Here is a 55,703-nt window from a genome sequence, read left to right as displayed (position 1 = left end):
GGGCCGGCAGCACACCGACATGGTGGTGGACCCGAGCCGGGACCCGGACACTCCCACCTCCTGAGGCGCGGGTCCGGCCGGGGCCAGGTCTACCCGGCCGGACCGGCACACTCGCGCCGTGACGGTGATCGTGGTGGGCGCGGGGCCGGTGGGCGTCACCGCGGCGCTGCTGCTGGCCCGCCGGGGGGTCGACGTCCTCGTCCTCGACCGGCACGTCGACGCCTATCCGCAGCCGCGCGCCGTGCACCTGGACGACGAGTCGCTGCGGGTGCTGCAGGACGCCGGGGTCGCCGACGCCTTCGCCGGGATCAGCCGACCGGCGGCCGGCTTGCGGCTGCTGGACCGCGACGGCCGGGTGCTGGTCGAGTTCCACCGGGGCGCGGGCGTGCACGGCTGGCCGCAGGCCTCGATGTTCACCCAGCCCGACCTCGAGGTGCTGCTCCGGCGGGCGCTGGCCGACGAACCCACGGCCACCCTCCGCGGCGGGGTGGAGGTGGTGCACGTCGAGCAGCGGGACGGACCGGTCCGGGTCACCGTCCACGACCGGGCCACCGGGGCCGAGGAGCAGCTCCGCGCCGACGCGGTGCTCGGCTGCGACGGCGCCAACAGCACGGTCCGGCGGCTGATCGGTGCGGGGATGCGCGACGCCGGCCCCGCCCAGCGCTGGCTGGTGGTCGACCTGGTCGCCGCCGGCCCGCTGGACGTGTGGCCCGGCGTCTCCCAGGTCTGCGACCCCGACCGCCCGGCCACCTTCATGCCGGTCGCCGGGAACCGGTACCGGGCGGAGTTCCGGCTGCACGACGGCGAGTCCGCGGCCGGACTGGACCTGGCCGCGCTGCTGGCCCCGTTCGGTGCGGCCGGTGCCGAGGTGGTCCGCACGGCCGAGTACCGCTACGCCGCCCAGGTCGCCGACCGGTGGCGGGACCGCCGGGTCCTGCTCTGCGGTGACGCCGCCCACCTCACCCCGCCGTTCATCGGCCAGGGCCTCGGTCTGGGCCTGCGGGACGCCCACCAGCTCGCCTGGAAGCTGGCGGCGGTGCTCGCCGGCGCGGACGACGCCCTGCTGGACACCCACCAGGCAGAGCGGGCGCCGCACGCCGCCGCGCTGGTGCGGGTGGCGGTGCTGGTCGGCCGGCTGATGACCGGCGGCGGGCGCGGGGGCGCCGCCGTCCGGCGCCTGGTGCTCGGCGGGGTGCGCCGGCTGCCCGGCATCTCCGACTTCGCCCTGGCCAGCCGCACGCCGCCGCTGCGGCCCGGCCGGCTGGTCCGCCGTCCGCGGCTGGTGCCCGGCTCGCCGGTCGGGGCGCTGGTGCCGCAGCCACCGATCGGGGGAGGCGGCCGGCTGGATGACGTCCTCGGGCCCGGGTGGGCGGTGCTCACCGCGGGCGGGCGGGTACCGCCGGACTGGCCGGGGAAGGTGCTCCGCGTCGGAACCGGACCGGGGGAAGTGGACTCCCCGGAGCTGGTCCGGTGGCTGCGCGGCCGGGCGGTGCTGGTGCGGCCCGACCGGATCGTCGCCGCGGTGAGCCCGTACCGCAGGATCCCCTCATGAGCTTCGACGTCGCCGCCGTCCGCGCGCACTTCCCGGCCCTGCAGGCCGGCGCCGCCCACTTCGACGGGCCGGGCGGCTCGCAGGTGCCCGACGTGGTCGCCGCCGCCGTCGCCGCGACGCTCACCGCGCCGCTGGCCAACCGGGGCTCGGTGACCCGGGCCGAGCGCACCGCCGACGCCATCGTGCTGGCCGCCCGGGCCGCGGTCGCCGACCTGGTCGCCGGCGACCCGGGCGGGGTGGTGTTCGGTCGCAGCGCGACCTCGCTGACCTACGAGCTGTCCCGGGTGCTGTCGGCCGGCTGGGGGCCCGGCGACGAGGTGGTGGTGACCCGGCTCGACCACGACGCCAACGTCCGGCCCTGGGTGCAGGCCGCCACCGCCCGCGGGGCGACCGTGCGGTGGGCCGACTTCGACCCGGCCACCGGCGAGCTGCCGCCGGAGGCAGTCGGCGCGCTGCTCGGCGACCGGACCCGGCTGGTCGCCGTCACCGGGGCCTCCAACCTGATCGGCACCCGCCCCGACCTGCCGGCGATCACCGCGCTCGCCCACGATGCCGGCGCGCTGACCTGGGTGGACGGCGTGCACCTCACCGCGCACGCCTCGGTGGACGTCGCCGCGTCCGGCGCGGACTTCTACGCCTGCTCGCCGTACAAGTTCCTCGGCCCGCACTGCGGGTGCCTGGTCGCCGCGCCCGCGTTGCTGGCGGGCCTGCACCCCGACAAGCTGCTGCCCTCGACCGACGCCGTCCCCGAGCGGTTCGAGCTGGGCACGCTGCCCTACGAGCTGCTGGCCGGAACGACGGCGGCGATCGACTTCCTCGCCTCGCTGGGCGGCGGCGCGGACCGCCGGACCCGGCTGACGACGGCGATGGCCGCGCTGGAGGAGCACGAGGACCGGCTGCGGGTGCGGATCGAGGACGGCGTCCGCGACCTGCCCGGCGTCACCCTCTGGTCGCGGGCGAAGCGACGGACACCCACCCTGCTGCTCACGTTCGCCGGCCGGGACGCCGCCGACGCGTACCGCTTCCTCGCCGGGCGGGGCGTCAACGCGCCGGCCGGGTCGTTCTACGCGCTGGAGGCCTCGCGCCGGCTGGGGCTGGGCGACACCGGCGGTCTGCGGGTCGGGCTGGCGCCCTACACCGACGACGCCGACGTCGACCGGCTGCTGGCCGGGCTGGCGGAGTTCACCGCCGGCTGAGACGGCGCTTTCCCGGGGTCGGCCCACGACGCTCGGTCGGCGAGGAGTTGATCCGGGACGGCTGGGTACCGGCGGGTTGGGCGGGCTGCTCGGCCGCTGAGGCACCCGTCCCCCTCCCTTCCACCTCCTCGAGGAGCGCACTCATGGCCCGCAACACCCTGTCCCGTTCCCTGCACGACGTCGGCCTCGCGGCCTGGTTCGGCGGCACGCTCGCCAACGCCGTGGCGCTCAACCCGGCCTCGGGCGAGGCCGGCACGGCGTCGGCCACCGGCGCGGTCGCCAACGCCGGCTGGGACCGGTGGACCCCCGTCAACGCCGCCGCGATCGGAGCCCACCTCGTCGGCAGCATCGGTCAGCTGGGCGCCAACAAGCGCCGGGTGGCCGAGCAGCAGGGCGTCGCCGGCATGTCGACGCTCAAGTCCCTGCTCACCGTCGCCGCGCTCGGGGTCACCGCCTACAGCCGGGTGCTGGGGCAGCGGGTCTCCCAGGGCGGCGCCACCCCGTCCAGGAAGGGCACCAAGCCCTCGAAGCGGGCCCGCGCCGACATCGCCCTGGCGCAGCAGCAGCTCGACGACCTGCAGTGGGTCGTGCCCGCGCTGACCGGCGCGCTGATCGTCGTCAGCTCCTACGCCGGTGAGCAGCAGCGCCCGTCCGAGGTGGCCCTCGGGATGGCGCAGAAGAAGAACTGACCGCCGCGGTCGCCGGCCCCGACCACGCGGGTCGCCTCGCGTGGTCGGGCCGGGGCCCGGACGCGGGCGGTCAGCCCACCCGGCCGGCGACCCGGAGCGTCGGGAAGCCGCCGGCCAGTTCCTCGAACGCGTCGTGCAGCGACTGGGCCAGCGGCAGCCGCCCGTCGGCCAGCCACACCTCGAACGCCGTCGTCGCGGCCGCCCGGGTACTGGTGGCCACCAGCCGCGGGACCAGTGAGCCCGGCGCGGCACCGGTACGCCGCGCGACGTGCTCGGCCACCACCTGGTCCACGCCGTTGTAGCGCACCTGGGAGTGCGCCTGCAGGGCCGGCTCGCCGAGGATGAGCCGCAGCCGCTGGCGCAGCATCGGCAGGTCGGCGTCGGCGTAGTCGTTGACCTGGACGTAGGCCGCGCAGATCGAGTTGAGCACCGGCTGCTCGCCGGCGGTCGCGGCCAGCAGCTGCCCCAGCCGGTCGACGTGGGCGGCGAAGTCGCCCCACACGGCATCGGCCTTGGTGGCGAAGTGGCGGAAGTACGTGCGCCGGCTGATGCCCGCGGCGTCGGCCACCTGGTCGGTGGTCACGTCGTCGAACCCCTGGCGGGTGAAGAGATCCAGCGCCGCCTGCTCGATCCGCAGGCGGGTGTCCCCGCGGGTGTCCCCCCGGGGGTCGGCGAGGACGGTCACAACCTGATCATCCCCCCTCCCCGGCCTCGGCCGACCGCCGACACGAACTGGACCTTCTCGCGCTTGCCCGTGGCACCCGGTGTCACTAACGTCCTCCCGGTAGTGGCCGTGATCCAGCTCACCCGGAGGTTCCATGCCCGAGACGACGCAGGACGACATCCAGGTCGAGACCACCGCACCCGCGGAGGAGGCCCTCGTCGAGGAGTCCCTCGTGGAGGAGGTCTCCATCGACGGCATGTGCGGGGTGTACTGATCGACACCGCGCTGGTCACCGACTCCGCGGCCGGCACTGAGCCGGCCGCGGAGGAGGTGACGATCCCCCGGGACGAGATCCCCTTCGACCCCTCCGTGCCCTGGCGGAAGTCGCCGTCGGTGGCACTGCGCCCCGAGCCGTTCGGGGCGCTGGTCTACCACTTCGGCAACCGGAAGCTGTCCTTCCTGAAGTCGATGCCGCTGGTCGCCGTCGTGCAGGCGCTCCAGGACCACCCCGACGTGCCCAGCGCCCTGGTCGCCTGCGAGGTGCCCGAGACGCAGCACCGCGCGTACGTCACCGCGCTGGCCACCCTCGCCCGCTCCCAGATGATCGAACGGAGGAAGCCGTGACCGCCGTCCTGCCTTCCCGCCCCGCGCAGCGCCCCGTTGGGGGCAGGCTCATCGACCAGTTCGAATACGGCCTGGACGCCCCCATCTGCCTGACCTGGGAGCTCACCTACGCCTGCAACCTCGCATGCGTGCACTGCCTGTCCTCCTCCGGCCGTCGCGACCCCCGCGAGCTGTCCACCGCCGAGGCCGAGGCGGTCATCGACGAGCTGCAGCGGATGCAGGTCTTCTACGTCAACGTCGGCGGCGGCGAGCCCACCGTCCGCCCCGACTTCTGGCACCTGCTCGACTACGCCATCGGCCACGACGTCGGGGTCAAGTTTTCCACCAACGGCGTGAAGCTCGACAAGCGCCGGGCCGAGCAGCTGGCCCGCACCGACTACGTCGACGTGCAGATCTCCCTGGACGGCGCCACGGCCGAGGTCAACGACGCCGTCCGCGGCACCGGCTCCTTCGCCACCGCCACCCGGGCGCTGGAGAACCTGGCCGAGGCCGGGATGAAGGACTTCAAGGTCTCCGTCGTCGTCACCCGGGAGAACGCCGGGCAGCTCGACGAGTTCAAGGCGCTCACCGACTCCTACGGTGCGCAGCTGCGGATCACCCGGTTGCGGCCCTCCGGCCGCGGGGCGGACGTCTGGGACCAGCTGCACCCCACGATGGCCCAGCAGAAGGAGCTCTACTCCTGGCTGCTGGCCAACGGCGACAACGTGCTCACCGGCGACTCGTTCTTCCACCTGTCCGCGTTCGGCGAGGCCCTGCCGGGGCTGAACCTGTGCGGCGCGGGCCGGGTCGTCTGCCTGATCGACCCGGTCGGTGACGTCTACGCCTGCCCGTTCGCCATCCACGAGAACTTCCTGGCCGGCAACGTGCGCAGCGAGGGTGGCTTCCAGCGGGTCTGGCAGACCAGCGAGCTGTTCACCGACCTGCGCAACCCGCAGACCGGCGGCGCGTGCACCAAGTGCCAGCACTTCGACTCCTGCCGGGGCGGGTGCATGGCGGCCAAGTTCTTCACCGGGCTGCCACTCGACGGGCCCGACCCCGAGTGCGTGCAGGGCTACGGCGAGAACGCGCTGGCCGCCCGCGACCTGGAGCTGGAGACGCCCAGGAGCCACATCGACCACTCCCACACGGGTCCGGTCCGTGGCCAGCCGACGCTGCTGGGCATGCCCAGCCTGCCGCCGGCGAAGATCTGCGACGAGTCGCCGCTGGCCGGCCTGGACGTCCGCTGAACTTTGCGACCGTGTGACGGTCCGCCGGCCCCGGTGTCGGGGTCGGCGGACCCGGGCAGGTGATCGAACAGGGCGTGAGCTGAGCCCACCGCTCGATGACGCCGACCGGACGGAGTCCCGTGGCGAGCACGGGTGAGTGGTCCGGGACCGCCGCCGAGGTCTGGTCGCAGGCCATCGGTCGGTGAGCGCCTGAGAGAAGGCCTTCCGGTCGCGGGCGCGACCGGGGCAGGTTCGATCCCCGCTGAACAGGAGCGAGAGACCGGATCCCGAGACGACGTCGTCAGAGGAGAAGGACATGGCACTCACCAGCAACCTCGAGGGCAAGGTCGCCTTCATCACCGGCGCAGCCCGCGGGCAGGGACGCAGCCACGCCGTCCGGCTCGCCCAGGAGGGCGCGGACGTCATCGCCGTCGACCTGTGTGCGCAGATCGGCTCGGTGGCCTACCCGATGGCCACCCCGGAGGACCTCGCGCAGACCGCCGAGGAGGTCGAGGCGCTCGACCGGCGGATCGTCACGCGGCAGGCCGACGTCCGGGACATGACCGCCCTGCAGGCGGCGGTCGACGACGGCATCGCCGAGCTCGGCGCGGTCGACATCGTGCTGGCCAACGCCGGCATCGCGCCGCAGCTGAACTCCGACCCCCACCCCGATCACGAGCAGGCCTTCCGCGACGTGGTGGAGGTCAATCTCTTCGGAGTCCGCAACACCGTGCACGCCGCCGTGCCCAGCATGATCGACAAGGGGCAGGGCGGCGCGATCGTGCTGACCAGCTCCACCCAGGGACTCACCGGCCGGGGTGGCGACGGCAGCGGCGGGATGGACGGCTACGCCGCCGCCAAGCACGGCGTGGTCGGGTTGATGCGGACCTACGCGAACTGGCTGGCCCAGCACCGCATCCGGGTGAACACGGTGCACCCCACCGGGGTGAGCACCCCGATGATCGAGAACGACGAGATGAACGCCTACATGGAGGCGAACCCCGGCATCTCCGCCGCGTTGGAGAACCTCATGCCGGTGGAGACGGTCGAGCCGGTCGACATCAGCAACGCCATCGCCTGGCTGGTCAGCGACCACGCCCGCTTCGTGACCGGGGTGGCGCTGCCGGTCGACGCCGGGTTCACCGCCAAGTGACGACCGGCTCCGCCGGCACGTGACGGGGGGCGGGTGTCCGCACCACAGCTCGTGGGCAGGGTCGCGGTGGCGAGCCGGGACCGGTGCTCACGCCAACGAGGAGAAGAGGCGCACCATGGCCAGTACGAAGGACTGGTTCGAGACCGTCAACGAGGCGCAGTGGCGGGCGAAGAAGCGGCTCCCGCGGTCGGTCTACCTGGCGCTGCTGGCCGCCAGTGAGCGCGGGCTCACCTTGTCGGACAACGTGGCGGCCTTCGACGAGCTGGGCTGGCGCCCGCGGGTCGCCGACCTGCCCGGTGAGCGCGACCTGTCGACCACCGTGCTGGGTCACGAGATCTCGATGCCGCTGATGATCTCCCCGGTCGGCGTGCAGGCGGTGCACCCCGAGGGGGAGGTCGCCGTGGCCCGGGCCGCGGCAGCGGAGGGCACCGCGATGGGGCTGTCCGCCTTCGGCAGCAAGCCGATCGAGGAGGTCGCCGAGGCCAACCCGTTGACCTTCCTGCAGACCTACTGGGTCGGCTCCCGGGACGACATCTTGGCCCGCGCCGAGCGGGGCAAGGCCGCCGGGGCGAAGGCGTTCATCCTCACCCTGGACTGGTCGTTCGCCTCCCGCCGGGACTGGGGCAGCCCGCCGATCCCGGAGAAGCTCGACCTCAAGACGATGCTGAAGTTCGCCCCCGAGGTGATCCGCAAGCCGCGCTACCTGGCGACCTACCTGCAGCACCGCCAGCTGCCCGAGCTGGGTGTGCCCAACATCGGCGCCCGGGACGAGGAGGCGCCGGGCTTCTTCGAGGCCTACGGCAAGTGGATGCAGACCCCACCGCCCACCTGGGAGGACCTGGCCTGGCTGGTCGACCAGGTCGACCTGCCCGTCGTGATCAAGGGCGTCAGCCGGGTGGACGACGCCCGCCGGTCCGTCGACATCGGCGCCGCCGCCATCTCCGTCTCCAACCACGGGGGCAACAACCTCGACGGCACCCCCGGCTCGATCCGCTCGCTGCCGCCGATCGTCGAGGCCGTGGGCGACCAGCTGGAGATCCTGTTCGACGGCGGCATCCGCCGCGGCGGCGACGCGGTGAAGGCCGTGGCCCTGGGTGCCCGCGCCGTCATGATCGGCCGCGCCTACCTGTGGGGGATGGCCGCGAACGGTGAGCAGGGCGTGAAGAACGTGCTGTCGGTCATGCGCAGCGGGATCGACGAGGCGCTGCTCGGCCTCGGCCGCGCCTCGGTGCACGACCTGACCCCGGACGACGTCATCGCCCCGGCGGGATTCACCCGGGGCCCCGGCGAACCGGCTCCGGCAGCCCTGGCGATGGCGGCCGATCCGACGACGCGGCAGTCCCCGCCGACGGCCCACCCCGAGGGCTGAGCCACGGGCGCGCTCGAGGGAAAGGTCGTGTTCACGACGGGTGCGGCGCGCGGTCAGGGCCGCAGCCACGCCGTGCGCCTGGCCCGGGAGGGCGCGGACGTCATCGCCGTGGACCTGTGCGACCAGATCGGCACGGTGCCCTACCCCATGGCGACGCCGGACGACCTGGTCGAGACGGTGCGGCAGGTCGAGGCGCTGGGCCGGCGGGTGGTGGCGACCCAGACCGACGTGCGCGACGGTGCGGCGGTGCAGCGGGCGCTGGACGACGGGGTCGCACAGCTGGGCAGGCTGGACATCGTCCTGGCCAACGCGGGCGTGACCAGCTACTCCCCGGCCGAGGAGCTGTCCGAACAGATGTGGGACGACGTCATCGACACCTGCCTCTCCGGGGTCTTCCGGACCGCGCGGGCGGCGATCCCGCACCTGAAGGCCAACCCGGACGGCGGCGCGATGGTGCTCACCAGCTCCACCGAGGGCCTCAAGGCGAACCAGCACATGGCGCACTACACCGCCGCCAAGCACGGCGTCGTCGGGCTGACCAAGGTGCTGGCGCTGGAACTGGCGCCGCACGGCATCCGGGTGAACTCCGTGCACCCGACGTCGGTCGACACCGGCATGATCCACAACGAGGCGACGTACGCGCTGTTCCGGCCGGACCTGGAGCCGGGCGAGGCCACCCGCGACGACGTCGGCGACCCGTTCCAGGGGCTGAACACGCTCCCCGTCCGCTGGGTGGAGCCGGCGGACATCACCGACGCGATCGTCTGGCTGGTCAGCGACGCAGCCCGGTACGTCACCGGGATCCAGCTGCCGGTGGACGCCGGTGCCACCACGCAGTAGCTCCCGTGCGCCCGCAGCGGGTGTGCCCCCGCTGTGCGGGCACGGCCGCCGGCAGCTCTCAGACCCGGAGCGAGCCGGCACCCCGACTGAGAGGACCTCTCATGGGAAAGCTCGACGGAAAGGTCGCGTTCATCACCGGCGCGGCACGCGGTCAGGGCCGCAGCCACGCCGTCCACCTGGCGCGGGAGGGCGCGGACATCATCGCGGTCGACCAGTGCGCTCAGGTGGGCACCGTGCCCTACGACCTGGCCACACCGGACGACCTGGCGCAGACGGTCCAGGAGATCGAGGCGCTGGACCGGCGGATCGTCGCGACCCAGGCCGATGTCCGCGATGGCGCGGCGGTGAAGCAGGCCGTGGACGACGGGGTCGCCCAGCTCGGCCGGCTTGACATCGTCGTGGCCAACGCCGGGATCCTCAGCTTCTCGATGGCTGAGGAGATGAGCGACGAGATGTGGGACGACATGATCGCCACCAACCTGTCGGGCCAGTTCAAAGCGGTCCGGCCGGCGATCCCGCACCTCAAGGCCAACGAGGAGGGCGGCGCGATCGTGATCACCAGCTCGACCGCAGGCCTCAAGGGCATCCAGAAACTGGCGCACTACACCGCGGCCAAGCACGGCATCGTCGGGTTGGTGAAGGTGCTGGCCCTGGAGCTCGCGCCGAACCGTATCCGGGTCAACTCGGTGCACCCGACCCAGGTGGACACCGACATGATTCAGAACCAGCCGACGTACGCGAACTTCCGGCCGGACCTCGACAGCCCGGGCCTCGACGAGGTGCAGGAGACCTTCGTCAGCCTCAACGCGTTGCCGATCCCGTGGGTGGAGCCGGCGGACGTCAGCGAGGCGATCCTCTACCTGGTGTCCGACTCCGGCCGCTATGTCACCGGCATCCAGCTGCCGGTCGACGCCGGGATGGTGATCAAGTGATGGCCGGCCGGGTCGAGGGCAAGGTCGCGTTCATCACCGGTGCCGCCCGCAGCCAGGGCCGCAGCCACGCGCTGCGGCTGGCACAGGAGGGCGCCGACATCATCGCCGTCGACATCGCCGGACCGGTGCCGTCGATCGAGATGTACCCACCGGCCACCGAGGAGGACCTGGCCGAGACCGTCCGGCAGGTCGAGGCGCTGGACCGGCGGATCGTCGCCACCAAGGCCGACGTCCGCGACCCCGCGGCGCTGAAGGCCGCGGTGGACGACGGCGTCGCCCAGCTCGGGCGGCTGGACATCGTGCTGGCCAATGCGGGGGTCTTCGAGATCCAGCCGGCGCTCGAGGTCACCGACGACGCCTGGCGGGAGATGATCGACATCAATCTGACCGGCGTCTGGAACACCTGCAAGGTCGCGCTGCCGCACCTGATCGACGGCGGCCGCGGCGGGGCCGTCGTGCTCACCAGCTCCACGGCCGGCCTGAAGGGAACGCCGAACACGGTCCACTACACCGCCGCCAAGCACGGCGTGGTGGGCATCATGCGGACCCTGGCCAACGAGTTCGCGCAGCACTCCATCCGGGTCAACACCGTGCACCCCACCGGGGTGGACACCGTGATGATTCAGAACGAGAAGACCTGGGGGCTGTTCGCACCCGACGACCCGGCCCCCAGCCGGGAGAAGGCGGAGCCGATCTTCGCCTCGACCAACGCGCTGCCCGTTCCCTGGTTGGAGCCGGTCGACATCTCCAACGCGATCCTGTTCCTCGTCTCCGACGAGGCGCGCTACATCACCGGCGTGACCCTTCCGGTCGACGCCGGGTACACCGTCAAGTAGCCCGTTGCGTGCTTCCGGTACCGAGAGCTCCGTGCTCTCGGTACCGGGAGCACGGCTGCGCCCCCTGCATGAGGAGCATGCCCTGACCGAGCACCTCGCCCATCCCACCGGTGACGACCCCGTCGTCACCGGCTTGCGGGTCACCGGGGACGACGGTGACGCCGTGCGCGCCGTCCGCACCCGGGTGGCCCGTCACCTCGTCGGCCGAACCCGCGAACTCGACCTGCTGCTGGCCACGGTCGCCGCCGGCCGCGACGTCCTGCTCGAGGGGCCGCCGGGGACGTCGAAGTCGACGCTGCTGCGCTCGATCACCGCCGAGTGGGGCATCCCGCTGGTCTTCGTCGAGGGCAACGCCGACCTCACCCCCACCCGGCTGGTCGGGCACCACGATCCCGCCCGGGTGCTCCGGGAGGACTACTCGCCGGAGAACTTCGTGCCCGGACCGCTGGTCGAGGCGATGCGCTCCGGTGGCTTCCTCTACGTCGAGGAGTTCAACCGGGCACCCGAGGACACCCTGAACACGCTGCTCACCGCGATGGCCGAGCGCCGGATCGCGGTGCCGCGGGTCGGGATCGTCGAGGCGGCGGCGAGCTTCCGGGTCATCGCCTCGATGAACCCCTACGACACGATCGGCACCACCCGGCTGTCGACGTCGGCGCATGACCGGCTGTGCCGGCTGGCGATCGGGTACCAGGACGCCGAGGCGGAGCGGGGCATCGTGGCCCGGCGCACCGGTCTCGGGTCGGCGCGGCTGATCGCGGACGCCGTGGCGCTGACCCGGGCCACCCGGGAACGGGAGGAGCTGCGGCAGGGCAGCAGCGTGCGCGGGGCGATCGACGTCGCGCTGGTCGCTGCCCAGCTGGCGGCGATCCGCGGGGTCCCGCTGCCCGACGAGTCGTCGGTCGCCCCGCCCCGCGGGCTGCCGGGCGAGTACACCGACGTCGTCCTGGACGCGGTGCTGCTGGCGCTGTCCGGGCGGATCTTCCTCGACGAGACGCTGGAGACGACGCCGGAGGCGGTGCTGCGGGAGATCTGGGAGGACCACTTCCTGCTCTCCCCGGCTGCGGCCGAGCCCGGTTGAAGAGCCGTCGACGCCGACTCCCCGGTGACCCGGCGCGACCGGCCGGGGGCGGACCGGACGCGGGGGATGCGGCCGCTGCGGCGCAAGCCCAAGCAGCTCACCGAGCAGCCCTCGCTGTTCCAGCCGGCCCGCGGTGGCGGCGGGCTGGCGCTGTCCTCCGGCGATCGGCGGCGGTCCGGGACCGGTCCGTCCCGGCCCGGCGGCACGGCGTCCGGGACGACGGACGAGCCGGCGGACCTGATTCCGCTGGCCGATCTGGACGCCGAGGGCGCCGCCGACCAGCTCACCCGGGCCCGCGCCCGGCAGATCGCCCGCCGGCTGTCGGTGCCGCGCCCGCCCCGCGATCTGCGGTCCCGCCGCGGGGTGGGGGAGCTGGCCAGCATGTCCTGGAGCGGGGGATCGGACGAGCTGGACCTGGAGCGGACGCTGGAGGCGATCGTCGGCGTCCCGTACCCGGAGGGCACCGACCTGGTGGTGCGCGAACGGGTCCGGCAGCGGCGCTCGGTTGTGCTGGTGGTGGATGTGTCCGGGTCGATGAAGGGCGAGCGGGTGCGGACGGCGGCGGCCACGGTGGGCGCGCTGGCCGGTGAGCTGGCCCGCGACTCCCTCGCCGTGGTGGCCTTCTGGTCCGACGCCGCGGTGCTGGTCCGGATGGGCGAGCAGGTCGCGCCCCTCGCCGTGCTCGACCTGCTGCTGCGGGTGCCGGCCCAGGGGCTGACCAACGTGTCCTTCGCGCTGGAGACCGCGGCCCGCCAGCTGGACGGCGTCCCGCCGTGGGACGCCCGGGTGCTGCTGCTGTCCGACTGCGTGCACAACGCCGGGCCGGACCCCCGGCTGACCGCGGCGCGGCTGCCGCGGCTGGACGTCCTGCTGGACACCTCCGGCGAGCAGGACGTCGAGCTCGGCCGCGACCTCGCCCGGCTCGGCCGCGGGCGGGCGCGGCTGGTGCGCGACCACCGGGACGTCGCCGCCGCGCTCACCGCCGTCTTCACCGACTGCTGAAGGACCCCCTTCCCCCCACCCCTCGCAAGCTCGGGGCGGGACCCTGAAGGGAGCCGAGCCGAGGCCACCCGGAGGGGGGAGATCCCGGCCTCCGGGCTCCAGCGGCCGCCGGCGGCTGTCGATGTCCCGGTCATGATCCAGCTGCTCCGGAACGAGGCTGTGCGTCTGCTGCCCCGGGGGCGGGAGCTGCCCGAGGAGATCTGGCAGCGCCGGCACCGGGCCATCGTGCGCATCGCCCTGGCGTGCGCGGTCGGGCTGGTCGGGCTCGCCTGGGTCTGGGGTCACGGTCAGCTGACCGCCGTCGTGGTGTTCGTCGCCGTCGCCTGGCCGCTGACCCTGGCGGTCGTGCCCGGGCTCGGCCGCACCACCCGCGCCGCGGCCACCACGCTGAGCCTGCAGGGCGCCTGCGTGGCCCTCGTCCACCTGTGGAGCGGGGTCACCGAGGCGCACTTCTCCTTCTTCGTGATGGTCGGCGTCGTCTCGCTGTACCAGCACTGGGTGCCCTTCGGCATCGCCCTGGTCGTGGTCACCGGCCACCACGGGATCGTCGGCACCCTCTACCCGCACGCTGTCTTCGGCCACACCGGCGAGCACGCCCCCTGGCTGTGGGCCGGCGTGCACGCCGGCTTCGTGCTGGCCGCCAGCATCGCGCACCTGGCCTCCTGGCGGCTGAACGAGGACCAGGTGCTGAGCGACCCGCTGACCGGCCTGGCCAACCGCACCCTCCTGGAGGAGACCACCACCCGTGCGCTGCAGCGCCGCGGCCCGGTCAGCCTGCTGTTCATCGACCTGGACGACTTCAAGGACGTCAACGACAGCCGCGGGCACTCCGTTGGCGACCAGCTGCTGCTCACCGTCGCCGACCGGCTGCGGCGCTGCGTGCGCCCCGGCGACCTGGTCGCCCGCACCGGTGGCGACGAGTTCGCCGTCGTGGTGACCGCCGGCCCGGACGTCGCCCGCGCAGTGGCCGAGCGGGTGCTGGTCTCCCTCGCCCTGCCGGTGCTGCTCGACGGCGGGCCGGTCACCGTGCACGGCAGCGTGGGTGTCGCGTCGTCCACCGACCCCGACGCCGAGACCGCCGGTGCGCTGCTGCGCGACGCCGACCTGGCGATGTACCTGGCCAAGGCGCAGGGCGGCAACCGCCTCGTCGTTTACGCCGACGGCATGGCCGAGGCGGCCCGGCGGCGCGCGGAGCTGCAGCAGGATCTGGGGCGGGCCACCGCGGCCGGCCAGCTGGAGGTCTACTACCAGCCCACCGTGCGGCTCACCGACGGCGCCACCACCGGCTTCGAGGCGCTGGTGCGCTGGCACCACCCCGAGCGCGGCACGATCCCGCCGACCGAGTTCATCCCGCTGGCCGAGGAGAGCGGCGTCATCACCGAGATCGGCCGCTGGGTGCTGCGCCAGGCGCTGGGCCAGGCGGCCGAGTGGTCCGCGGCGACCGGCACCCCGCTGCGGATGGCGGTGAACCTGTCCCCGCGCCAGCTCATGGACGACGACGTGACCACGGACGTCGTCGCGGCGCTGGCCGAGAGCGGCTTCCCGGCCCGGCAGCTGACCCTGGAGGTCACCGAGGGGGTGCTCGTCCAGGACATCGAGCGGGTCGTGGCCCAGCTGGAGGCCCTCCGCGCGCTCGGTGTCGCCATCGCCATCGACGACTTCGGCACCGGGTTCTCCGGGCTGTCCTACCTGCGCCGGCTGCCCGCCGACATCCTCAAGATCGACCGCTCGTTCGTCAGCGACCTGGCCGCGGGCAGCTCGTCGGCCACCCTCATCTCCTCGATCGTCGAGCTCGCCCGCACGCTCGGGCTCGCGGTCGTGGCCGAGGGCGTGGAGACCGAGGGCCAGCGGGCGATGCTCACCGACCTGCGCTGCGGATCGGCCCAGGGCTACCTGTTCGCCCGGCCGGCGCCGGCCGCCGGCGCCGCCGCGCACCTGCCCGCGACCGTGCCGGTCAGCTGAGCCGCACCGTCCCGCTCTCCCCGCCGTCGTAGGCCTGGCCGGTCACCTTCGCCTTGGCGAAGCTGACCAGGCTGGCCAGCCGGCCGCCCGGGGAGTCCCAGTACTCGGCGGAGGCGGCCGACACCCGGATCAGGACGACGTCGGGGTCTTCCGGGCCGTCGGGGAACCAGGCCTCCACGACGCTGTTCCACAGCTCCTTCTTCGTGGCCAGGTCGTCGACCACCAGCGCGTGACCGGTGAGCGACACCCAGCTGCTGCTGCCCGCGGTGGCCACGTTGACCTGGGGGTCGGTGGTCAGGTGCGCGACCTTCCGGGACGTGCGGGAGGCGAAGAACCACAGGTCGCCGTCGAACTCGACCTCCTGCATCGACATCGGCCGGCTGACCAGGGTGCCGTCGGGCGACGTGGTGGTGAACATGCCGACCCGCTCGTCCTTCAGCAGCTCGGCGACCTTGCGGGTGTCATCGGTGGTCATGCCATCCTCCTGCCCAGGCCGGCGGACGGGCACACGCCCACCGGGGCGGTGCGGCGGAGGAGGGGCATGAGCGGGCAGCTGCTGTCGACCCCGCTGCGGCTGGGGCCGGTGGCGCTCGCCAACCGCGTCGTCTTCGCCGCGCACCTCACCAACGCCGCCGTCGACGCGGCCACGGTCGAGGGCGAGCGCGTGGCGGCCGCGCTGTGACCCGGCTGGCCGACGCCACCTGGCCGGAGCTGGCCGGCCGGCCGCTGCTCGTCGTCCCGCTGGGCGCGGTGGAGCAGCACGGCCCGCACCTGCCGTTCGCGACGGACGGCGTGGTCGCCACGGCGGTCGCGACGGGCGCCGTCCCGGCGCTGGACGGCGCGCTGCTGGCACCCGCCCTGGCCTACGGCGCCAGCGGCGAGCACGAGGGGTTCCCCGGGACGGTGTCGATCGGCACCGCGGCGCTGACCACGCTGCTGGTCGAGTACGGCCGCTCGGCGGGCCGGTGGGCCGGCCGGCTGCTGGTGGTGAACGGCCACGGCGGCAACATCGACGCGCTGCGGGCCGCGGTTCCGCTGCTGCGCACCGAGGGCCGCGACGTGGCCTGGTTCCCGTGTGGCGTGCCCGGGGGTGACGCGCACGCCGGCCGGACCGAGACGTCGCTGATGTTGCACGTGGAACCGACGGCGGTGCGCGCGGAGCTGGCCGAGGCGGGCGCGACCGCGCCGATCGCGGAGCTGCTGCCCCGGCTGCGTGCCGAGGGGGTACGCGGGGTGAGCCCCAACGGGGTGCTCGGCAACCCGGCCGGCGCCTCGGCCGCGGAGGGGGAGGTGCTGCTGGCGGGGATGGTCGGCCGGCTGGTCACCGCCGTCGCCGGGTGGCGGGTGGACGGCGCCGGGCGGCTGCTGGGCTGAGCCCGCCGGCCCCGCCCCGCAGCCGGCCGGCACCGGTCAGCTCCCTGCGGCGGCGATCTCCGCCAGGTCGTCGAGCACCAGTCCAGCGCCCAGCGGGCCGATCGCCAGGAACCAGCGGTCGTCGCCGACCTCGTGCGCGCGGCCCTCCTGAACCGAGGGCATGCCCTGCCAGAGCCGGCCTCCGGTGACCTGCTGGACCACCGAGCCGCCCTCCTCGCCGTAGGAGCTGTAGAAGACCAGGTCGGCGTCGGCCCGGGTGATCTCCTCCAGGCTCAGCTCGACGAACGTCTCGGCGGTCTGCTGCAGCGGCGGGCGGCTGAACCCGACGTCGGCCAGCACGGCGCCGATGAACGAACCTTCGCCGTAGAGGCGCACCCCGCTGCCGTCGAGGAACCGGACGATGCTCACTTCGAGGTCGGCCGGGTCGCCGAACAGCGCGCCCACCTCCGCGGCCCGCTCCTCGTGCTCGGCCAGCAGCTGCTCGGCCTTGTCGCTGAGGTTCAGCGCCTCGGCGTCCAGCAGCAGGTTCTCCTTCCACGTCTCGCCGATGGCCTCGGCGAAGACGGTCGGCGCGATGGCGGAGAGCTGGTCGGCGATGTCCTCGTGCCGGACCCGGTTGGTCAGGATCAGGTCCGGGTCCAGCGCGGCGATCGCCTCCAGGTTCGGCTCGGCGATGGTGCCGACGTTCTCGATGTCGGCGGGGTCGACGCCGGCGTCCTGGATGTAGGCCGGCAGCTCGTCGCTGACGTCGGTGCGGACCGAGCCCACCGGCGTGACGCCGAGGGCCAGGGCGGCGTCGAGCTCGCCGGTGTCCAGCACGACGACGCGCTCGGGGGTGCCCTCGATGACCGTCTCGCCCAGCGCGTGCTGCACGGTGCGGCTCTCGGCGGCCGGCTCGGTCGGGCCCGCGGCGTCGCCGCCCGGGTCGGACCCGCCACAGGCGGTCAGGGTCAGGGTGGCGGCGACGGCCAGGGTGGCGCCGCGGGTCCAGTTCGGCATGGGTCCCGTCTCTCTCAGAGTGCGTCGGCGAACAGCGGGACGGCGTTGTCCAGGGCGTACTGGATGCCCAGCGCCGAGCCGCTGGAGAAGGCGTTGGTCAGCGTCTCGTCGTCCATCACGACCGAGCGCCCGGCCTGCACCGACGGGATCGACTGCCACAGCGGGTTGCCGGTGATCTCGCCGGCGTCCACGAAGATCGGGAAGGCGACGGTCAGGCCGGCGTCGAGCAGCGGCAGCTGCTCCTCGCTGATCGGCACGAAGAAGTTCTCCCCGGCCAACTCCTGGATCGCCGGCGCGTTGGTGAAGCCCAGCGACTCCAGGAAGTCGACCCGGCCGTCACCGCGCACGTAGGCGCCGAAGCCCTCGGAGGTGTAGGCCGCGACGGCCACCTCGGTGCCGTCGAACTCCGGGTGCGCGGCTCGGGCGTCGGCGAACTGCTGCTCGACCTCGGTCTGTAGGGCGGTGGCCTCCTCGGTCCTGCCCAGCGCCTGCCCGACCAGCTCGAGCTGCTGCTGCCAGGTGGTCTGGTACGGCCCGACGCCCTCGGGCGCCCCGATGGTCGGGGCGATGGCGCTGAGCGAGTCGTACCGCTCCTGGGTCCCGTCGGAGCGGGTGTCCAGGATCAGGTCGGGCTCCAGCGCGGCGATCGCCTCGAGGCTGGGCTCCAGCGTCTCGATCATCTCCGGCGCCTCGTCGTACAGGCCCTCGGCCCAGGGGCCGACGCCCTCGCCGCCGAAGCCCAGCCAGTCGCTGGCGCCGACCGGCTGCACGCCGAGCGAGAGCGCGGTCTCGGCGTCCGACCAGCCCAGGGCGACGACCCGCTCGGGTTCCTCCTCGACGGTCACGTCGCCGAAGGCGGTGCTGACGGTCACCGGGAAGGCGCCGGAGGACGTGGTGTCGCCGCCGGTGGTGTCGGTGGTGTCGGCGGCGTCGGTGTCCGAGCCGCAGCTGGTGAGCAGGATGGCGGCCGCCAGCAGGGCGGCGCCGCGGATGGTCGAGCGGTGGGACATGGGTGCTCCTGGAGGTGTGCGAGGTGTGGGATCTCGGTCAGGCTCGTCAGGCTGCTGCGGACAGCGCCGTCAGGTAGTCGTCCAGGCCCCAGGTCAGGGAGAGCACCGTGGGGGGCGAGACGGCGGCGATGGCGGCGGCGCCGACCATCGCCGCGTGGTGCCCGCTGGTGACCTGGGTCATCGTGCGGGCGTACGGCTGGTCAACGAACGCGTCGGCCTCGGCCTGGTCGGAGGCGTAGCTGAGCAGGATGTCGCTGGTCAACTCGGCGACCCGCTCGTAGCTGAGGGTGGAGTAGAAGGTCGACTCGTCGGTCGAGAGCTCGCTGACGCTGGGTGCGACCTCCAGGCCGAGGTCGGTGAGGAACTCCACCCGGGGGTCGGCCGCCTCGTAGACGTAGAAGCTGCCGGCACTGTCCCACACCGCGGCCACCGTCCTGCCCTGCAGTTCCGGGTGTGCGGCCGCGGCGGCCTCGATGGTCGCGTCGGTCTCCTCGACCAGTTGCGCGGCGGCGTCCGAGCGGCCCAGGGCCTCCCCGACGGTGCGGACCAGGTCGCGCCACGGGGTGGTCCAGGCCTCGCCGGGGTAGGCGACGGTCGGCGCGATCTGCGCGAGCGTCTCGTAGTCCTGCTCGGTGATCCCCGAGTAGTTCGCCAGGATCACGTCGGGGGCGGCGGCGGCGATCGCCTCGAAGGGCACCTCCTCGCCGTCCGGGAGCACGGTGGGGGTCTCGGCTCCCAGCTCGGCCAGCTCCTCCTCGATCCACGGCAGGAGCCCCTCCGCGTTGCCGCCGTAGGACTGGAACGGGATGGCCACCGGGACGACGCCGAGGGCCAGCGCCGCGTCGGTGCTACCGAAGCCCCAGGTGACGACGCTCGTCGGCTCCTCCTCGATCGTCGTCGATCCGAAGGTGTGGTCGATGGTGACCGGGAAGGCGCTGGACGTGCTCGCCCCGGCGGCCCCCTCGGTGTCGGCGGCGTCGGAGCCCGACGTGCAGCTCGCGAGCACGATGGTGACGGCGACCAGGCTGGCGCCGCGGACGGTGGGGCGGGACGGCATGCGTGCTCCTCGTTCGGGACAGGTGAGGCTCACCTAACCAAACGACGGTCACGAACGGGTCACCGCCTCCTGTGCGTCCGACCTGCGGGAACAGCCGGCGGGCCGGCGCGGTTCCTGCTGATGGCGCGATCAGCCCGCCCCGCTGGGGGTGGACGTCCCGCGCCGCCGAGAGGAGCACCATGAGGAACGGCATCCACCCCGAGTACCGCACCGTCGTCTTCCGGGACAGCGCCACCGGCGCCACGTACCGCACGCGGTCCACGGTTCCCACGAACCAGACCGTCGAGGTCGACGGCGAGTCCGTGCCCCTGGTGGTGGTGGAGACGAGCGCCGCCTCGCACCCCTTCTGGACCGGCGACCAGCGGGTCGTCGACACCGCGGGCCGGGTGGAGAAGTTCCGGCAGCGCTACGGGGTTCGCGCCCGCTGAGCCGCCGTCCGTCCCCGGCCCCAGCCGACCCGGTGAGAGCTCCTGCCGTGCCCGTTCCCCCGTCGCACCGGCTGCCCGACGGGTTCACCGTCCGGCTCGACCCGCGCGCGCAGCGCCGGGACGGCGGCGCCGCCCTGCTCGGTGGCTCTCCGCTGCGGATGCTCCGGCTCGCTCCCGCGGCCCGCCCGCTGCTGGCCGGCGACCGGCTCGTCGTCACCGACGCGCGGACGGCCACGCTGGCCGGCCGGCTGCTGGACGCCGGCCTCGCCCACCCGGACGGCCCGCAGGCCGGGGCGGTCGCGGTGACCGTCGTCGTCCCGGTGAAGGACCGCACGGCCGGGCTGGCCCGGCTGCTCGGCGCGCTGCGGGCCGACCCGGGGACGGCGGGCTGCCCGGTGGTGGTCGTCGACGACGGCTCGGCCGACCCGACGGCGGTCGCCGCGGTGGTCGCCGAGTTCGGCGCCGGACTCGTCCGTCACGAGGAGGCCCGGGGGCCGGCGGCGGCCCGGAACGCCGGGCTGCGGGCGGTGCGCACGCCGGCGGTGGCCTTCCTGGACTCCGACTGCGTGCCCTCGACGGGCTGGCTGCCGAGGCTGGCCGGGCACCTGGCCGACCCCCGGCTGGCGCTGGTGGCGCCGCGGATCGCGGGTGTCCCGGTCGACCGGCCCGGGTGGGTCAGCCGCTACGAGGAGGTGGCCAGCGCGCTGGACATGGGGCCGCACCCGGCGGCGGTGACCCCGCGCAGCGCGGTGTCGTACGTGCCCAGCGCGGCGCTGGTGGGCCGCTGCAGCGCGCTGGGCGCCGGGTTCGACGAGTCGATGCAGGTGGCCGAGGACGTCGACCTGGTCTGGCGGCTGGTCGGGGCCGGCTGGCGGGTGCGGTACGAGCCGGCCGCGGAGGTGGCGCACGAGCACCGCGGCGAGCCGGGGGAGTGGCTGGGCCGCCGGGCGTTCTACGGCACCGGCGCGGCGCTGCTGGCCGCGCGGCACGGGTCGGCGGTCGCGCCGATCGTGATCTCACCGTGGTCGGCGGCGGCGTGGGCGCTGGCGCTGACCGGGCGCCCTGCGGGGCTGGCCGCGGCCGTCGGCGTGCTCGGCGTCGCGACGGCGCGGCTGGCCCGGCGGCTGGGCCGGCCCGGTCAGCCACCGCCGGCGGGGTTGTCGGCGGGGCTGGTGCTGCGGGGGACGGCGGCCTCCGGGCGGACGCTGGCCCGTGCGGGAACCCGGCACCACTGGCCGCTCACCGTCGGGGCGTGCCTGGTGTCCCGGCGGGCCCGCCGGCTGACCGCGGCGGTGGCGGTGCTGGACGCGCTGCTGGGGTGGTGGCCGCAGCGAAGGGCGATCGGGCTCCTCGCGTTCACCGCGGGCCGGCGGCTGGAGGACCTCGGCTACGGCGCCGGGCTGTGGTCCGGCGCGCTGCGGGCGCGCGACGTCCGGGCGTTGCTGCCGGCCGGCCCGGGGAAGATCTGAGCGGCCGACCCCACCGACCTCGCCGACCTCACCGACACAGTGCGCGGAGGAGCAGTCGTATGCGCTGTCACCGTCAGTCCGCGCACACCGTTCCGGGCGACCACGCGCGGAAGATCCCGCCGCGCCGGGAATGGCGCCGCGCATCGCCGCCTTGAGCAGGACGCGAGTTCGTGGCCAGCGTCGGTCTCGATCGGAAGCGCACCCAACTCCCGAGGAGACCTGTTGACCACCACCGAGAACCGCCGCGCCGCGCCGACCCCGGCGCCCGCCGCCCCGCCCGGCCGCGCGACCCCCACGATGACGGAGGCCCCCGCCGGCGGGCTGAAGATGGTGCTGGTGCTCGGCGCGTTCGTCGCCCTCGGGCCGATGACCATCGACCTGTACCTGCCGGCGCTGCCGACGATCACCGAGGACCTCCGCACCAGTTCCGCGGCCGTCCAGCTCACCCTCACCGGCACCCTGCTCGGCCTGGCCCTGGGCCAGCTGGTGCTCGGCCCGCTGTCCGACGCCCTCGGCCGCCGCCGCCCGCTGCTCGCCGGCACGGCGGTCCACGTGCTCGCCTCGCTGCTGGTGCTCGTCGCCCCGAACGTGCTGGTCCTCGGTCTGCTGCGGGTCCTGCAGGGCGCCGGCGCGGCGGCCGGTGCGGTCATCGCCATCGCCGTGGTCCGCGACCTGTACTCCGGGCGGGCCGCCGCGACCATGCTCTCCCGGCTCTTCCTCGTCATCGGCGCGGCGCCGGTGCTCGCCCCCACGCTCGGCGGCGAGGTGCTCCGGTTCACCTCCTGGCGTGGGGTCTTCGGCGTCCTGGCCATCTTCGGTGCCCTGCTGGTGGTCATGGGTGCGTTCCTGCTGCAGGAGACCCTGCCGCCCGAGCGCCGGCGCAGCAGCGGCCTGCGCGGCACCGTGCGCAACTACCGCGAGCTGCTCCGCGACCGCACCTTCGTCGGACTCGTCGTCGTCGCCGGCCTCACCATGGCCGGCCTGTTCAGCTACGTCTCCGGCTCCTCGTTCGTCTACCAGGGCGAGTTCGGCCTCGACGAGCAGCAGTTCGGCCTGCTCTTCGGCGCCGGCGCGTTCTGGCTGATCGGCGCCACCCAGTTCAACCCGGTGCTGCTGCGCCGCTTCGAGCCGCAGCAGATCCTGGTCGCCGCCACCATCGCCGGCGCCGTCGCCGGCCTGGTGCTGCTGGTCTTCGCCGCCACCGGCTTCGGCGGCCTGGCCGGTGTGGTCGGCCCGCTCTGGGCCGTGCTGGCGGCCACCGGGCTGGGGCTGCCCAACGCCCCGGCGCTCGCCCTGCAGCGCCACGGCGAGGCCGCCGGAACCGCCGCGGCGCTGCTCGGCGCCATCCAGTTCAGCGTCGGCGCCCTGGTCGCCCCGATGGTCGGGCTGCTGGGCAACGACGCGGTCGCGATGGGGATCGTCATCCTGAGTGCGTTGCTGCTGGCACTGCTCACCCTGTTCGCCGTCGTCCGGCCGTGGCAGTTGGGCGCCGCCGAGGAGTCCGCCGGCACCTGATCCGCGGCGGGCAGCGCACCGAACCTGCTGGCGCTATCCCGGCACAGCGGTCACGATGGGCGGCACGATGACCCTCAGCCCCGGGGACGCCGCACCGTGACGGCGACGAACCCGTGGGTCGCGCTGCCCGACGGTGGCCCCACCCCGGTGCTCACCCGCGGCCTGCGCGCCGCCCACGAGGCGCTCGTGACCCGGGCCGGCACCCGGCCCGACGCGCGGGTCCGGCCGGTGGTCTGGGACTCGTGGCGCCGCTCGCTGGGCAGCGGCATCGACCCCGACGGCGCGCTCCCGCCGGTCGACCTGCTCGACGACGACCTCGTCTCCTACCGGACCGCGCACCCGCTGGCCGCGGTGATGCCGGTCATCCGCCGGCTGCTCGTGGCCGACGCGGAGGCCGACCAGATGATCGTCGCGGTCACCGACGCGGCCGGCCGGATGCTCTGGGTGGAGGGCGACACCCGGCTGCGTGACCGGGCCGCGGGCATGCACTTCGTCGAGGGCGCGTCGTGGCACGAGGACGTCGCCGGCACGAACGCCCCCGGGACGGCGCTCGCCCTCGACCACGCCGTCCAGATCTACGGCAGCGAGCACTTCCGCCGGCCGGTGCAGCCGTGGAGCTGCTCGGCCGCACCCGTGCACGACCCGGTCACCGGCGCCCTGCTCGGCGCGATCGACGTGACCGGCGGCGACCACGTGGCCGGCCCGCACGTTCTCACCCTGGTTCGCGCCACCGCCGCGGCGGCCGAGTCCGAGCTGCGCTGGCTGTACCGCGACCAGGCGGGAGGTCGCCGGCCGGCCGTCGAGCACAGCGGCGCGCCCGTGCTGGAGGTCCTCGGCCGCGACCGGGCCCGGCTGACCACGGCGGGCGGGCAGCTGGAGCTGTCGCTGCGGCACTCGGAGCTCGTCGTCCTGCTGGCCGAGGCGGCTGCGGCGGGGGAGGGGCGCACCGCCGAGCAGCTGGCCGCGGAGTGCCATCCGGGCGACGCCGCGCCGGTCACCGTGCGGGCGGAGCTGTCCCGGCTGCGCCGGCTGGTCGGGAACGAGCTGGTCGGTTCGCGGCCCTACCGGCTGCTCGCGCCGCTGCGCAGCGATGCCGACGACGTCCGGCACCTGCTCGGCCGGGGCGCCGTGGGCGCTGCGCTGGACCGCTACCCCGGCGCGCTGCTGCCGCGGTCGGAGGCGCCAGGCGTGCGGGCAGCACGAGCCGGGCTCTCCGGTGCACTCCGCCAGGCGGTGCTCGCCACCGGCCGGGCCGAGCTGCTGGTGCGGTACGGACAGCTCCCCGAAGCCGCCGAGGACCTCCCCTTCTGGCAGGCCTGCCTGACGGTGCTGCCGGCCGGATCGGCGCGGCGCACGGCGGCTGCCGCCCGGGTCCAGCGGCTGCGGTTGCGCAGCCGGCGTGGCGTCAGCGCCCGATGACCACGGGCTGGGACGTGCCGATCTGCACCAGCCGCTCCACCGACGTCGCGATGTCGATGGTCCGCTCCTCCAGCCAGAACACGTAGGCGTCGCCGGGGGTCAGCCCGGCGAAGGTGACGGTCACCGCGCCGCAGTCGGCGGGCTGCCCGGCGTCCCGGGTGAGCGGGGCGCGCTGGACGCCGGACCGCAGGGTCTGGCTGACCGCGGACACGCGATAGCCGAGCACCTCCGCGCGTGCGCCGGCCTGCCAGGTCACCGTGGCCGACCCGCCCGGGCCCGGCTCCACACCCGGGGACACCCGACGGGGCGAGGTGTGCCCGCCGCACGGGGCCGGGCGCGGGTGCAGCTCCGGTGACCTGCCGACCCCCACGAACGGCGAGACGACCAGGCCGGTGCGCGTCGGCCGGGGCGGCTGCGGGACGGGCATCCCGGCGTCGGCCGCGATGGCGGCCTGCGCCGCAGCGGCGTCCTGGTCCACCACCGGCGCCGGGACGGCGGGCTCCGCGGCGACGGGCACCGGTGCGGACCGCGTCCACGGGGCGGCGGCCTGGGTCGGGGCCGGCGCCGTGGCCGCCGCCACCTCGACCGGCGGGGCGGCCGGAGCGCACGCGGTCAGCAGGCCGACGGCCGCCAGGGCGACGCCCACGCCACCCCGCCGGGTTCGCCCCGTACCGCCGCTCCAGCCCGCCATCGCCGCCCGCTCCCTCGTCGCCCGTCCGTGCCCGTCCCTCTGCATGGTCGGCACCGCGGCCGCACACCTTGACCCGGGAGCCCCACCCGTCACAGCGGCGGCCGTCCGACGTCCGCTGCAACGCGGTGCAACGTTCGGCGTGGCGCAGCTGCGGAGGATCGGCTTCGGTGTCTCCGCATGCGCGGGTGTGCGTGCGGCGGTGGCCCTTTCGCCGTCCTGATGGCGCAGATGAGCGTGGCCTAACCCCTGTGTCCGTTGTCACACTGCGGGCAGGCCGGCGGGCAACCGCGGCAGCGCATCCCTGCAACGGAGCGGAGACACACGTGACCCAGATCAATGTGCGGGTCGACGGGGCGTCCTACACGGACGACGTCGAACCCCGAACCCTGCTGGTCCACTACCTGCGAGAGACGCTCGGAAAGGTCGGCACCGTCGTCGGGTGCGACACCAGCAACTGCGGCGCCTGCACCGTCCACCTCGACGGTGAGGCGGTGAAGTCGTGCACCGTGCTGGCCGTCCAGGCCGACGGCTCGGCCGTCACCACCATCGAGGGCATCGCCGACGGCAGGACGCTGCACCCCATGCAGAAGGCGTTCCACGAGATGCACGGCCTGCAGTGCGGGTTCTGCACCCCGGGGATGATCATGGCCTCGATCGACCTGGTCGGCGACAACCCCGACCCCAGCGACTCCGAGGTCCGCGAGGGCATCGAGGGCAACCTCTGCCGCTGTACCGGCTACCAGAACATCGTGCGGGCCGTGCAGCAGGCGGCCGCGGAGATGCGCGGTGGCGAGGGCCGGCACGCCGCCCCGGCCGGCGCCGACGCGGGGGCGCAGGCATGACGGCCGTCGAGGACCCGACGAGCACCGCCGGAGCACCGGCCAACCAGGTCGGCCAGGCCCGCCTCCGCAAGGAGGACGCCCGGCTGATCACCGGGGACACCACCTGGACCGACAACATGACCTTGCCGGGGATGCTGCACCTGGCGGTGCTGCGCAGCCCGGTGGCGCACGCCCGGATCACCCACCTGGACGTCAGCGGCGCCGTCGACAGCCCCAACGTGGTCGCCGTCTTCACCGGCCGGGACCTCGCCGAGGAGCAGGGCTCGCTGCCCTGCGCCTGGCCCGTCACCCCGGACATGGTCAACCCCGGGCACCCCTCCATCGCGGTGGAGGAGGTCAACCACGTCGGTGAGGCCGTGGCGATCATCGTCGGCCGCTCCAAGGTCGCCGCCCAGGACGCCGTGGAGAAGATCGACGTCGACTACGAGCCGCTGCCGGTCGTGCTCGACATGGAGGAGGCCGTCCAGGACGGCTCCCCGTTGGTCCACGACCACACCTCGTCCAACACCAGCTACCACTTCGTCTTCGACGCCGGCGACGCCGGCACCGGGGGCGACACCGACCAGGCCTTCGCCGATGCCGATGTCACGGTCAGCCGCCGGTTCGTGCAGCAGCGGCTCATCCCGGCCTTCATGGAGCCCCGCTCGGTGGTCGTCCAGCCCTCGGGGGACAACTACACGATGTGGTCGGCCACCCAGATCCCGCACATCCTGCGGGTCATGGCGGCGATGGTCACCGGCATCCCCGAGCACAAGCTGCGGGTCATCGCCCCCGACGTGGGCGGCGGCTTCGGCGGCAAGCTGCAGGTCAACCCGGAGGAGGTGCTCTGCCTGCTGGTCGCCCGCCGGCTCGGAAAGCCGGTGAAGTGGACCGAGACCCGCAGCGAGTCGCTGATGACCGCCCACCACGGCCGCGACCAGGTGCAGTTCATCGACATCGCCGCCGACCGCGAGGGCAACGTCAAGGGCCTGCGGGTGCGGCTGCTGGCCGACATGGGCGCCTACCTGCGGCTGATCACCCCCGGGGTGCCGGCGCTGGGCGCGTTCATGTTCCCGGGCATCTACAAGTTCCCGGCGTACCGGTTCGAGTGCGACGGCGTATTCACCAACAAGGTGCCGACCGACGCCTACCGCGGTGCCGGCCGGCCGGAGGCGACGTTCGCCATCGAGCGGATCATGGACGAGCTCGCGGTGGAGCTCGGCATGGACCCGCTGGAGCTGCGCCGGAAGAACTGGATCAACGCCGAGGAGTTCCCGTTCACCACGGTGGCCGGGCTCCAGTACGACAGCGGTGACTATGGGATGGCCACCGACCAGGCGCTGGAGCTGCTGGGGTACGACGAGCTGCGCGCCGAGCAGCAGCGCCGCCGGGAGTCCGGCGACCCGGTCCAGCTGGGCATCGGCTTCTCCACCTTCACCGAGATGTGCGGTCTTGCTCCCTCCCGGGTGCTCGGCTCGCTCGCCTTCGGCGCCGGCGGCTGGGAGCAGGCCTCCATCCGCATGCTGCCCACCGGCAAGGTGGAGGTGGTCACCGGCTCCACGCCGCACGGGCAGGGGCACGAGACGGCGTGGAGCCAGATCGTCGCCGACCAGCTCGGCGTGCCGTTCGAGGACGTCGAGGTCCTGCACGGCGACACCGCGATCTCCTCCCGTGGCCTGGACACCTACGGGTCCCGGTCGCTGGTCGTCGGTGGCACGGCGGTGGTCAAGGCGGCGGAGAAGGTGGTCGCCAAGGCCCGCAAGATCGCCGCGCACCTCCTCGAGGCCAGCGAGGACGACCTGGAGTTCACCGGCGGCAAGTTCGCCGTCAAGGGGACGCCCGGCGCCGGCGTCGGCATCCAGGAGGTCGCGCTGGCCATCTTCGCCGCGCACGACTACCCCGAGGGCGTCGAGCCCTCGATCGACGCCGAGGCGACGTTCGACCCGGAGAACTTCTCCTTTCCGCACGGCACCCACCTGTGCGCCATGGAGGTGGACACCGAGACCGGGTTCGTGAAGATCCGCAAGTACGCCTGCGTGGACGACGTCGGCACGATCGTGAACCCGATGATCGTCGAGGGACAGGTGCACGGCGGGCTCGCCCAGGGCATCTCGCAGGCCCTGTACGAGGAGGCGATCTACGACGCCGACGGCAACCTGACCACCGGCACCTTCGTCGACTACCTGCTCCCCTCGGCCGCCGACCTGCCGCACTTCGACACCGGCAACACCGTGCACGCGGCGACCAGCAACCCACTGGGGGCCAAGGGGGTCGGCGAGGCCGGCTGCATCGCCAGCACCCCGGCGGTGGTCAACGCCGCGCTGGACGCCGTCCGGCACCTGGGGGTGTCCGACCTGCGGATGCCGCTCACCCCGGAACGGGTCTGGCGGGCGATCCACCAGGGCGGGGACGGCGGCGACCGCGCCACCGCCGGCACCAACGCCTACGGCGGAGCCTCGACCGAGACCACCGCCGGGGGTGGACGCCCCGCCTCTGAGTCCAACGCTTCGTCCCTGGGAGGAGACCGATGATCCGCGATCTCGACGGAGGAGAGAAGCCATGATCCCGGCTGCTTTCGCGTATGCCCGGCCGACCACCGTCGACGAGGCGCTGGAGGCCATCGCCAGCGGTGGCGAGGACGTGAAGGTGCTGGCCGGCGGCCAGTCGCTGATCCCGGTCATGCGGCTGCGGCTGGCCGCGCCGGAGACCGTCGTCGACCTCACCCGGGTCGCCGGGCTGCGCGGGGTACGGGAGGAGGGGGACGTGCTGGTCATCGGCGCGATGACCACCCACTCCGACATCCTCGCCGACCCGCTGATCGCGCAGTACGGGCAGCTGATCGCCCAGGCCACCGAGACGGTGGCCGACCGGCAGGTGCGCCACCGGGGCACCTTCGGCGGTGCGCTGGTGCACGCCGACCCGGCCGGGGACCTGCCGGCGGTCGCCCTGGCGCTGGACGCGGAGTTCGTCCTCGTCGGGCCGAACGGGCGGCGGACGGTCGGTGCCGCCGACTTCTTCGTCGACTACCTCACCACCACGCTGGAGGAGGGCGAGCTGCTCGTCGAGGTCCGGGTGCCCGAGCTCGCCGAGGCGGACGGCTGGGGCGTGCGGTACGAGAAGTTCAACCGGGTGGCCCAGGCGTGGTCGATCGTCGCGGTCGCCGCCGCGGTGCGCCGGGAGGGCGGCCGGATCGCGGAGGCGCGGATCGGGCTGACCAACATGGGCACCACCCCGCTGCGAGCCGGCGCCGCCGAGGCGGCGTTGGCCGGTGCCGACCTGAGCCTGGAGGCGGTCACCGCGGCCGCCGAACTGGCCGCGGAGGGCACCGAGCCCAGCAGCGACCTCAACGCCCAGGGCGACTACCGCCAGCACCTGGCCCGGGTGCTGACCAAGCGGGCGCTGACCGCCGCGGCCGGCCTGTAGCAGAAGGACCTCGTTGCCCCCACCGCTCGCGAGCTCGCGGCGGGCCCCTGCGACAAGGCCTGACCGGACCGGACCGGTCCGTCAGGCCCCGTCCCGGGTCCCGCCCTGAGCTTGCGAAGGGCGGGGAGGACGGGGTCCTTCTCCGGTCCGGTGTCCCCCGCGCGCGGGGGTTCCCGTCGCGTGGTCGGATGGCAGGTGCGCGACCCGGCCGCGCGGTAGCGTCGGCCCTGCCCCGAAACCGCCCCACCACCGCACGTTCCCGGCTCAGCCGTCGGTCTCCTGGCCCGGGAGGCGCGCGAGCCGCCCATCCTCGGAGGTCCTGCAGTGCAGCTGGAGAACTCGTTCACCGTCCCCCTGCCCATCGACGAGGCCTGGCGGGTGCTGATGGACATCGACCGGATCGCCCCGTGCATGCCCGGCGCGGTCCTCGACTCGGTCGACGGTGACGACTTCACCGGCCGGGTGAAGGTCAAGCTCGGGCCGATCAACCTCACCTACCAGGGCAAGGGCTCGTTCATCGAGCGCGACGAGGCCGCCCACAAGGCCGTCATCGACGCCCGCGGCAAGGACCAGCGGGGCAACGGCACGGCCTCCGCCATCGTCACCGCCAACCTCGCCAGCGAGGGCAGCGTGACCCGGGTGGACGTGCTCACCGATCTCAACATCACCGGCCGCCCGGCCCAGTTCGGCCGCGGCGTCATGACCGACGTCGGCAACAAGCTGCTCGGCCAGTTCGCCGACAAGCTGTCGGCCCAGCTGGCCAGTGGCGACCTCGGCGTCGACCCGTCCGCCGTCGACAGCGATGCCGCCTCCTCGACGCAGGAACCCAGCGCGACCGGCTCGGCCCGGGCCGCCGCCGGCAAGGCCGCCGGGAAGGCCGCCGCGACCACCGCCGGGGTGGTCGAGGAGGCCGCCGCCTCCGTCGAGGGCAGCGCCGGCAAGGGCACGCCGGCGAAGAAGGCCGGTGCCGCCGCGAGGACGTCGGCCGCGGCGGCCGCGGACGCCGCCGCCGAGGCCACCACCGAGGGCACCGGCGCCGTGACGCCGCCGAAGGCCCCGGTCCCGCCGCCGACCGTGCCGCCGGCGAAGTCGGCCGGCGCTCCCGGCGACGCCGCGACGTTCAAGGGCACCGGCACGGTGGAGGACGCCGCCGCCGCCGCCGAGCCGACCCCGATCAGCGCCGCGAAGAAGGCCCCCAGCAAGCCCCCGACGGGCACCACCGCGCCGCCGAGCAAGCCCGCCTCCGGTGGCCCGGCCCGCACCACCCCGCGGGCGGTGCCGGCCGAGCCCGAGGCGATCGACCTGCTCGACGTCGCCGGTGGGGCGGCGATGGCCCGCTACGCCGCCCCGGCCGGTGGCGTGCTGGCCGTGCTGCTGCTCATCCTGCTGGTCCGGCGCCGCCGCCGGAGCTGAAAGAGGACCCCCTCCTCCCCACCCCCCTCGCAAGCTCGGGGCGGTGCCCGGAAGGGGGCCTTCAGGCGTGCGGCGGGCCGGGCCCCTGCAGGAGGGCCACCGCAGTCAGAAGCGCGGCAGCCAGTCGACGGCGGCCGCGACCACCGCGGCCACGTCCCGGGTGAGCGCGTGGTCACCCGGGACGGCGCGCACCTCACCGGGGTGCCCGCCCAGCGCCGCGGTCACCTCCCCCGGCCGGCCGAAGGCGTCCCGCTCGCCCTGGACGACGAGCAGCGGGACGCCGACGCCCCGTAGCTCCCCGGCCCGGCTCTTCTCCGGTCGCCCCGGTGGGTGCAGCGGGAACGCCAGGGCGAGCACCCCGTCGGCGCACTGCTCCGCCGCCGTCCGGCAGGCCACCCGCGCGCCCGCGCTGCGGCCGCCGAGCACGAGCGCGCCGGCCAGGTCGCCGTCGGCCCGCAGCCCGGCCAGCACCGCCGTCCAGCCCTCGTCCAGCCGGGGCGGCGCCGGGGCGATCCTCTTCCCGGCCACCCGCCACGGCTGGTCCACCCGCAGCACCCGCCACCCGGCCGCCGCGGCACCGGCGGCCAGCGCGGTCAGGTCGGCCGCCGCTACCCCGCCTCCCGCGCCGGAGCCGAGCACCAGCGTGCCGCGGGGATCGTGGTCCGGTTCGTCGCGGTGCACCCGGGCCGGGCCCAGCGGCGTCCCGACCTCCCGTGGCCCGACCGCCGGCGTCACCGGGCCGGCGGGAGCGCGAGCAGGGCGTCGACCACCTCGACGAGCCCGGCGCCCTGCACGTGCGGCGGGTCGAGGACCTCCGCGTACACCCGCTCGGACCGGGAGGACACGAACCCGGTGGTGAGCCCGGCCCGCCGGGCGCCGAGCACGTCCCACGAGTGCGCCGCCACCAGCGCCATCCGGTCCGGGGCGACGGCGCAGACACCGGCCGCCCACAGGTAGGCCTCGCGGTTGGGCTTCCAGGCCCGGATCGACTCGCTGGACAGGCTGCGCTCCACCAGGGAGCTCACCCCACCGCGGGACAGCCCGGCCTCGGCGACGCCGGGCGAGCCGTGGGTGAGGGTGACGGCCCGGACGCCGGCCTCCTTCAGCCGGCGCAGCGCCGGCTCGACGTCCGGGTGCGGCGACAGCTCCAGGAAGGCGTCGGCGACCGCGGCGCGTTCGGCGCGGGTCAGGTCGGTCAGCTGGGCGAGCGAGGCCTCGAAGGCCCCCCGGAACGAGCACCAGGCCCCGACCGCAGCCGCCGCGAAGCCGGTGGCCAGGGTGCGGGAGAAGACGGTCGGCAGCAGGCCGGCGGGCTGGCCCAGCTCGACCAGCGTCGCCGCGACCGGGGCGAGATCGAGCAGCGTCTCGTTGACGTCGAAGGCGACGACCTGCGGGCGGGTGCGTTGGGTGGTCACGGCGTCGGCTGATCGCGCTCGTCGGCCGGCAGGTCGGTTCCGGCGTCGGCGGGGCGGCGGTAGTGGCCGGACGTCTTCTTGTAGATGAACCAACCCACGACGAGTGCGATCGCGGCGTAGATCACATAATCGATGACGTTCAGGTACTCGTAGATGACGTCGCCCAGCGCCACGCCCAGGCCGACGAGCAGGCTGTTCCAGATCAGGCTGCCGGCGGCGGTGTAGAGGAGGAACTGCCCGAACGGCATGTGGACGACGCCGGCCGGCACCGAGACGAAGCTGCGCACGATGGGCACCATCCGACCGAAGAACACCGCCGAGCGACCGTGCCGCTCGAACCACGCGAAGGTCCGGTCGACGTCCGCGGTCTCGACGAGCGGCAGCCGGTCGAGGAAGGCGTGCGAGCGGCGCGGCCCGAGTGCCTTGCCGACGAAGTAGAAGAAGATGGCGCCCAGGAGCGAGCCGAGCGTCGCGAAGGCGATGACCGGGACGACAGACATCTCACCGCCGCGGATGAGCACGCCGGCCAGCCCCAGCACCGCCTCGCTCGGGATCGGCGGGACGACCGTCTCGACCAGGATCGCGATGCCGACGCCGATGGGTCCCAGCGACTGCACCAGGTCGAGCAGGAAGCCGGTGATCCCGCCCTCGTCGGACGCGGCGGCAGCGAGGATGGACATGACTGCCACGGTATCCGCGCGCCGTGTGCGTCGCCGGGCCCGCCGGGCCGGGCGACAGTAGGTTCAGCGTCCATGCTGCAGCGCTTCACCGCCCGCGCCGTCGTCGTGGGGAACCGGGCGGGCACCGTCGTCCCCGACGCGGTGGTCGACGTCGAGGACGGGACGATCCGCTGGGTCGGGCCCGCCGCGGACGCCCCGCCGGCCGGCGACGCGCCGGTCACCCGGCTACCCGGCGTGCTCACCCCCGGCCTGGTCAACACCCACTCGCACGCGCCGATGGTGCTGTTCCGCGGCCAGGGCGAGGGGCTGCCGCTGGAGCGCTGGCTGCACGAGGTGATGTGGCCGCGCGAGGCGCGGTTGACCCCCGAGGACGTCGAGGTGGCGATGACCGCGGCGTCGGCGGAGCTGCTGCGGCACGGGGTGACCACCAGCATTGAGATGTACTTCCATCCCGAGCGGATCGCCGCCGCGGTGCGGGCCACCGGCGCGCGGTCGGTGATCGCCAACCCGCTGATCGCGCTGCCCGGCTTCGGCACCTTCGACGAGCAGCTGGAGACCGCCGTCCGGTTGTCGGCGCGCAGCGACGCCCAGGTCGAGTACGGGATCGGCCCGCACGCGGCGTACACCGTCCCGCTGCCGGTGCTCACCCGGGCGGCGGTGGCCGCCCGGGAGCACGACCTGCTGCTCACCGTGCACGTCGCCGAGACCACCACCGAGGGCCAGGACCTGCTGGACGCGCACGGTCTCAGCGTTCCGCAGCTGCTGGCGGCGCACGACGTGCTCGGCGGCCGGGTGCTGGCTGCGCACTGCGTGCACATGGACGACGGCGACCTGGAGCTCTGGCGGGAATACGACGTCGCCGTGGCGCACTGCCCGGGCAGCAACAGCAAGCTGGCCAGCGGTACCGCCCGGCTGCGCGACATGCTCGACCTCGGCATCCGGGTCGGGATGGGCACCGACGGGCCGGCGTCCAACGACAACCTCGACCTGTTCGAGGACCTGCGGCTGGCCGCCCAGCTGGCCCGGCTGCGCGAGCGGGACGCCACCGCGCTCACGGCGCCCGAGGCGTTCTGGCTGGCCACCGGTGCGGCCGCGGACGCGATCGGCCGCCCCGACCTCGGTCAGCTGACCGCCGGGCGGCGCGCGGACCTGGTGCACGTCGACAGCGAGGACATCGCGTTCGTGCCGGTCGGCGACGTCGGGGACCTGCTCACCCACCTGGTGTGGTCGGCCGGGTCGCGGCACGTGCGCGACACCTGGGTGGCCGGCCGTCGGCTCGTCGCCGACGGGGTCTCCACCACCGTGGACGAGGCGGCGCTGCGGGCTGACGTGCAGACCCGCGCGCTACGCCTGGCCGGCCGCTGAGGGCGTCGCGCCGGCCCGCGGAGGACTGTGCGTCGAGTGCCCGGTCCTGGCGGGATCCGGGCACCGGCCGCACAGTGCCTGCCGTGTCCACCGGGTCGGCTGTCCACAGCCACGGCTGCGGAGCGCCGCGCCGGCCCCCGGGGCGTCAGGCTCCCCGGCGTGGCGGTGGACCTGCGTGGCGTGATGGGTCCCGACGGCGTCCGGCGGATCGCCGACCTCGCGGGGCGGACCAGCTCGACGAGCGTGTCGCGGTGGGTGGCCGCCGGCCGGCTGGTCCGGCCGTTGCCGCACGTCGTCGTCCTGCCGGAGTGTGCGGAGGTGTGGCGCACCCGGGCGATGGCCGCCGTGCTGTCCACCGACGGCGTGCTGAGCCACCACACCGCGCTGTCGACCTGGCGGCTGGCCCCGGAGGCCGATCGCGTGCACGTGTCCATCGATGCGCGCCGGCGAGCGCCGGCCCGGGCACGCCAGCTGACCGTGCACCGGGTGACCGACCTGTCCGGCACCCGGGTGCGCGGGCTCCCGGTCACGCCGCCGGCCCGGACGCTGGTGGACGCCTGGGGTCAGGCGCACAGCGGCCGGCGTTCGCTCCGTTTCCCGGCCGTCGCCCGGGCCGCCGTCATCACCGCGGTCCGCACTCGGCGGGCCGGGGTCCCGGCGATCCGCCGCGAGCTGGAACGGCGCCCGGAGCTGCCCGGCCGCGCGGCGCTGGCCGCGCTCCTGACCCTGGTGGCGGGCGGGTCGCAGAGCGAGCTCGAAATCTGGGGGATGGAACACGTGCTCGCCGTTTCCGGCCTGCCACCGTGCCGCCAGCAGCACCGGGTTCCCCTGCCCGGTGGCCTGGCGGTCCTGGACGCGGCCTGGCCAGAGGTCCTGCTGGCGGTGGAGCTCGACGGCGCCGCCTTCCACGGGAGCCCGGCGGCTCGTGAGCGTGACCTGCGACGGGACGCGGCGTTGGCCGCGCTGGGCTGGCTGGTGCTGCGGTTCAGCTACGCCCGGCTCACCCACGAACCGGCTGCCTGCCGGGCGGAGATCGCCGCGGCCCATCGGCGGCGGCTGGACCTGGTCCGCCGCTGAGGGCGGCCGCCCGCCGGCACTGTGCGCCAGTGGACCGTTCTGCCGGTGGAGTGGGGCCCCCAGCGCACAGTGCCAGCCCGGCGGGACGTCAGGCCCGCAGCGAGACGGTCTCCCCGCGGCCGACGGCGCGGATCTCACCGGGCGCCTGCCGGTCGGCCACCTCGGCCACGAAGTCGCCGAGCGGGCTCTTGAACAGCCCGTAGTCGTCGTAGTGCACCGGCACGGTGACCGGCGGCTTGAGCAGCTCCACCAGGTCGGCGCCCTGCCGGGCGTCCATGGTCACGGTGATGCCGGCGATCCTGGTGCCGCCCAGGTGCGGAACGAGCACGTCGAGCGGGCCGCAGCGCTCCAGCACCTCGCCGAGCACCGGGCGGAACAGGGTGTCGCCGCTGACGTACCCCCGCCAGGTCACCTCGCTGCCGGCGGCGCCGCCACGCACCAGCTCCAGCACGCTGCCCATCACCTGCGGCAGAAGCCGGGCGAGCGGGCCGGGGCCGTGCACCCCGGGGACGCTGGTGATCCGCAGGGTGTCGGTGCCCGAGCTGAGCTCGTGGGTCTGCCAGGCGCGCAGGTCGGCGGTGGCGGTGAAGCCCCGCTTCTCCAGGCAGCCGGCTGCCTCCGGCGTCGTCACCACCGGGGTCTCCTTCGGCAGCGAGCGGGTGGCGATGCGGTCCCAGTGGTCACCGTGCATGTGCGACAGCAGGACGGCGTCCAGCGCCGGGAGCTGGGCGGGCACCAGCGCGGGATCGGTCAGCCGCCGGCTGCGCAGCCCGTAGCCCAGGTGCGCCCACTGGCCCCGGTGCAGGAAGTTCGGGTCGGTCAGCAGGGTGAACGGCCCGATCCGCAGCAACGTGGTGGCGGTGCCGCCGAAGGTGAGCGTGACGTCGTCCTGAGGGTCGGCCATGCCCCCGACTACCCGCGGCCGCGCGGTCCTGCACGTGGCCCGCTCCCGGGGTCCTTCAACTGGTAGACACGGACCCGTGTCCGAGACCCGTTCCGTCGACGAGTCCTTTCTCGCCCTGCCGCTGTCCGCGCTCACCGAGGCGGCGCTGACCCGCGCGGTCGACCTGGGCTGCGAGCACGCCGACCTGCGGGTCGAGCGGATCCGCACCCAGGCGATCCGGCTGCGCGACGCCCGGCTCGAGGCGCTGGCCGACGGGCAGGACCTCGGCCTGGCCGTCCGCGTCGTGCACGAGGGCACCTGGGGCTTCGCCGCCGGCGTGGTGCTCACCGCGGCCGAGGCGGTCCGGCTGGCCGAGGAGGCCGTCGCCGTCGCCCGGGTGTCCGCCGCGATGAACACCGACCGCGTCGAGCTCGCTCCCGAACCGGTGTACGTCGACGCCGAGTGGGTGTCGGCCTACCAGGTCGATCCGTTCGCCGTTCCCGACGGAGAGAAGACCGGGCTGCTCACCGAGCTGTCCGAGCAGCTGCTGGCCGCCGACGGCGTCGAGCACGTGCAGACCAGCGTCCTGCAGGTCAAGGAGCAGAAGTACTACGCCGACACGGCCGGCACCCGCACCCGCCAGCAGCGGGTGCGCCTGCACCCGGAGTTCACCGCGCTCACCGTCGACCGGTCGACCGGCGCCTTCGAGTCGATGCGCACGCTGGCCCCGCCGGTCGGGCGCGGCTGGGAGTTCCTGACCGGCGACGGCTGGAACTGGCGCAGCGAGCTCGCCGAGCTGCCCGAACTGCTGCGCGAGAAGACGAAGGCGCCCACGGTCGAGCCGGGCCGCTACGACCTGGTGGTCGACCCGTCGAACCTGTGGCTGACCATCCACGAGTCGATCGGGCACGCCACCGAGCTCGACCGCGCGCTCGGCTACGAGGCCGCCTACGCCGGCACCTCGTTCGCCACCGTCGACAAGCTCGGCACCCTGCAGTACGGCTCGCCGCTCATGCACGTCACCGGCGACCGGACGGCCGAGCACGGGCTGTCCACGGTCGGCTGGGACGACGAGGGCGTGGCCGGCCAGCAGTGGGACCTCATCCGCGACGGCGTGCTGGTCGGCTACCAGGTCGACCGCAACATGGCCCGGCTGCGCGGCATGGCACGGTCCAACGGGTGCGCGTTCGCCGACTCCGCGGCCCACGTGCCGGTGCAGCGGATGGCCAACGTGTCGCTGCAGCCGGCTCCCGACGGGCCCTCGACCGAGGAGATCATCGGCGGGGTCGAGCGCGGCATCTACGTGCTCGGCGACAAGAGCTGGTCGATCGACATGCAGCGGTACAACTTCCAGTTCACCGGCCAGCGGTTCTACCGGATCGAGAACGGCCGGTTGGCCGGCCAGCTCCGCGACGTGGCCTACCAGGCGACGACGACGGACTTCTGGAACTCGATGAGCGTCGTCGGCGGCCCGCAGACCTACGTGCTCGGCGGCGCCTTCAACTGCGGCAAGGCCCAGCCGGGTCAGGTGGCGCCGGTGAGCCACGGCTGCCCCAGCGCCCTGTTCGAGAACACGAACATCCTCAACACCGCCCAGGAGTCCGGCCGATGAGCTCGCAGATGCCCCAGGAGCTGGTCGAGCGCGCGCTGGACGCCTCGACCGCCGACGGGCAGGTCGCCTACGTCGTGGAGAGCTCGGAGGCCAACCTCCGCTGGGCCGGCAACAGCCTGACCACCAACGGTGCGATGCGCTCGCGGCAGGTCGTCGTCATCTCCTTCGTCGACGGCGGCGCCGGCATGGCGACGGGCACGGTGGCCCGCACCGGGACGCCGGACATCGCCGAGCTGGTGGCCGCCAGCGAGCAGGCCGCCCGCGACGCCGGGCCGGCCGAGGACGCGATGCCGCTGATCAGCGACGTCCCGCCAGGTGCCGGCGACTGGGATGCCGAGGCCGCGCAGACCTCGATCGACGTGTTCGCCGACTTCGCCCCCGCCCTCGGCGCGGCCTTCGGCGACGCCCGTGACCGCAGCGAGCTGCTGTTCGGGTTCGCCGAGCACCAGCTCGCGACCACCTACCTGGGCACCTCCACCGGTCTGCGGCTGCGGCACGACCAGCCCACCGGCCGGGTCGAGCTGAACGGCAAGGCCGCCGACTTCAGCCGCTCGGTATGGGCCGGCGTGGGCACCCGCGACTTCACCGACGTCTCCGTCGCCGGCCTGGCCGCCGAGGTCGCGCGGAAGATGGCCTGGTCGCAGCGGAAGGTGGAGCTGCCGGCCGGGCGGTACGAGACGCTGCTGCCGCCGTCCGCGGTCAGCGACCTGATGGTCTACGCGCACTGGACCATGGAGGCGCGCGACGCCGACGAGGGGCGCAACGTCTACGCCAGGGCCGGCGGCGGCAACCGGATCGGCGACCGGCTGGCGGCGCTGCCGCTGACCCTGCGCAGCGACCCGCACGCGCCGGGGCTGGAGTGCAGCCCGTTCCAGGTGGTCGGCGGGTCGTCGGGCTCGGCGTCGGTGTTCGACAACGGCATGGCCACCCCGGCGGTCGACTGGATCTCCGGTGGGGTGCTGACCAACCTGATCCGGCCGCGGGCGTGGGCGCTGCGGACGACGGCCCCGGCGACCGCGGCCGTCGACAACCTCATCCTGGAGGATCGGGCCGCCACCGCCACGCAGGCCGAGCTGATCGCGGCGACCGAGCGCGGCCTGCTGCTGACCACGCTCTGGTACATCCGCGAGGTCGACCCGCAGACCCTGCTGCTCACCGGGCTCACCCGGGACGGCGTGTTCCTCGTCGAGAACGGCGAGGTCACCGGGGCGGTGAACAACTTCCGGTTCAACGAGTCACCGGTCGACCTGCTGGGCCGGGCCACCCAGGCCAGCGTTACCGAGCGGACGCTGCCCCGGGAGTGGAACGACTGGTTCACCCGGGCGGCGATGCCGATGCTGCGGGTGCCGGACTTCAACATGAGCTCGGTCAGCCCGGCCAGCTGACGCATTGCCGGCTGAGGGCGACGGACCGCCGCGGTCAGTCGTCCTCGTGCCGCAGGTCCCGGTCGGTCTGCCCGGGGTCCGGGCTGGACGAGGCCATGGCCGGGTCGACCGGGTTGCCGGTGGGCTCGGTGCCCTGGGTCTGCGCGTCGTCGCTGGTCGGCTCGGTGCTGGGGTCGTGCTCGGGGGTGGACATGCCCCGGGTCGTACCCATCCGGCGGCACGTCGGAACCGGTGGTTAGCCGACGTCCGGGCCGACCTCGGCGGGGTCCGGCGTGCGGAACGGGGTGTCCGCCGGGGGATCGGCGTCCGGCGCGCCGGACGCCTGCTCCGGAGCGTCCGGCTCCTCGCCGGCGATCCCGAAGCCCTCGGCCGGCGGCGGTGCGCCCGTGCCGGCATCGGCGGCCGGGATGCCGTCGTCCCCGCCGGGCAGGTTGGGCTCCATCGGTGCTGTCATCGACATGGGCCGGTCGGTACCCCGGTGGAGAGCGGTCATCCCACGGCCGGCGTACCCGTGGTCCACCGGGCCGGGGTGCGATCGCCCCTGGTTCGGCACCCGGAGGTGAGGTCCAGATCACTGCCAGGCAGACTCTGGCCGACCGGCCCGGCGCCGGACAGCCGCCGCAGCCCAGCGCCCCGGGCGCTGCCGGTTGCGGGCGGGACGTTTCTGCTCGGATGAGAACGGGGCACATGGGACTCGAGTGCCGTACGGGTTGGAAGAAACACCGAGTAGGCGTGTCCCAGCGCGTCTGCCCGGGTACGGAGCGTAGTTCAGCTGTACTTCTCGTGAGCCGATGACCACTCCCTGCAGTCAAGCCAGGGACGGCGAGGGGAGCCTCAGATGACGTACCAGCAGAAGCCGTCGATCTTCCAGCTCGGCAGCGTGCACGAGAGCGGTGCGTCGGTCATCGTCTCCGGCTGGGGGCTGGGCATGTGCGCCTCGGGGTGCCGCTGCCACCGGAACCCCGCCGACGGCCAGCTGGCCCTCGCCGAGGACCAGGCCGGCGGCAGCCTCGGCCTCCGCAGCTTCGCCCCGGACGGCCAGTGCGATTGCTGCGAGGCGTGGACCTCCGGCGAGCTGCTGGCCATCCTGCGCGACGTCGCCGCCGTCGGTGCCCTGGAGTCCCAGGAGCCGGCCGCCGGCTGATCGCTCACCCCGTCGCCCGGGCACCGCGGTGCCCGGCCGGCGGAATCCTCCGGTCGGGCGCATCCCGACGTGCGCCGACGGCCGATTCCGCGCGACGTCGCCCGGGTAGCCCCGTCCCCATGTGGGGACGAGCAGCACTGCGCGGCGCCCTGGCCGGCCTGGCCGGCGTCGCGGTGATGACCGCCGGCGAGAAGCTGGAACAGCACCTGACGGCCCGGCCGAGTTCCTACGTGCCGGCCCGCACGCTCACCGCGCTGACCACCGGACGGCGGCTCCCCGAGTCCGCGCGCCCGCCGGTGCGCAACCATCTGATGCACTGGGGCACCGGTGCCACCCTGGGCGCGCTGCGCGGCATCTGGTCGGCCGCCGGCCTCCGCGGCTGGCGCGCCTCGGCCTGGCACGCCTCGGTCCGGCTGGCCACCGACCAGACCCTGGAGAACGCGACCGGCGTGGGATCACCGCCGTGGACGTGGTCCCGGCAGGACCTGGTCGTCGACCTGCTGCACAAGGCCGTCTACTCCCTCGCCACCGGCCTCGTCGCCGACCGCCTCATACCTCCTGAACGGTCGTCGCGGGTGACTCCCGGGGCGGATGTGGCGCGTGGGACAGGAGGTTTGTGGGACTGAGCCCGTCTGAGCGCGCCGAGCCGACGCTGCGCCGCCGCGCCCTTACGTTCCGTCCCGACGCGCTGGTCTCCTGACTCCCCCTCCAGGGGTGCGGCGAGCGCAGAGGGAGGCCCGGTGACCCGCTCGACCGCCCGCGGATGGACCCGTGCCGCGGCACTGGCCGTGACCGCCGGGATCACCGTCGTCCTGACCCCGGGCCTAGCGCCGGCCGCCCCGCCGGCCACCGCCGACCAGGCCCGCCAGGCCGTCGTCGACGCCGGCGCCCAGCTCCGCGAGATCGACGAGCAGGTGCACGAGGCCGAGGCGACCGCCGAGCAGCAGCAGGCCGCCGCCGCGGCCGCGGGCCAGGCGGCCGCGCAGGCCCAGGTCGCCGTCGACGCCCTGGCTCCGCAGCTCCGGGCGATCGCCTACGCCGGCTACACCGGCTCCACCCGGACCAAGATCGCTGCGTTCCTCACCAGCTCGTCGGCCGACGACCTGATCCAGCAGCTGTCCACCCTCGACCGGCTCGCCGTGCACGCCGACGGCGTCGTCGCCCGGGTCGCCGTCGCCCGCGACGCCGCCACCGAGGCGCAGGCGGCCGCGGCCGCCGCGGCCGCCGCGGCCACCGCAGCGGCGGCCGAGCTGGCCGAGCGCAAGGAGGTGCTGGAGGACGAGCTGGCCGGCTTCGAGGCCGACCTCGCCCGCCTCACCGCCGCCGACCAGGTGCGGGTGCAGAACACCCTCAGCGGCCCCGTGCTGAACGCCGCCAACCCGGCCCCCGCACCCACCGCGGCCGCCGGGGCGGCCGTGCAGACGGCGCTGGGCCAGCTCGGTGACCGGTACGTGCCCGGCGCCACGGGCCCGGACGCCTTCGACTGCTCCGGACTGACCACGTACGCCTACGCCGCCGCCGGGATCACCCTGCCGCGCTCGAGCCGGGCCCAGTCGACCATCGGCGTCCCGGTGTCCCGGGCCGACCTGCAGCCCGGCGACCTGGTCTTCTTCTACACCCCGATCAGCCACGTGGGCCTCTACATCGGCAACGGCCAGATGGTGCACGCCAGCGTGCCCGGCCGCCCCGTCGCGGTGACCAGCGTGGACAAGGGCGGCTACGTGAAGGCCGTCCGCGTCACCGCCTAGACCCGCCGCGCCGTTTCGGCGGCGGCACGATCGGCTAGGGCAGCCCGGACGGCGCCCGCGGCGCACCCTCCGACGGCAGGAGCGCGATGGCGCACGCACCCGGTCCCAGCGCCCTGTGGCTCGTCCGGCACGCGGAGAGCCAGGGCAACCTGGCCGACGCGCAGGCCCAGCGGAGCGGCGCCGGACGACTCGAGCTCGACGTCCGCGACCCCGACGTCCCGCTGTCGGCGGGCGGCGAGGAGCAGGCCGACGCGCTGGGCCGCTGGCTCGCCGGCCTGCACCCCGACGAGCGGCCGACGACCGTGCTGAGCTCCCCGTTCGCCCGGGCCGCCACCACCGCCGACCGGGCGGTGGCGGCCAGCGGCCTGGAGCTGACGATCCGCTACGACGAGCGGCTGCGGGAACGCGACTTCGGCTCCTTCGACGGGATGACGCGGGAGGGCATCCGCGACGAGTACCCCGACGAGGCCCGCCGGCGCGATCTGCTGGGCAAGTTCTACTACCGGCCCCCGGGCGGGGAGAGCTGGGCCGACGTCGCTCTCCGGGTGCGCAGCCTGCTGGCCACCGAGGCGCTGCGGCACGACGGTGAGCGGCTGATGTGCTTCTCCCACCAGGCGGTGGTGATGGTGTTCCGGTACGTGGTCGAGGAGCTGGCCGAGTCGCGGTTGCTGGAGATCGACCGGGACGAGCAGGTCGCCAACACGTCGGTCACCCGCTACGAGCGCGCGGACGACGGGCTCTTCCGGCTCGTCGACTTCAACAGCGTTACGCACCTGTCGGACGATCCGCAGGCCCCCGTGACCGAGGAGAACGATGTCCCGTCCCCAGCCTGATCCCGTCCTGGTCACCCCGCAGGTGCTGCGCGACTGGCGGCTGCCCGAGCCGACCGGCGGCAAGGACGCCCGCGGCTCGATCCTCGTGGTCGGTGGCAGCACCGAGACCCTCGGCGCGGTGCTGCTGGCCGCGGAGGCGGCGCTGCGGTCGGGGGCGGGGAAGCTGCAGGTGGTCGTCCCGTCGAAGGTCGCGCCGCACGTCTCGATCTCCCTGCCCGAGGCGCTGGTGCGCGGGGTCCCGTCGACGGCGGCGGGCGCGATCCGCGCCTCGTCGGCCGAGCTGGTGCTCGACCTCGCCGAGAGCGCCTCCGCGGTGCTGATCGGGCCGGGCATGGCCGACGAGGAGGAGACCCGCGGTCTGGTGGAGGCGATGCTGCCGCACCTCCAGGGGCCGGTCGCGTTGGACGCGCTCGGGCTCGCCGCGGTCACCGCCGACCCCGGCTGCCTGCACCATCTCGGCGGCGACGTCGTCCTCACCCCGAACCCGGCCGAGCTGGCGATCTCGTTGCACGCCGACCCGGCGGAGGTCGACGCCGACCCGGCCGGCGCGGCCCGCCGGCTGGCCGGGGCGGCGCAGGCCGCGGTCGGCCTCGGCGGGGCGACCAGCTGGGTCGCCGCCGCGGATGGCCGGCTGTGGGAGGACCAGAGCGGTGGGGCCGGGCTGGGGGTGTCCGGCTCCGGCGACGTCCGGGCCGGGGTGGTGGCCGGGCTGCTGGCCCGGGGCGCCGAGCCGACGCAGGCCGCGGTGTGGGCGGCGCACCTGCACGGGCGGGCGGGTGAGAGGCTGGCCGCGCGCGTGGGCAAGCTGGGCTTCCTGGCCCGCGAGCTGCCGCCGGAGATCCCGCGGGTGCTGGCCGAGGTCGACCTGTAGGGGGCGCTCGAGCCGTCGTCCGGCATCGGCCACCCTGGCGGGGTGACCAGCGCCGCGGACCTGCCGGACGTGCCCGCCCGCGAGGCTCGACGAGCTGACGGCGGCCGCCTTCCTGGCCGAGTGGGGCGCCGACGGACCACCCGCCGGTGCCGGCCCGGCGTCGCTGCGGTAAGCAGGGGAGCCGCCGCGGGGAGGGCCCGTGGCCTCGCGGAGGAGCAGCAGCGTGGCTGACAGCTACATCGGGGAGCTCGACTTCGGTGCGCCGGACATCGATCCGGCGGCGTTCGTGGCGCCCACGGCCGTCGTCGTCGGCAAGGTGACCATGGGGCCGCGCGCCAGCATCTGGTACGGCGCGATCGCCCGCGCCGACTCCGCGGCCATCGAGATCGGCGCGGACTCCAACATCCAGGACGGCTCCACGCTGCACAGCGACCCCGGCCATCCGCTGGTCATCGGCCGGGGCGTGACCGTGGGCCACAACGTGGTGCTGCACGGCGCCCGGGTCGACGACGACGTGCTGGTGGGCATGGGCAGCACCGTGCTCAACGGCGCCCACATCGGGTCGGGCTCGATCATCGCCGCGGGTGCGGTGGTCATGCAGGGCGCGGAGATCCCGCCGAACTCGCTGGTCGCCGGGGTGCCCGCCAAGGTCCGGCGGGAGACGACCGAGGACGACCGGACGGCGATCCGGCTCAACGCGACGAGCTACACCGACCGGCTCGACCAGCACCGCGCCGTCCGCCGGGTGCAGTGACGCCGACGGGCCGGGCGGCTCAGTTGCGGATCGTCTGCACCAGCGGGCAGGTGAACGGGTCGCGCTCGCCGATGCCCACCCGGTTCAGGTACTGCACGACCAGCCGGTACGAGCCGGCCAGCGACGTCTCGGTGTAGCTGATGCCGTGCGCCGCGCAGTGCTCGCGCACCATCGGCTGCACGTGCTTCAGGTTCGGCCGCGGCATGCTCGGGAAGAGGTGGTGCTCGATCTGGTAGTTCAGCCCACCCATCATGAAGTCGGTGAACCGGCCGCCGCGGATGTTGCGGGACATGAGCACCTGGCGGCGCAGGAAGTCGACCTTGGCGTTCTTCGGCACGACCGGCATGCCCTTGTGGTTGGGCGCGAACGACCCGCCCAGCAGCAGGCCGAAGACGCCCAGCTGGACGGCGACGAACGCCGCGGCGATCCCCGCCGGCATCAGCAGGAAGACCGCGGCGACGAACCCGCCGAGGCGCACCGCGATCAGCGCCAGCTCCAGCCGGCGGTGCGGCATCGACTTCTGCCGCACCAGCGTGGCGATGCTGTTGGCGTGCAGGGCCACGCCCTCCAGCGTCAGCAGCGGGAAGAACGCCCAGCCCTGGTGCCGGGTGAACCAGCCGCGCAGGCCGGTGGTGCGCTCGGCCGCGTCGTCGGGGGTGAAGGCCAGCACGGCGGAGGAGATGTCGGGGTCCTTGCCCTGCTGGTTGGGCGCGTTGTGGTGCTTGTTGTGCTTGCCCATCCACCAGCCGTAGCCGATGCCGGCGAAGCCGCAGGACAGCACCCGGGCGGACCACTCGTTGACCGCGTGGGAGCCGAAGGCCTGGCGGTGCGCGGTGTCGTGGCCGAGGAAGCCGAACTGGGCGCAGACGAGCGCCAGGACGGCGGCCAGGCCGAGCTGCCACCACGAGTTCCCCACGGCGACGACGGCTGCCCACACGCCGGCGAAGGCGGCGACGGTGAGGCCGATCCGGGTGACGTACCAGCCGCGGCGCCGGTCGAGCAGCCCGGCGTCCCGGACCCGGGCGGACAGCTCCGCGTAGACGCTGACCTGCCGGTTGCGTTCCGAGCGGCCGGCCGGGCGGGGGGTGCGCCGGGAACCGGCCGGGTCGGTCGGACGAGGGTCGGTCGCCTCGTCGAGGACGTGAGCGGACATCGCCGCCTCTCTGCTGGGGTGGCATGGAACAGTCCGGAGTTCGCCGACGGCGAGGGTGGACATCGCGCGGTCGGCGCTCCCCGACAGTAGGCGACGTTCCGCCGAGCCGCCTGACGATCACCGCCGGCCCGGTTCAGGCGCGCAGCAGCCGGCGGACGAGCGCGCCCACCTCACCGGTCTCCAGCAGGAAACCGTCGTGGCCGTACGGGGAGCTGATCAGGTGCAGCGGAACGCCGAGCCCGTCGGCGAGCCGTTGCTGCTGGGCCGGCGGGTAGAGCCGGTCGGAGTCCACGCCGGCCACCACCGAGCGCGCGGTCACCCGGGCGAGGGCCGCCTCGACCCCGCCGCGGCCCCGGCCGACGTCCCAGCTGTTCATCGCCTCGGTGAGCACCACGTAGCTGCCGGCGTCGAAGCGGGCGGCCAGCTTGGCGGCGTGGTGGGCGAGGTAGGAGGCGACGGCGAAACGGCCGTCGTCCTGGACCACCGTGCCGAAGCGGGCGTCGAGCTCCACGCCGCTGCGGTAGGTGAGGTGGGCGATCCGGCGGGCGATGCCGAGCCCGGTGACCGGGGCGTCCGCCCGGACGCCGGACCGCGGGTAGTCCCCGCCGGCCCAGGCCGGGTCGCTGCGGATCGCGGCCTGCTGGGTCGTCTGGGTGCCGATCTGGTCGGCGCTGGCGACGGCGCACGCGGCGATGGAGAACAGCCGCTCCACCCGCTCCGGCCGGCCGACCGCCCACTCCAGGGCGCGCATGCCGCCCATCGAGCCGCCGAGCACCGCCGTCCACCGGGCGATGCCCAGCGCGTCGGCGAGGGCGGCCTCGACGGCGACCTGGTCGGCGATGGTCACCTCGGGGAACCGGGAGCCCCAGGGCCGGCCGTCCGGCGCGGTCGAGGACGGGCCGGTGGTGCCCTGGCAGCCGCCGAGCACGTTGGCGCAGACGACGAAGAGCCGGTCGCTGTCCAGCGGTGACCCGGGGCCGATCAGGTCGGGCCACCAGCCCGCGGTGGGGTGACCGGGCCCGGCCGGGCCGGTGACGTGGCTGTCACCGGTCAGCGCGTGCTCGACCAGGACCGCGTTCCCGCCGTCGGGCGCGAGCGTGCCCCAGGTCTCGTACGCCACCCGCACGGCGGGCAGCGCGCCGCCGCGCTCGAGCACGAACGGCCGGTCGGGGTCGAGGTCGAGGAAGTGGCGGTCGCCGGCCGGGTCCGCCGGCGTCCAGCCGCCGGACCCGGCCGCCACCTCAGGCGCCCTTGGCGGCGCGGAACCCGGCCGCCAGGTCGGCCAGGATGTCCTCGATGCCCTCCAGGCCGACGGCCAGCCGCACCAGGCCCGGGGTCACCCCGGTGGTCAGCTGCTCCTCGGCGGTGAGCTGGGAGTGCGTGGTGGACGCCGGGTGGATGACCAGGCTGCGCACGTCGCCGATGTTGGCCACGTGGCTGTGCAGCTCGAGGGCCTCCACGAAGCGCCGGCCGGCCTCGGTGCCGCCGTGCAGCTCGAAGGTGAGCACCGCACCGGCCCCCTTCGGCGCGTACTTCTGCTGGGCCGCGTGCCAGGGCGAGGACGCCAGCCCCGGGTAGTTGACCCGGTCCACCTCGTCGTGGGCCTCGAGGAACCTCGCCACCTCGACGGTGTTGGCCACGTGCCGCTCCATCCGCAGCGACAGCGTCTCGATCCCCTGCACGACGAGGAACGCGTTGAACGGCGAGATCGCCGGGCCGAGGTCGCGGAGCAGCTGGACCCGCGCCTTGAGGGCGTAGGCCGGCGCACCCAGGTCAGCGTAGACCACGCCGTGGTACGTCGGGTCGGGCGTGGTGAAGCCGGGGAACTTCCCGCCGGTCCAGGTGAACGTCCCGCCGTCGACGATGAGCCCGGCGATCGCGGTGCCGTGCCCGCCCAGGTACTTGGTGGCCGAGTGGACGACGATGTCGGCCCCGAACTCGAAGGGCCGGATCAGGAACGGCGTCGCGATGGTGTTGTCGACGATCAGCGGCACGCCGTTGCGGTGCGCCACCCCGGCGACGGTCTCGATGTCGAGGACGTCGCCCTTCGGGTTGCCGATGGACTCGGCGAAGAAGGCCTTGGTGTTGTCCTGCACCAGCGACTGCCAGTTCGCCGCGTCGTCGGGGTCCTCGACGAAGGAGACGGTGATGCCCAGCTTGGGCAGCGAGTGGTGCAGCAGGTTGTAGGTGCCGCCGTAGAGCGAGGCGGAGGCGACGACGTGGTCGCCGGCCTCGGCGACGTTGAGCAGCGCCAGCGTCGTCGCCGACATCCCGCTGGCCACCGCCAGCGCCGCGACGCCGCCCTCCAGCGAGGCGACGCGCTGCTCGAGCGCGTCCTGCGTCGGGTTCATGATCCGGGTGTAGATGTTGCCCATCTCGGCCAGGCCGAACAGGTCCGCGGCGTGCTGGGTGTCGCGGAACTGGTACGCGGTGGTGGCGTAGATGGGCAGTGCGCGGGCCCCGGTGGTGGGGTCGGGCGCGGTTCCGGCGTGGATCTGCCGGGTCTCGAAGCTCCAGGCGGTCTTGTCGACGTCGGACATCGGTGCACTCCTCTGCAGGTCGGGAGACCCGTTCGGAGGGACTCCGTCCGTTGTCGGGCGGCGGTTGCCGCCCGGCCAGCTCTTCCCCTGGAGCACCTCAGACGGAGTTGAGGTTGCCGGGCAGCCAGCCAGGTGCTTGTCGCTGCCTCTCGTGAGCCGTCGATGATCTTAGGAGCTGCGCTCACGGCGGCACAATCGGCCCTCCTGGGCGGGCCGGTGGACCGGCTGCTCCCCGAAGAGGGCCAAAGTCGCGATTTTGGCCCTCTCGGGGCGGTCGGGCAGGCTGACTGCCGTGCGCGCGCTGGTGTTCGAGGAGTTCGGCGGGCCGCTGACGGTCCGGTCGGTACCCGACCCCGTGCCGGCGCCGGACGGCGTGGTCGTCCGGGTGGGCGCCAGCGGCATCTGCCGCAGCGACTGGCACGCCTGGTCCGGGCACGATCCGGACGTCGTCCTGCCGCACGTGCCCGGCCATGAGCTGGCCGGCACCGTGGCCGCCGTCGGGCCGCGGGTGCGCAGCTGGGTGGTGGGCGACCGGGTGACCGTGCCCTTCGTCTGCGCCTGCGGGCGCTGCGCACCCTGCCGGGAAGGTGCCGGGCAGGTCTGCCTGCGCCAGACGCAGCCCGGGTTCACCCACTGGGGGTCGCTGGCCGAGCTCGTCGCCCTGGACGCCGCCGACGTCAACCTGGTCGCGCTTCCCCCGGAGCTCGCGTTCGGCACCGCGGCCGGCCTGGGCTGCCGCTTCGCGACCGCGTTCCGCGCGGTCACCGGGGTGGCCCGGGTGCGCCCCGGTGAGTGGGTGGCGGTGCACGGCTGCGGCGGGGTGGGGCTGTCGGCGGTGCAGGTCGCCGTCGCGGCCGGCGCCCGCGTGGTGGCCGTGGACGTCTCCCCGGCCGCGCTGGACCTGGCCCGGCAGCTGGGCGCCGAGCACGTCGTGCCGGGGACGGCGGACGTGCCGGGCGCGGTCACCGAGCTGACCGGCGGCGGCGCGCACGTGTCGCTGGACGCCGCCGGCTCGGCCGTGACCTGCGTCAACTCCATCCGCGGCCTGCGCCCCCGCGGGCGGCACGTGCAGGTGGGCCTGCTGCCGCCGGCCGTCGGCCGCCCCGAGATCCCGATGGAGCTCGTCGTCGCCGGCGAGCTGGCCGTGCTGGGCAGCCACGGGATGGCCGCGGCCGACTACCCGCCGATGCTGTCGCTGATCGCGGCCGGCCGGCTGCGCCCGGACCTGCTGGTCACCCGGGAGCTGGCGCTCGCGGACGCCGGGCCGGCGCTGGCCGCGGTCGGCCGGGAGCCGGGGATCGCCGTCGTCACCCGGTTCTGAGACAGGAACGACCGTCGAGTACAGGAGAGGCAGCCCGATGAACAGTGTGGAGATCGGCCGGAGCACCGCGGTGGAGCTCGCCCGGTTGGTGCGGGACAAGGACGTGTCCCCCGTCGAGGTGACCGAGGTGGTCCTCCAGCGCATGGAGACCCTGGAACCGCACCTGCACGCGTTCTGCACCCCGACGCCCGAGCTGGCCCGCGAGCAGGCCCGCCGGGTCGAGCAGGCGATCATGCGGGGCGACGAGGTCGGCCCCCTCGCGGGGGTTCCGCTGGGGATCAAGGACCTCGTGTCCACGGCGGGCATCCGGACAGCGGGTGGGTCCATGGCCTACCGGGACTTCGTCCCGGCGGAGGACGACGTCGTCGTCGAACGGCTGGGGGCGGCCGGCGCCATCACCATCGGCAAGACCAACGTCCCGGAATTCGGCTACAGCGGCGTGGGCCACAACCCGGTCTTCGAGACCACCCGCAATCCGTGGAACACCGAGCTCACGCCGGGAGGATCGAGCTCGGGTTCCGGGGCGGCGGTCGCTGCCGGACTCGGCCCGGTCGCCGTCGGCAGTGACGGTGGTGGCTCGGTCCGGATCCCGGCGGCCCTGTGCGGCATCTTCGGCATGAAGCCGTCCATGGGTCGTGTTCCGCTCTACCCCGGGTGCCGGGACGAGCGGTACCCCGGGTTCTCGAGCTGGGAATCCCTCGAACACATCGGCCCGCTCAGCCGGACGGTCGCGGACGCGGCCCTCATGCTCAGTGTCATGGCCGGGCCGGACCCCCGGGACCGGCACTCCATCCCCTGCGCCGACGTGCACTGGCTCGATGCGATCGCGGAGGACGTTCGTGGGCTGAGGGTCGCGCTCAGCCTCGACTGGGGCTACGCCGCGGTCGCCCCCGAGGTCAGGAGCGTGGTCTCGGCGGCCGCCACGGTGTTCGAGGGCCTGGGCTGTTCCGTCGAGCTCCGGGACCCGGGTTGGGACGACCCGTACCTGGCCTTCTGGGGAGCCGTCGCCCAGGACTCCGATCTGGCGGGCATGCGCGCCCTGCTCCCGGAGCACGCCGCGCAGATGACGCCGCACCTCGTCGACTTCCTGCAGCGCCCGTGGACCGCCGAGGAGCTGACCGCTGCGCGCACCGCCCGCCAGGCGCTGTCGAACACGATGTGGCGCTTCATGCAGGACGTCGACCTCGTGCTGACCCCCACGGTGTGCGTGCCGGCCTTCCCGGTGCACATGCAGGGCCCGGAGAAGGTGGACGGCCGCATCGTGCCCCCACCGGCCGCCACGGTCGCGCTCACCTCACCGATCAACCTCACCGGCCAGCCGGCCGCGTCCGTCCCGGCCGGCTTCACCGCCGGCGGCCTGCCGGTGGGCATGCAGATCATCGGGGGGCACCTCGCCGACCGCACGGTGCTCGCGGCGTCCGCCGCGTTCGAGGCGGCCGCGCCCTGGAGCGGCCGGTGGCCCGGACTGCTCGATGAGCTGGGCCTCTGATCCGGCCCCGACCCGGGTCACCGGGCCGGTACCGCCGCGGTCACTCCGTGGGGGACGACGGCTCCTGCTCCGGACCCGTCTCCTGCTCCGGCTCGGACTCGGTGGTGGTCGGCGCCCGGGTCGTCGTCGGGGCGCGCGAGGACGACGGCGGCTGCTCGCCGGTCTCGTCGTCGTCCGGCCGGGTCGGGGAGGTGCTCCGGGACGGCGTCGCCCCGCCGGGGGTGGTGGTCGGGGACACCGTGCCGGTGGGGCCGCCGGGCACCGGGACGTCGCTGGTCGGCGCGGTGGGCTCGGTCGGCTCGGCCGGCTCGGTGGTGGGCGCCAGTTCCGAGACCGGCACCCGGACGGTCTGCCCGTCGATCGTCTCGACCGTCGTGTACTCGACCGCGGGACGCACCACGAGGTAGAGGGAGAAGAACGCGACGAACAGCACCGCCAGGACGACGGTCGAGGTGTGGGCGCGGCCGATCCGGGCCGGAACCCGCTGCCGCCAGAACCGGACCGGGGCCGGCGCCTCCGTCGTCGGCGCGGGCTGTGCGGCCGTGGACGGGAGGATCTGGGTCGGCTGGTCGCCCGACGGTGCGCTCATGCCGCACCGCCGGTCCGGGCCCGGTCCTCGGCCAGCGCCTCGTCCTGGACGCTGGGCGCGCTGGCGCGCAGTGACACGCCCTCGCGGGACAGCGCCAGCGCCACCCGGGCCCGCAGGTCCCGGCTCACCTCGAACTGCTTGCCGGGCAGGGTGCGCGCCACGATCCGCACGTTCACCTCCTCCAGGGACAGGCTCTCCACGCCCATCACGCTGGGCTCGTCGAGCAGCAGGCGGTGCAGTCGCTCGTCGGCGAAGGCGTGCTGGCCCACCTGCCGCAGCACGTCCTGCACCCGGTTGACGTCGGCGCTGGAGGGCACCGGCACGTCGACCACGGCCCGTGCCCAGTCACGGGAGAGGTTCACGACCTTGACGATCTGGCCGTTGGAGACAATCACCACCTCGCCGTCGGGCGAGCGCACCCGGGTGATCCGCAGCGTGACGTCCTCGACCGTGCCGACGGCCGGGTCGCCGCCGCCCAGGACCTGGATGGAGACGACGTCACCGAAGCCGTACTGCCGCTCGGTGATGAGGAAGAAGCCGGCCAGCACGTCGCCGACGACCCGCTGCGCGCCGAAGCCCAGGCCGACGCCCAGCACGGTGGCCGGCGCGACGAGGCCGGTGATCGGGATGCCGAGCCGGTCGAGCACGAAGAAGACCGCGATCGAGTAGATCAGCACGATCCCGACCCAGGTCAGCACCTGGGTCAGCGAGTGCCGGTGCTTCGCCGCCTCCGACCGGACCAGCGCGTCGGAGCCGCTGGCGGTGGCGTCGATCCGGTCGGTGATCCGGCCGCCGATCCAGCCGACGAAACGGGCCAGCAGCACCGACCCGAGGACGATCAGCACGACCTCGAGCCCGCGGCCGCGGAGCCAGTCGAGGAGGTCGTTCACGGGGCGATCACCTGGACGTCCATCGGCGTCCAGTGTGGCCCGCCGGCCCACCGGTCCGCTCGTGGGGGGCGGTGATCCGATCGTGATCATCCCCGGTTTGCGTTGCCCGCGGGGCATGCCGCACGGTGAGATGAGCTGCGCCGCCCCGAGCACCGGGACGACGGCCGACCGACCGACGTGAAGGGAGAGGCGCCGCACCGCGGCGCCAGACACATCATGTCCAGCACACCCACAGCACCACCCGGCCACACCGGGGACGAGCCGGGCCCCCGCCGCGTGGGGTCGTTCGCCGATCGGCACCCCGCCCTCGCCCAGCCGCCCGCGGAGACCGGCCGCACGGGCACGCTCGACACCGTCGTCTTCGGCGTCGCCGCGGTCGTCGCCCTGGCCTTCGTCGCCTGGGGCTTCATGGCGCCGGGGAACCTGGGCAGCACGAGCGGGAGCGCACTGGCCTGGGTCGAGGAGAACCTCGGCTGGCTGTTCGTCGTCCTGGCGTCCGGGTTCGTCATCTTCGTGATCTGGGTGGCGGCCAGCAAGTACGGCCGCATCCCGCTGGGCCGGGACGGCGAGCGGCCGGAGTTCCGGACGGTCTCCTGGATCGCGATGATGTTCAGCGCCGGGATGGGCATCGGGCTGATGTTCTTCGGTGTCAGCGAGCCGCTGTCGCACTACGTCGCGCCACCTCCGCGCAGCGTCGACGCCGAGACGCCCGAGGCCGTCTCCACGGCGATGGCGACCACGCTGTTCCACTGGACGCTGCACCCCTGGGCGATCTACGCGGTGGTCGGCCTGGCCATCGCCTACGGCACCTTCCGCCGCGGGCGCCGGCAGCTGATCAGCGCCGCGTTCATCCCGCTGATCGGGGAACGGCGCGCCGCCGGCCCGGCCGGCAAGGTCATCGACGTCCTGGCCATCTTCGCCACCCTCTTCGGGTCGGCCGCCTCGCTGGGCCTGGGGGCCCTGCAGATCGGCAGCGGGGTGGAGATCCTCGGCTGGGCCGGCACCGTGGGCAACGGCCTGATCGTCGCGATCATCGCGGTGCTGACCGCGGCGTTCGTCGCCTCGGCGGTCTCCGGCGTCGCCAAGGGCATCCAGTGGCTGTCCAACATCAACATGGTGCTGGCCCTGGTGCTGGCGGTGTTCGTCTTCGTCGTCGGCCCGACGGTGCTGATCCTCAACCTGCTCCCGACCACGATCGGCAACTACTTCGCCGACCTCGGCGAGATGGCTGCCCGGACCGAGGCCAGCGGCGGCGACGCGATGGCCGAGTGGCTGCGCGGCTGGACGGTCTTCTACTGGGCGTGGTGGATCAGCTGGACGCCGTTCGTCGGGCTGTTCATCGCCCGGATCAGCCGGGGCCGCACCATCCGGCAGTTCGTCACCGGCGTCCTGCTGGTGCCCAGCGCGGTCAGCCTCATCTGGTTCGCGGTGTTCGGGGGGGGCGGGGATCGCCGCCCAGCAGGACGGTGCGGACGTGGCCGGGCAGTCGACCCCGGAGGGCCAGCTGTTCGGCGTGCTGGAGACCTATCCGCTCGCCACGGTGATGACGGTGCTGGTCATGGTGCTCGTGGCGATCTTCTTCGTCTCCGGCGCCGATGCCGCCTCGATCGTGATGGGCTCGCTGTCCGAGCGGGGCACCCTCGAGCCGACCCGGCGGATCGTCATCTTCTGGGGCATCGTGATGGGGGCGGTGGCGGCGATCATGCTGCTGGTCGGGGAGGACGCGCTCACCGGGCTGCAGAACCTCACGATCATCGCCGCGCTGCCGTTCTCGCTGGTGATGGTGGGCATGGCCGTGGCGCTGGCCAAGGATCTGCGCACCGATCCGATGATGCTGCGCCGGGCCTTCGCCAGCGAGGCCGTCGAGCAGGCCGTCGTCGAGGGCATCACCCGGCACGGCGACGACTTCGCGCTGGTCGTCGAGCCTTCCCCCGGTGCCGACCTGTCCTCCCGGTCCCCGGATCCCGGGGACGGGGCCGGCGCCGGGCAGGTCGGCTCGCCGGTGCCGCAGCCGGCGGACCGGGACGTCGCCTCGCGGTCGGAGGTCGGTACGGCCGGACGGCCCCAGGAGCCGCGCGGCTGATCGCCGCACCGGGCTCGGGACCAGGGTCTTTGGTCCCGAGCCCGGGCCCTCGGCTTGATCACGAGCGGCGCCTGCCGAAGTCGGAGCGAGAACTCCCCGTTCTCATCCGACTCCGGAGGATCCTCGATGGCCCGCTCGCTGCCCCTGCGCACGCTCCCTGCCGCGCGCCCGGGCGGCGCCTCGGGGTGGTTCGCCGACCGCCGGCTGGCGGTGAAGTTCGGGTTCGTGCTGGGCGTCGTCGTCCTGGTGTTCGGCTCGCTGCTCACCGCGCTGCTCACCTCGAACGGCTCGGTGCGCGACGCCAACGAGCGCCTCGACCGGCTGGCCACCGCCCAGGAGCTGGTCCTGCAGCTCGACACCCGGGCCAGCGAGCTGAAGGTCGACGGCTTCAAGGCGCTGGTGCGGCCGGTGCCGTCGGAACAGCTCGCCGAGCTGGCCGACGACGTGGCGACCCCCACCCGGTTGCTCGCCGAGCTGGCGGAGGTCCCGCTCAGCGGTGCACCCGCCGACGCCGCGGCGCAGGTGCAGGCGACCTACGTGACCTACCTGGACGCGATCAGCTCCTTCGTCGAGGCGGCGGTGGCGGACCAGGCCGGTGCGCGGCTGCAGTGGGAGGGCATCCAGGCCGCCAACGACCTCACCGACGGTGCCGTGAGCGAGGCGAAGGCCGCCCTCGAGGCCGCGACCACCGCGACCCAGGTCGAGCTCTCGGCGGCGATCACCAGCGCCGACCGCACCGCCGTGGTCGTGGTCGGCATCGGCCTGGTGCTCGTCGTCGGCATCTGCCTGCTCACCCAGCGCTCGCTGACCCGCCCCATCGTCCGGGTGGAGGCCACCCTGGCGGCGATGGCCACCGGCGACCTCACCGTCGAGTCGGGGGTGACCAGCCGCGACGAGGTCGGCCGGATGGCGCAGTCGCTGGCCGCGGCCCAGCAGCACCTCCGCACGGTGCTCGCCGGTGTCGCCGCGTCGGCGGATGCGGTGGCGGCGTCGTCGGAGGAGTTGTCGGCGTCCTCGGCGCAGATCTCGGCGTCGGCGGAGGAGACCAGTGCGCAGTCGGGTGTGGTGTCGGCGGCGGCGGAGGAGGTGTCGCGGAACGTGGGCACGGTGGCTGCGGGTGCGGAGGAGATGGGTGCCTCGATCCGGG

At 74.3% G+C, this 55,703-nt stretch carries 54 protein-coding genes, 3 pseudogenes and 1 riboswitch (1 of these 58 running past the window's edge); of the genes and pseudogenes, 40 read left to right on the top strand and 17 right to left on the bottom strand.

From position 1 onward, the window contains the following. From ACYVG5_RS12350 to ACYVG5_RS12335, 4 genes and pseudogenes are all read left to right on the top strand, one after another. Positions 1–64, top strand: the end of a protein-coding gene (locus ACYVG5_RS12350; RefSeq protein ID WP_222049806.1) for an L-lactate permease. The gene continues 1,838 nt to the left of window position 1, outside the view; only the last 64 of its 1,902 coding nucleotides appear in the window; its start codon lies beyond the left edge, outside the window; its stop codon occupies positions 62–64. A gap of 51 nt (positions 65–115) precedes the next feature. Beyond that, a pseudogene (locus ACYVG5_RS12345) lies at positions 116–1,552 on the top strand (bifunctional 3-(3-hydroxy-phenyl)propionate/3-hydroxycinnamic acid hydroxylase); the annotation flags it as partial. Further along, positions 1,549–2,748 carry a cysteine desulfurase-like protein gene (locus ACYVG5_RS12340; RefSeq protein ID WP_222049804.1) on the top strand — a complete coding sequence of 400 codons (1,200 nt, stop codon included), beginning with the start codon at positions 1,549–1,551 and terminating at the stop codon, positions 2,746–2,748. The pseudogene ACYVG5_RS12345 and the gene ACYVG5_RS12340, both read left to right, overlap by 4 nt. A 143-nt stretch (positions 2,749–2,891) precedes the next feature. Beyond that, the gene (locus ACYVG5_RS12335; protein ID WP_222049803.1) at positions 2,892–3,437 is read left to right on the top strand and encodes a hypothetical protein; all 546 of its coding nucleotides are present in this window, start codon (positions 2,892–2,894) and stop codon (positions 3,435–3,437) included. A gap of 70 nt (positions 3,438–3,507) precedes the next feature. Here the strand turns inward: ACYVG5_RS12335 and mftR are convergent, their stop codons facing one another. Next, complete coding sequence (gene mftR, locus ACYVG5_RS12330; protein ID WP_460683221.1) at positions 3,508–4,122, bottom strand: mycofactocin system transcriptional regulator; 615 nt, start codon at positions 4,120–4,122, stop codon at positions 3,508–3,510. 133 nt (positions 4,123–4,255) lie between these two features. On the opposite strand from mftR, the gene mftA reads away from it, so the two are divergent. The 11 genes and pseudogenes from mftA (at position 4,256) to ACYVG5_RS12275 (ending at position 15,105) form a co-directional block, all read left to right on the top strand. Then, positions 4,256–4,375, top strand: a complete 120-nt coding sequence (gene mftA / locus ACYVG5_RS12325) for a mycofactocin precursor MftA (RefSeq protein ID WP_222049801.1) — start codon at positions 4,256–4,258, stop codon at positions 4,373–4,375. Then, positions 4,360–4,725 (top strand): mycofactocin biosynthesis chaperone MftB, encoded by a 366-nt coding sequence (mftB, locus tag ACYVG5_RS12320; RefSeq protein ID WP_460683220.1) that lies wholly within the window; start codon positions 4,360–4,362, stop codon positions 4,723–4,725. Before mftA ends, mftB begins: the two co-directional genes overlap by 16 nt. Beyond that, a complete protein-coding gene (mftC, locus tag ACYVG5_RS12315; protein ID WP_222049800.1) occupies positions 4,722–5,951 on the top strand; it encodes a mycofactocin radical SAM maturase in 1,230 nt (409 codons plus the stop codon). The genes mftB and mftC overlap by 4 nt, the downstream gene beginning before the upstream one ends. A 295-nt stretch (positions 5,952–6,246) precedes the next feature. Next, on the top strand, positions 6,247–7,083 hold the full coding sequence (locus tag ACYVG5_RS12310; RefSeq protein WP_222049799.1) for a mycofactocin-coupled SDR family oxidoreductase: 837 nt from the start codon (positions 6,247–6,249) through the stop codon (positions 7,081–7,083). Positions 7,084–7,198: 115 nt separating this feature from the next. After that, entirely contained in the window at positions 7,199–8,452 is a 1,254-nt protein-coding gene (mftD, locus tag ACYVG5_RS12305; RefSeq protein ID WP_222049798.1) for a pre-mycofactocin synthase MftD, read from the top strand. Between the two features lie 18 nt (positions 8,453–8,470). After that, positions 8,471–9,292: pseudogene (locus tag ACYVG5_RS12300) on the top strand (mycofactocin-coupled SDR family oxidoreductase); the annotation flags it as partial. Positions 9,293–9,393: 101 nt separating this feature from the next. Next, positions 9,394–10,224, top strand: a complete 831-nt coding sequence (locus ACYVG5_RS12295) for a mycofactocin-coupled SDR family oxidoreductase (protein ID WP_222049796.1) — start codon at positions 9,394–9,396, stop codon at positions 10,222–10,224. Beyond that, positions 10,224–11,060: a mycofactocin-coupled SDR family oxidoreductase gene (locus ACYVG5_RS12290; protein ID WP_222049866.1), complete on the top strand. Its 837-nt coding sequence runs from the start codon at positions 10,224–10,226 to the stop codon at positions 11,058–11,060. The genes ACYVG5_RS12295 and ACYVG5_RS12290 overlap by 1 nt, the downstream gene beginning before the upstream one ends. Before the next feature lie 31 nt (positions 11,061–11,091). Then, the gene (locus ACYVG5_RS12285; protein WP_460683219.1) at positions 11,092–12,141 is read left to right on the top strand and encodes an AAA family ATPase; all 1,050 of its coding nucleotides are present in this window, start codon (positions 11,092–11,094) and stop codon (positions 12,139–12,141) included. 66 nt (positions 12,142–12,207) lie between these two features. After that, positions 12,208–13,143: a vWA domain-containing protein gene (locus tag ACYVG5_RS12280; protein ID WP_222049864.1), complete on the top strand. Its 936-nt coding sequence runs from the start codon at positions 12,208–12,210 to the stop codon at positions 13,141–13,143. Between the two features lie 132 nt (positions 13,144–13,275). Continuing rightward, positions 13,276–15,105 (top strand): putative bifunctional diguanylate cyclase/phosphodiesterase, encoded by a 1,830-nt coding sequence (locus ACYVG5_RS12275; protein ID WP_222049795.1) that lies wholly within the window; start codon positions 13,276–13,278, stop codon positions 15,103–15,105. On the opposite strand, the gene ACYVG5_RS12270 is transcribed toward ACYVG5_RS12275, so the two are convergent. Then, complete coding sequence (locus ACYVG5_RS12270; protein WP_222049794.1) at positions 15,098–15,580, bottom strand: pyridoxamine 5'-phosphate oxidase family protein; 483 nt, start codon at positions 15,578–15,580, stop codon at positions 15,098–15,100. The two genes, ACYVG5_RS12275 and ACYVG5_RS12270, sit on opposite strands and share 8 nt — an antisense overlap. Positions 15,581–15,646: 66 nt before the next feature. On the opposite strand from ACYVG5_RS12270, the gene ACYVG5_RS12265 reads away from it, so the two are divergent. Both ACYVG5_RS12265 and mftE read left to right on the top strand, forming a co-directional pair. After that, positions 15,647–15,787 carry a hypothetical protein gene (locus ACYVG5_RS12265; RefSeq protein WP_222049793.1) on the top strand — a complete coding sequence of 47 codons (141 nt, stop codon included), beginning with the start codon at positions 15,647–15,649 and terminating at the stop codon, positions 15,785–15,787. Continuing rightward, complete coding sequence (gene mftE / locus ACYVG5_RS12260; RefSeq protein WP_222049792.1) at positions 15,784–16,479, top strand: mycofactocin biosynthesis peptidyl-dipeptidase MftE; 696 nt, start codon at positions 15,784–15,786, stop codon at positions 16,477–16,479. The genes ACYVG5_RS12265 and mftE overlap by 4 nt, the downstream gene beginning before the upstream one ends. A 36-nt stretch (positions 16,480–16,515) precedes the next feature. On the opposite strand, the gene ACYVG5_RS12255 is transcribed toward mftE, so the two are convergent. The 3 genes from ACYVG5_RS12255 to ACYVG5_RS12245 are packed head-to-tail and all read right to left on the bottom strand — an operon-like array spanning position 16,516 to position 19,545. Next, complete coding sequence (locus ACYVG5_RS12255) at positions 16,516–17,478, bottom strand: ABC transporter substrate-binding protein (RefSeq protein ID WP_222049791.1); 963 nt, start codon at positions 17,476–17,478, stop codon at positions 16,516–16,518. Positions 17,479–17,492: 14 nt separating this feature from the next. Then, positions 17,493–18,488, bottom strand: coding sequence for an iron-siderophore ABC transporter substrate-binding protein (locus tag ACYVG5_RS12250; protein WP_222049790.1), 996 nt, complete (start codon positions 18,486–18,488; stop codon positions 17,493–17,495). A 46-nt stretch (positions 18,489–18,534) separates the two neighbouring features. Next, positions 18,535–19,545, bottom strand: coding sequence for an iron-siderophore ABC transporter substrate-binding protein (locus tag ACYVG5_RS12245; protein ID WP_222049789.1), 1,011 nt, complete (start codon positions 19,543–19,545; stop codon positions 18,535–18,537). Between the two features lie 179 nt (positions 19,546–19,724). On the opposite strand from ACYVG5_RS12245, the gene ACYVG5_RS12240 reads away from it, so the two are divergent. The 4 genes from ACYVG5_RS12240 to ACYVG5_RS12225 all read left to right on the top strand — a co-directional run bounded on the left by ACYVG5_RS12240 (position 19,725) and on the right by ACYVG5_RS12225 (position 24,376). Further along, positions 19,725–19,973: a type B 50S ribosomal protein L31 gene (locus ACYVG5_RS12240; protein WP_222049788.1), complete on the top strand. Its 249-nt coding sequence runs from the start codon at positions 19,725–19,727 to the stop codon at positions 19,971–19,973. 47 nt (positions 19,974–20,020) lie between these two features. Next, entirely contained in the window at positions 20,021–21,442 is a 1,422-nt protein-coding gene (mftF, locus tag ACYVG5_RS12235; protein WP_460683218.1) for a mycofactocin biosynthesis glycosyltransferase MftF, read from the top strand. Between the two features lie 222 nt (positions 21,443–21,664). Next, positions 21,665–22,957, top strand: a complete 1,293-nt coding sequence (locus tag ACYVG5_RS12230; RefSeq protein ID WP_246630771.1) for a multidrug effflux MFS transporter — start codon at positions 21,665–21,667, stop codon at positions 22,955–22,957. 96 nt (positions 22,958–23,053) lie between these two features. Beyond that, a complete protein-coding gene (locus ACYVG5_RS12225) occupies positions 23,054–24,376 on the top strand; it encodes a sigma-54-dependent transcriptional regulator family protein (protein ID WP_222049786.1) in 1,323 nt (440 codons plus the stop codon). Here ACYVG5_RS12225 and ACYVG5_RS12220 read toward each other — a convergent pair. Then, a complete protein-coding gene (locus ACYVG5_RS12220) occupies positions 24,363–25,022 on the bottom strand; it encodes a hypothetical protein (protein WP_460683217.1) in 660 nt (219 codons plus the stop codon). The genes ACYVG5_RS12225 and ACYVG5_RS12220 overlap by 14 nt on opposite strands. A 368-nt stretch (positions 25,023–25,390) precedes the next feature. Here ACYVG5_RS12220 and ACYVG5_RS12215 point away from each other — a divergent pair, with 368 nt between their 5' ends. From ACYVG5_RS12215 to ACYVG5_RS12200, 4 genes are all read left to right on the top strand, one after another. Then, the gene (locus tag ACYVG5_RS12215) at positions 25,391–25,909 is read left to right on the top strand and encodes a (2Fe-2S)-binding protein (RefSeq protein WP_222049784.1); all 519 of its coding nucleotides are present in this window, start codon (positions 25,391–25,393) and stop codon (positions 25,907–25,909) included. Next, positions 25,906–28,419 (top strand): molybdopterin cofactor-binding domain-containing protein, encoded by a 2,514-nt coding sequence (locus ACYVG5_RS12210; RefSeq protein ID WP_222049783.1) that lies wholly within the window; start codon positions 25,906–25,908, stop codon positions 28,417–28,419. Before ACYVG5_RS12215 ends, ACYVG5_RS12210 begins: the two co-directional genes overlap by 4 nt. Positions 28,420–28,447: 28 nt before the next feature. Then, positions 28,448–29,311: an FAD binding domain-containing protein gene (locus tag ACYVG5_RS12205; protein WP_222049782.1), complete on the top strand. Its 864-nt coding sequence runs from the start codon at positions 28,448–28,450 to the stop codon at positions 29,309–29,311. Between the two features lie 324 nt (positions 29,312–29,635). Beyond that, complete coding sequence (locus ACYVG5_RS12200) at positions 29,636–30,724, top strand: SRPBCC family protein (RefSeq protein ID WP_222049781.1); 1,089 nt, start codon at positions 29,636–29,638, stop codon at positions 30,722–30,724. Between the two features lie 105 nt (positions 30,725–30,829). On the opposite strand, the gene ACYVG5_RS12195 is transcribed toward ACYVG5_RS12200, so the two are convergent. The 3 genes from ACYVG5_RS12195 to ACYVG5_RS12185 are packed head-to-tail and all read right to left on the bottom strand — an operon-like array spanning position 30,830 to position 32,819. Then, on the bottom strand, positions 30,830–31,459 hold the full coding sequence (locus ACYVG5_RS12195) for an alpha/beta hydrolase family protein (RefSeq protein WP_222049780.1): 630 nt from the start codon (positions 31,457–31,459) through the stop codon (positions 30,830–30,832). Beyond that, a complete protein-coding gene (locus ACYVG5_RS12190; protein WP_222049779.1) occupies positions 31,456–32,139 on the bottom strand; it encodes an HAD-IA family hydrolase in 684 nt (227 codons plus the stop codon). The genes ACYVG5_RS12195 and ACYVG5_RS12190 overlap by 4 nt, the downstream gene beginning before the upstream one ends. After that, positions 32,136–32,819, bottom strand: coding sequence for a DedA family protein (locus tag ACYVG5_RS12185; RefSeq protein ID WP_222049778.1), 684 nt, complete (start codon positions 32,817–32,819; stop codon positions 32,136–32,138). The genes ACYVG5_RS12190 and ACYVG5_RS12185 overlap by 4 nt, the downstream gene beginning before the upstream one ends. A gap of 72 nt (positions 32,820–32,891) precedes the next feature. Between ACYVG5_RS12185 and ACYVG5_RS12180 the strand changes: the two genes are divergently transcribed. Both ACYVG5_RS12180 and ACYVG5_RS12175 read left to right on the top strand, forming a co-directional pair. Further along, positions 32,892–34,184 carry an amidohydrolase family protein gene (locus ACYVG5_RS12180; RefSeq protein ID WP_222049777.1) on the top strand — a complete coding sequence of 431 codons (1,293 nt, stop codon included), beginning with the start codon at positions 32,892–32,894 and terminating at the stop codon, positions 34,182–34,184. A gap of 159 nt (positions 34,185–34,343) precedes the next feature. Beyond that, positions 34,344–35,261, top strand: coding sequence for a DUF559 domain-containing protein (locus ACYVG5_RS12175; RefSeq protein WP_222049776.1), 918 nt, complete (start codon positions 34,344–34,346; stop codon positions 35,259–35,261). 88 nt (positions 35,262–35,349) lie between these two features. On the opposite strand, the gene ACYVG5_RS12170 is transcribed toward ACYVG5_RS12175, so the two are convergent. Then, positions 35,350–36,165, bottom strand: coding sequence for an MBL fold metallo-hydrolase (locus tag ACYVG5_RS12170; RefSeq protein WP_460683216.1), 816 nt, complete (start codon positions 36,163–36,165; stop codon positions 35,350–35,352). A 76-nt stretch (positions 36,166–36,241) separates the two neighbouring features. Here ACYVG5_RS12170 and ACYVG5_RS12165 point away from each other — a divergent pair, with 76 nt between their 5' ends. Together ACYVG5_RS12165 and ACYVG5_RS12160 are read left to right on the top strand one after the other, a co-directional pair. Then, complete coding sequence (locus ACYVG5_RS12165; RefSeq protein WP_222050672.1) at positions 36,242–37,756, top strand: TldD/PmbA family protein; 1,515 nt, start codon at positions 36,242–36,244, stop codon at positions 37,754–37,756. Further along, positions 37,753–39,141, top strand: a complete 1,389-nt coding sequence (locus tag ACYVG5_RS12160) for a metallopeptidase TldD-related protein (RefSeq protein WP_222050673.1) — start codon at positions 37,753–37,755, stop codon at positions 39,139–39,141. Before ACYVG5_RS12165 ends, ACYVG5_RS12160 begins: the two co-directional genes overlap by 4 nt. Positions 39,142–39,175: 34 nt before the next feature. On the opposite strand, the gene ACYVG5_RS12155 is transcribed toward ACYVG5_RS12160, so the two are convergent. After that, a complete protein-coding gene (locus tag ACYVG5_RS12155; RefSeq protein ID WP_222050674.1) occupies positions 39,176–39,352 on the bottom strand; it encodes a hypothetical protein in 177 nt (58 codons plus the stop codon). Positions 39,353–39,376: 24 nt separating this feature from the next. Beyond that, a complete protein-coding gene (locus tag ACYVG5_RS12150) occupies positions 39,377–39,601 on the bottom strand; it encodes a DUF2339 domain-containing protein (protein WP_222050675.1) in 225 nt (74 codons plus the stop codon). A gap of 378 nt (positions 39,602–39,979) precedes the next feature. Here ACYVG5_RS12150 and ACYVG5_RS12145 point away from each other — a divergent pair, with 378 nt between their 5' ends. The 6 genes from ACYVG5_RS12145 to ACYVG5_RS12120 all read left to right on the top strand — a co-directional run bounded on the left by ACYVG5_RS12145 (position 39,980) and on the right by ACYVG5_RS12120 (position 44,491). Then, on the top strand, positions 39,980–40,285 hold the full coding sequence (locus ACYVG5_RS12145) for a hypothetical protein (RefSeq protein WP_222050676.1): 306 nt from the start codon (positions 39,980–39,982) through the stop codon (positions 40,283–40,285). 119 nt (positions 40,286–40,404) lie between these two features. Beyond that, complete coding sequence (locus ACYVG5_RS12140) at positions 40,405–40,911, top strand: hypothetical protein (RefSeq protein WP_222050677.1); 507 nt, start codon at positions 40,405–40,407, stop codon at positions 40,909–40,911. 114 nt (positions 40,912–41,025) lie between these two features. Further along, entirely contained in the window at positions 41,026–42,033 is a 1,008-nt protein-coding gene (locus ACYVG5_RS12135) for a C40 family peptidase (protein WP_222050678.1), read from the top strand. 86 nt (positions 42,034–42,119) lie between these two features. Further along, positions 42,120–42,866 (top strand): histidine phosphatase family protein, encoded by a 747-nt coding sequence (locus tag ACYVG5_RS12130; protein ID WP_222050679.1) that lies wholly within the window; start codon positions 42,120–42,122, stop codon positions 42,864–42,866. Continuing rightward, positions 42,847–43,737, top strand: coding sequence for an NAD(P)H-hydrate dehydratase (locus ACYVG5_RS12125; RefSeq protein ID WP_222050680.1), 891 nt, complete (start codon positions 42,847–42,849; stop codon positions 43,735–43,737). The genes ACYVG5_RS12130 and ACYVG5_RS12125 overlap by 20 nt, the downstream gene beginning before the upstream one ends. 223 nt (positions 43,738–43,960) lie before the next feature. Next, positions 43,961–44,491, top strand: coding sequence for a gamma carbonic anhydrase family protein (locus tag ACYVG5_RS12120; RefSeq protein ID WP_222050681.1), 531 nt, complete (start codon positions 43,961–43,963; stop codon positions 44,489–44,491). Positions 44,492–44,510: 19 nt separating this feature from the next. Here ACYVG5_RS12120 and ACYVG5_RS12115 read toward each other — a convergent pair whose 3' ends face one another. The 3 genes from ACYVG5_RS12115 to ACYVG5_RS12105 all read right to left on the bottom strand — a co-directional run bounded on the left by ACYVG5_RS12115 (position 44,511) and on the right by ACYVG5_RS12105 (position 48,184). Next, entirely contained in the window at positions 44,511–45,644 is a 1,134-nt protein-coding gene (locus ACYVG5_RS12115) for a fatty acid desaturase family protein (RefSeq protein WP_222050682.1), read from the bottom strand. Between the two features lie 133 nt (positions 45,645–45,777). Continuing rightward, positions 45,778–46,884, bottom strand: coding sequence for a homoserine O-acetyltransferase MetX (gene metX, locus ACYVG5_RS12110; protein ID WP_222050683.1), 1,107 nt, complete (start codon positions 46,882–46,884; stop codon positions 45,778–45,780). Between the two features lies 1 nt (position 46,885). Next, on the bottom strand, positions 46,886–48,184 hold the full coding sequence (locus tag ACYVG5_RS12105; protein ID WP_222050684.1) for a bifunctional o-acetylhomoserine/o-acetylserine sulfhydrylase: 1,299 nt from the start codon (positions 48,182–48,184) through the stop codon (positions 46,886–46,888). 41 nt (positions 48,185–48,225) lie between these two features. Next, positions 48,226–48,341, bottom strand: a riboswitch (SAM riboswitch). Positions 48,342–48,476: 135 nt separating this feature from the next. Between ACYVG5_RS12105 and ACYVG5_RS12100 the strand changes: the two genes are divergently transcribed. Together ACYVG5_RS12100 and ACYVG5_RS12095 are read left to right on the top strand one after the other, a co-directional pair. Next, the gene (locus ACYVG5_RS12100) at positions 48,477–49,505 is read left to right on the top strand and encodes a zinc-binding dehydrogenase (protein WP_222050685.1); all 1,029 of its coding nucleotides are present in this window, start codon (positions 48,477–48,479) and stop codon (positions 49,503–49,505) included. 37 nt (positions 49,506–49,542) lie between these two features. After that, the gene (locus tag ACYVG5_RS12095; protein ID WP_222050686.1) at positions 49,543–50,994 is read left to right on the top strand and encodes an amidase; all 1,452 of its coding nucleotides are present in this window, start codon (positions 49,543–49,545) and stop codon (positions 50,992–50,994) included. A gap of 40 nt (positions 50,995–51,034) precedes the next feature. On the opposite strand, the gene ACYVG5_RS12090 is transcribed toward ACYVG5_RS12095, so the two are convergent. Both ACYVG5_RS12090 and ACYVG5_RS12085 read right to left on the bottom strand, forming a co-directional pair. Beyond that, positions 51,035–51,583, bottom strand: a complete 549-nt coding sequence (locus ACYVG5_RS12090) for a hypothetical protein (protein WP_222050687.1) — start codon at positions 51,581–51,583, stop codon at positions 51,035–51,037. Beyond that, positions 51,580–52,473 carry a mechanosensitive ion channel family protein gene (locus ACYVG5_RS12085; RefSeq protein ID WP_460683215.1) on the bottom strand — a complete coding sequence of 298 codons (894 nt, stop codon included), beginning with the start codon at positions 52,471–52,473 and terminating at the stop codon, positions 51,580–51,582. The genes ACYVG5_RS12090 and ACYVG5_RS12085 overlap by 4 nt, the downstream gene beginning before the upstream one ends. 216 nt (positions 52,474–52,689) lie before the next feature. Here ACYVG5_RS12085 and ACYVG5_RS12080 point away from each other — a divergent pair. The 3 genes and pseudogenes from ACYVG5_RS12080 to ACYVG5_RS12070 form a co-directional block, all read left to right on the top strand. Further along, positions 52,690–53,856: pseudogene (locus ACYVG5_RS12080) on the top strand (BCCT family transporter); the annotation flags it as partial. Positions 53,857–53,947: 91 nt separating this feature from the next. Further along, on the top strand, positions 53,948–54,556 hold the full coding sequence (locus ACYVG5_RS12075) for a BCCT family transporter (RefSeq protein ID WP_460683214.1): 609 nt from the start codon (positions 53,948–53,950) through the stop codon (positions 54,554–54,556). A 126-nt stretch (positions 54,557–54,682) separates the two neighbouring features. Further along, positions 54,683–55,703 (top strand): HAMP domain-containing protein (locus tag ACYVG5_RS12070; RefSeq protein WP_460683213.1); only part of this gene is annotated, 1,021 nt, incomplete at its 3' end.

It is taken from the genome of Modestobacter lapidis, assembly GCF_054780755.1.
This window is presented reverse-complemented; position numbering and strand designations above follow the sequence as displayed.

Excerpts from the sequence above, each read along its gene's own strand:
- ACYVG5_RS12340 (WP_222049804.1), top strand. The coding sequence starts at position 1,549 with ATGAGCTTCGACGTCGCCGCCGTCCGCGCGCACTTCCCGGCCCTGCAG.
- ACYVG5_RS12335 (WP_222049803.1), top strand. The coding sequence starts at position 2,892 with ATGGCCCGCAACACCCTGTCCCGTTCCCTGCACGACGTCGGCCTCGCG.
- mftA (WP_222049801.1), top strand. The coding sequence starts at position 4,256 with ATGCCCGAGACGACGCAGGACGACATCCAGGTCGAGACCACCGCACCC.
- ACYVG5_RS12310 (WP_222049799.1), top strand. The coding sequence starts at position 6,247 with ATGGCACTCACCAGCAACCTCGAGGGCAAGGTCGCCTTCATCACCGGC.
- mftD (WP_222049798.1), top strand. The coding sequence starts at position 7,199 with ATGGCCAGTACGAAGGACTGGTTCGAGACCGTCAACGAGGCGCAGTGG.
- ACYVG5_RS12295 (WP_222049796.1), top strand. The coding sequence starts at position 9,394 with ATGGGAAAGCTCGACGGAAAGGTCGCGTTCATCACCGGCGCGGCACGC.
- ACYVG5_RS12290 (WP_222049866.1), top strand. The coding sequence starts at position 10,224 with ATGGCCGGCCGGGTCGAGGGCAAGGTCGCGTTCATCACCGGTGCCGCC.
- ACYVG5_RS12280 (WP_222049864.1), top strand. The coding sequence starts at position 12,208 with ATGCGGCCGCTGCGGCGCAAGCCCAAGCAGCTCACCGAGCAGCCCTCG.
- ACYVG5_RS12275 (WP_222049795.1), top strand. The coding sequence starts at position 13,276 with ATGATCCAGCTGCTCCGGAACGAGGCTGTGCGTCTGCTGCCCCGGGGG.
- ACYVG5_RS12270 (WP_222049794.1), bottom strand. The coding sequence starts at position 15,580 with ATGACCACCGATGACACCCGCAAGGTCGCCGAGCTGCTGAAGGACGAG.
- ACYVG5_RS12265 (WP_222049793.1), top strand. The coding sequence starts at position 15,647 with ATGAGCGGGCAGCTGCTGTCGACCCCGCTGCGGCTGGGGCCGGTGGCG.
- ACYVG5_RS12255 (WP_222049791.1), bottom strand. The coding sequence starts at position 17,478 with ATGCCGAACTGGACCCGCGGCGCCACCCTGGCCGTCGCCGCCACCCTG.
- ACYVG5_RS12250 (WP_222049790.1), bottom strand. The coding sequence starts at position 18,488 with ATGTCCCACCGCTCGACCATCCGCGGCGCCGCCCTGCTGGCGGCCGCC.
- ACYVG5_RS12245 (WP_222049789.1), bottom strand. The coding sequence starts at position 19,545 with ATGCCGTCCCGCCCCACCGTCCGCGGCGCCAGCCTGGTCGCCGTCACC.
- ACYVG5_RS12240 (WP_222049788.1), top strand. The coding sequence starts at position 19,725 with ATGAGGAACGGCATCCACCCCGAGTACCGCACCGTCGTCTTCCGGGAC.
- ACYVG5_RS12210 (WP_222049783.1), top strand. The coding sequence starts at position 25,906 with ATGACGGCCGTCGAGGACCCGACGAGCACCGCCGGAGCACCGGCCAAC.
- ACYVG5_RS12205 (WP_222049782.1), top strand. The coding sequence starts at position 28,448 with ATGATCCCGGCTGCTTTCGCGTATGCCCGGCCGACCACCGTCGACGAG.
- ACYVG5_RS12185 (WP_222049778.1), bottom strand. The coding sequence starts at position 32,819 with ATGTCCATCCTCGCTGCCGCCGCGTCCGACGAGGGCGGGATCACCGGC.
- ACYVG5_RS12180 (WP_222049777.1), top strand. The coding sequence starts at position 32,892 with ATGCTGCAGCGCTTCACCGCCCGCGCCGTCGTCGTGGGGAACCGGGCG.
- ACYVG5_RS12170 (WP_460683216.1), bottom strand. The coding sequence starts at position 36,165 with ATGGCCGACCCTCAGGACGACGTCACGCTCACCTTCGGCGGCACCGCC.
- ACYVG5_RS12160 (WP_222050673.1), top strand. The coding sequence starts at position 37,753 with ATGAGCTCGCAGATGCCCCAGGAGCTGGTCGAGCGCGCGCTGGACGCC.
- ACYVG5_RS12155 (WP_222050674.1), bottom strand. The coding sequence starts at position 39,352 with ATGGGTACGACCCGGGGCATGTCCACCCCCGAGCACGACCCCAGCACC.
- ACYVG5_RS12150 (WP_222050675.1), bottom strand. The coding sequence starts at position 39,601 with ATGTCGATGACAGCACCGATGGAGCCCAACCTGCCCGGCGGGGACGAC.
- ACYVG5_RS12145 (WP_222050676.1), top strand. The coding sequence starts at position 39,980 with ATGACGTACCAGCAGAAGCCGTCGATCTTCCAGCTCGGCAGCGTGCAC.
- ACYVG5_RS12140 (WP_222050677.1), top strand. The coding sequence starts at position 40,405 with ATGTGGGGACGAGCAGCACTGCGCGGCGCCCTGGCCGGCCTGGCCGGC.
- ACYVG5_RS12130 (WP_222050679.1), top strand. The coding sequence starts at position 42,120 with ATGGCGCACGCACCCGGTCCCAGCGCCCTGTGGCTCGTCCGGCACGCG.
- ACYVG5_RS12125 (WP_222050680.1), top strand. The coding sequence starts at position 42,847 with ATGTCCCGTCCCCAGCCTGATCCCGTCCTGGTCACCCCGCAGGTGCTG.
- ACYVG5_RS12115 (WP_222050682.1), bottom strand. The coding sequence starts at position 45,644 with ATGTCCGCTCACGTCCTCGACGAGGCGACCGACCCTCGTCCGACCGAC.
- ACYVG5_RS12105 (WP_222050684.1), bottom strand. The coding sequence starts at position 48,184 with ATGTCCGACGTCGACAAGACCGCCTGGAGCTTCGAGACCCGGCAGATC.
- ACYVG5_RS12095 (WP_222050686.1), top strand. The coding sequence starts at position 49,543 with ATGAACAGTGTGGAGATCGGCCGGAGCACCGCGGTGGAGCTCGCCCGG.
- ACYVG5_RS12090 (WP_222050687.1), bottom strand. The coding sequence starts at position 51,583 with ATGAGCGCACCGTCGGGCGACCAGCCGACCCAGATCCTCCCGTCCACG.